Here is a 57,135-nt window from a genome sequence, read left to right on the forward strand (position 1 = left end):
CGCGGGCCGGACCCCGGGCCGGGATACCCGTGCACGTCGCTGCGGTGCGCCCGGGAGCGGCAGGCGCCCGCGGCAGCGGTCCGGCCCGGCTCTCTTCCTCGGCCTTCCTCGGCACCGGTGGCGGGCTCGCGGATCCCGGGTGTCCGTGCTTGGCGCCGGCGCACCGCCGAGGTCGCCCCCGGCCGGCGGACCGTGTTCGGCGGCCGTCGCCGGGAGGCCGGTGTCCGCCCGTCTTCCGACGTACCTACCGGTCCGAACCGGGGTTGCCCGGCGCCGCTCTGGTGGGATGAGGTAGAACGGCGACATGACCGAAACGACCGACACCACGCCCGGGTGGTTCTCCGCCGAGGAGCTGGACGCGGTGCGCGGCCGGCTGCCGATCCTCTACGTCAACGCCGTCCCGGTGCGCATCGACGACTCCGGAACGGTGACGAGCGTGGGGCTGCTGCTGCGGGTCGCGCCCGACGGGAGCATCAGCCGTGCGCTGGTGTCCGGGCGGGTGCTCTACCACGAGCGGATCCGCGACGCGCTGCTCCGGCACCTGGAGAAGGACCTCGGGCCGGTGGCGCTGCCGCGGGTGCCGATCTCGCCGCAGCCGTTCACCGTCGCCGAGTACTTCCCGACCCCGGGGGTCACCCCGCACCACGACCCGCGGCAGCACGCCGTGTCGCTGGCCTACGTGGTCCCGGTGGCCGGCGACTGCCGGCCGCGCCAGGACGCGCTCGACCTCGTGTGGTTCACGCCGGAGGAGGCGGCCACCCCGGAGGTGCGCCAGGAGATGTCCGGAGGCCAGGACGTGCTGCTGCTCCAGGCCCTGGCCTACGCCGGCCGGCTCGTCTGAGCCCGGCCGTGCCGCGCCCGCGAGGGGAGCGGCCGCGGCCCGGGCGGGATGGGACCCGGGCGGGATGGGGCGGCCTGGTGGCGGCCGGGCCCGCGCCGCCTCACATCCTGGTCAGCGGGCCGAACGGGGTGGCACCGGCCGCCTCGACGGCGTCGCGGGCGCGGATGAGCGCGTCGGTGACCGCGTCCTGCACCTCGGGCGAGTAGCGGGCGCTCGGGATGGAGCAGCTCACCGCGTCGATGGCCGGCCGGTCGTAGCGGACGGCGACCCCGACGCAGCGCAGGCCCACGACGTTCTCGCCGTCGTCGGTGGCGTATCCGCGTGCCCGGATCTCGGCGAGTTCGGCGAACAGCGCGCCGCGGTCGGTGACCGTGCTGTCGGTCAGGGCGGGCAGCGGGGCGGGGAGCAGGGCGTCGACCTCGGCGTCGGTCCGCTCGGCGAGCAGCGCCTTGCCGAGGCTGGTGCTGTGCGCCGGCAGGCGCCGGCCGACCCGGCTGAAGGGCCGCAGGTAGTGGCGCGACTCGCGGGTGGCCAGGTACACGACGTCCGCGCCGTCGAGCCGGGCGAAGTGCAGTGTCTCGCCGAGCTTCTCGGCGAGCGCGTCGAGGTGGGGGAGTACCAGGGCCAGGCGCGGGTCGGCGTCGATGTAGCCGGTGCCGGCGAGCAGCGCGCGGATGCCGATGGCGTACAGGGACCCGGTCGTGTCGGTGCGCACCCAGCCGCGGCCGACCAGCGTCTGCAGCAGCGCGTACAGGCTGCTGCGCGGCACGTCCATGCGCTCGGCGAGCTGGCGGAGGGTGGCCGGGCCGTCGAAGGAGCCGAGCGTCTCCAGCAGCTCGACGGTGCGCGCCGCGGACTTGACCTCCCGAACACCGCCCGTCTCGCGCGTGTCGGCCATGCGGCTCCTCCTCTCGATCGGTGGACTCCCCGGGCCGGTTCCCGCTCCCGGCGGGCCGCCGGTCGTCCAGACGCTTGGATGGTATCCACATCGCGGACATGCCCGCGCGCCGTCGGCGGGCGGCCGTTCCGCGGAACGCGCTCGCATATCGGACAAAGTGAATCTACGTCATAAAGACCGACATCGTCCGCGTTCCTCTCGTTCCGACCGCACAGGCCCGCCCCCGGGGCAGCGAACCCGGCCGAACCGGCGATCCCGCGTGCGCCGGCGGACCCCCGCGGTCGGGAAGGGGGCGGCCGGGCGCGGCTACCCCGCCAGCGGCCGGACGCCTCCCGGCGGAACCACGGGCAGGCCGCTCGGGGCCCCCTGCTCGATGAGGCGCAGCAGGGCGCCGGTGTCCATGTGCTCGGCGACCAGGTCGCCCAGCGCGTCCAGGCGGGCGGTCCGCTCGGCGGCGAAGTCGGTGCCGGGGGCCGGGGTGAAGGCGCGCCCGGCGCGGGCGGCGACGTCGGAGAGGAAGGCGCGGCGGAACGCGTCGTTCTCCAGGGCGCCGTGCCATGTGGTGCCCCACACCGCCCCCACCCGGCGGCCGTCCAGGAACGGTTCGCCCTCGGAGGGGTCGTCGACCGTGGTGACCCCGTGGTGGATCTCGTAGCCCGCCACCGGCCGCCCGTAGGCGGTACCGCTCGGCCGGCCCAGGGTCTTCTCGCGCGCGAACGCCACGCGGGTGGGCAGCAGCCCCAGACCGGGCACCCGGCCCGCGCCGGACTCCACGTCGTCGTGGATCTCGCGGGCCAGCATCTGGTACCCGCCGCAGACGCCCAGCACCGGCCGGCCGGCGGCGGCGCGCCGGACAACGGCGTCGGCGAGGCCGCGCTCCCGCAGCCAGGCGAGGTCGTCGACCGTGGCGCGGCTGCCGGGCAGGATCACCAGGTCGGCGTCGTCGACCTCGTGCGGGCGCGTCACGAAGCGCACGTCCACCCCCGGCTCCACGCCCAGCGCGTCGATGTCGGTGAAGTTGCTGATGCGCGGCAGCCGGACGACGGCGACGCGCAGGCTCTGCGCGCCGAGCGGCGGCCGCGCCGGGCCGCGGTCGGCCGCCAGGCCGAGGGAGTCCTCGACGTCGATCCAGAGGCCGTCCAGCCAGGGCAGCACCCCGTGCACGGGACGTCCGGTGAGGTCGCGGATCATGTCCAGCCCGGGAGCCAGCAGCTCCGGGGCGCCGCGGAACTTGTTGATGACGAAACCGGCGACGAGCGCCTGGTCGGCGGGCTCCATGAGCGCGAGGGTGCCGTGCAGCGCGGCGAACACGCCGCCGCGGTCGATGTCCCCGACGAGCAGGACCGGCAGGCCGGCGGCCCGGGCCAGGCCCATGTTGGCGATGTCGCCGGCGCGCAGGTTGATCTCGGCGGGGCTCCCGGCCCCCTCGCAGACCACCACGTCGTAGTCGTCGCGCAGCTCGGCGAGGCTGTCCAGGGCGACCCGGCGCAGCCTGTCCCGGTAGGCGCGGTACCCGACCGCGTCGGCCTCGCCGACGGCGCGGCCGCGCACCACGACCTGGCTGCGGCGGTCACTGCCCGGTTTGAGGAGAACCGGGTTCATGGCGGCGCGCGGCTCGATGCCGCATGCGGCCGCCTGCATGGCCTGCGCCCGGCCGATCTCGGCGCCGTCCGGGGTGACCACGGAGTTCAGGGACATGTTCTGCGCCTTGAACGGCGCCACCTTGATGCCCTGGCGGGCCAGCCACCGGCAGATGCCGGCCGTGACGACGCTCTTGCCCGCGTCGGAGGTGGTGCCGGCGACCAGCAGCGCGTGGCCGGTCGTCCGTTCATCGCCGCCGCCGTCCCGGCCGCGGACTGCGCGCATCGTCCGAGCTCCCTCTCCTGCTCTGCCGTCCGCCTGGGCGGCGGGCCGCGCCGCCTCCGGTCCCCGCGCGGAGCGGGTCAACGATAGCGGGCACGTCGTCAGCCGCGCGGGGCGGCCCGCGGCCGGGGGCAGCCCCGGGCGGGACGCGGGGCCGGCTCGTCCCCGGCTCCCGGGCGCGCCAGCCGCAGGGTCAGCCCCGAGCGGGACGCGGGGCGGGCCGGCTGGCGAGTGCCCAGCTCCCGGCCGCCGCGAGCAGCGCCGCCGCCGCGTGCACGGCCCGGGAGAGCCGCACGGCCCGCCGGATGTCGCCCGCGCCGGGCCCCCGGCCCTCCCCGAGCTCCGGGCGGTGCTCGACGCGCATCCCGTAGACGTTGGTGCCGCCGAGCCGCACGTCGAGGGCGCCGGCGAAGGCGGCCTCGGCCTGCCCGGCGTTGGGGCTCGGATGGCGGTGGCCGTCCCGGCGGGCGGTCCGCCACGCGCGCAGCGGGCTGCCGCCGACGACCGGGGCGGCCGCGGCGGTGAGCACGGCGGTCAGCCGCGCGGGCGCCCAGTTCACGACGTCGTCGAGCCGGGCGGCGGCCCAGCCGAACCGCTCGTGGCGCGGCGAGCGGTGGCCGACCATGGCGTCGAGGGTGTTGGCGGCGCGGTAGCCGAGCAGCCCCGGCAGCCCGAGCAGCGCCCCCCAGACCAGCGGGGCGACGACGGCGTCGGAGGTGTTCTCGGCGACGGACTCGACGGTCGCGCGGGCGATGCCCTTCTCGTCGAGCGCCGCCGGGTCGCGCCCGCACAGGTGCGGCAGCCGGCGCCGCGCGGCGGCGAGGTCCCCGGCCTCCAGCGCGTCGGCGACCAGGCCCGCCTCGCGGCCGAGCATCGCGCCGCCGACCACGGTCCAGGTCGCCGCGCCGGTGAGCAGCGCCCGCCGCCAGGGGCCCGCGCGGTGCTGCAGGGCGGCCCCGGCGAGCACCACCGGCGCGGCGGCGCACAGGACGTATGCCGCCCCCCGGGCGCGGGAGGCGGCGTGCATCCGCCGCTCCAGGGCACCCGCGGCCCGTCCGAACAGCGCGACCGGGTGGCCGCGTTCGGGGTCGGGGAACACGTGGTCGAGGGCCGCTCCGGCGAGCAGCCCGAGGGCGGCCGGCCAGGCGGGGGCGGGGCGGGTCCGTGTCACGGCCCCACCGTAGTGCCGCGGGTCATCGGACCCGCGCCGACGTCCCAATTCTGGGCAATACGGTGCATGCCTCGTTGACCGCGTCTCCCGCACCGCCCTATACCGGTGATCCACCCGGCGGCCGGTTCGACCGCGGGTGGGGGATGAGGGGGTGTCCGATGCTGTTCGCCGCGATCCTCCTGGCCATTGGACAGTGGTGGACCTGGTAGCCGCCGCGGGCCGTGCGCCGGACGGCGGCGGCCACGTCGGGCCCGCCGGCCCGGGGGTGCCCGGGTGTCCGGTCCCGGCCACCGGGCCGCGGGCCCCGCACTCGCCTTCCGGCCGCCGCGCCGGCGGCGGACCGCCACCGCGGGAGCCGATCCCCGGGGGCGCCGGAAACCGCGGTGCGCGGCGACGGCGGCGGAGCCGCCGCACGCACCGGCAGGCGGCCCGTCCCGGAGCCGGCGGCGTTCGTGTTTCGCGTGATACTGCGCGAACATGGTGTTCGTGTCGCGACAGCCCGCACCGGTTTCGGACGATCTGCCGCGCGCCGGCACCCGGTGAACACTCCAAGGTCCCCGCGTCGCCCGAGAGCGGACATCGGTCCTTCCGCAGGTCAGGCAGTCCCACGGATCCTGTACTGACACACCGATGTGCAAACCCGGTAAAATCGTCCCGGACTGGTAAAGTGCCTGGTCAGTAACGACCAAGCCAGGCGCCCGTAGCTCAGTGGATAGAGCACCGGACTTCTAATCCGACGGTCGCAGGTTCGAATCCTGCCGGGCGCGCCCTTCCTCGCCACGCGAAACGCCCTCCGACCTGGAGATTCAGGCCGGAGGGCGTTCGACGTCATCGGTGGTTGGCGATGGCGACCCGGGGCTGTCAGGGGCGCACCGCGGCCAATCCACGGCCACGTTCAGCCGGTCTGATCTGGAGCCGGTTCCTCCTCGATCCGCGGTGGGGGGACAGAGCCGCCGGTGCCGGGCCGGGCGGCCTCGGCGCGGCGCCGCGGCAACGCGGCCAGTAGGCGGTTTCGGGCGGATCACGGAAATGCGGTGCGCGTGGTCCCATCGGTCGGCTACGTCACCGGGCCCGGCATCGTGGCCGCCTTCGCTGGTCCGCTCGGTGTCAGTGATGGAGGGCCGATCCGCCCAGCGTCAGCGGCCGCTGGCAGCATCAACCGCTATGAGCATCACCCGTACTACCCCGCCGCGGCCGCTCGACGTGACCGCGCTCTTCCCTCAACTGGCCCCGCTGGCCCGCACGGCGACCCGGCTGCACCCTCGCCCTGGGGATCCGTCGGCACGTGACAGCTCGGTCGGCGGTCCGCTGTTGTGGCCGGCTGGAGAGCCGTGGCCGCACTGCGAAGGACCGCACGAGCTCGACGGGGTGAACCCGGCCCGGTCGCCGGCGGGCGTGAGACGGGAACGCCGGATCCATGCCGCCGCGCAGGGCCGGGATCTGACCTCGCGGGAACGGGAGACCCTCGCCCGCATCCGCTCCCCGAGGACCTATCCGAGACCAGGGCCGAGCCGCCGACCGTATGACGGTTCGATGGCGATGTTGCCGCTGGCGCAGCTGTACGCGCGTGACGTGCCCGATCTGCGCCCGCCCACCGGGGCAGATCTGCTGCAGGTGCTGTGGTGCCCCTTCGACCACCCTCCGATGAGCTTCATGCCCAGGACCGTGGTGTTCTGGCGGTCCGAGGCCGCGGTCACCGACATCCTCACCACACCCCCGGAACCGCCCGTGGTGCAGTTCGACGGCTACCTGCCCGAGCCGTGCCTGCTCGCTCCGGAGCAGATCACCGAGTACCCCAACCCCTTGGAGCTGAGCAAGGACGTGCGGGCCCAGCTCGGGGACTGGAGCATGTGGCAGGCGGCCGGCGGCGCGGTGGACAGCCGGTACGCGTCGTACCCGGAGGAGTTCTACTCGGCCGATCTGTCCGTCGCGCCCGGCTGGAAGGTCGGCGGCTGGGCCCCCTGGGGGTACACCGATCCCAGGCCCCAGTCCTGCCCCGCCTGCGATAGCGCGATGGTCCCGCTGCTGACCATCCCCACCTTCGAATGGGACGACAGCACGCGCAGCTGGATCCCGGACGACCGCGGAGATCGCGAACACACCAGTCCATCCTCCGTCCGCACTCGCCCGGAGGGCCAGGCCGTGATCGACTTCTTTCGCGCCCAAGGCATCGAGGCCCACGACCGTGGTCGCGTCCCCCGCGATGCCCGCGTCGCGCCGCTCGGCACCGACACTGTCCCAAGGCAACCGACCGCCGTCCAGATCGCCAGCGGCCAACGGCAGCAGCTCTACATCTGCCCGACGTCTCCGGAGCATCCCCACACCGAGCTGATGCAGTAGCCGCACCGACGACGACCGGTCGCCTCGTCGTCTCCCCATCCGGGAAGCATCGGCCGGAGGCGGGAGACCCGCTGGGCCGCAACACGCGGTCATCTGGCGGACCAGGTGAAGAGGCCCGCCACGTGCGGTCCGGCGAGGTGGACGGCTGCTGCCTCCTCGTCGAGGACCATGTGCTGCCCGCCCGGCCGGCGCGTTCACGCGATGGCCGGGCGGGTGCGGGCCCGGAGCGGGTTGTCAGGTGCCGAGGCGCGCTCCGACCTGGTTGGCGAAGGCGTAGCCGTTGGTGGCGTCCCAGTTGATCGACCACGTCATGGCGCCGCCGATGGGGCCGTAGGGCTGCGCGGGGGTGAAGGACCCGCAGTTGGTGCCCCGTTCGAGGCAGTCGAGGGCGCGGACCACGTTGGCCGGTGCCTGGTAGCCGCCGCCCGCCGCCGACGGGGTCGCGGGCAGGCCCAGGCCGACCTGGTCGGGACGCAGCCCCAGCTCCAGCTGGATGCATGCCTGGGCGGTGAGGAAGTCGACCGTGCCCTGGCTGTAGACCTGCCCGTCGCAGCCCAGCATCGTGCCGGAGTTGTAGTACTGCATATTGACGATGGTGAGGATGTCGGAGATCGCCCGCGCCAGCTGGTGGTAGGCGAAGGACGGCGCCTGGAAGTCGATGGTCTGCGGCGCCATCGTGATCAAGAGGTCCGGGCCGGCCTGCGCGGACAGCGCGCGCAGCGCCTCCTCCATGTACTGGGCGTTGATGCCGTGTTCGAGGTCGATGTCGACGCCGTCGAAGCCGTACTCGTTCATCAGGTCATAGGTGGTGCGCGCGAAGTTCGCGGCCTGCGTGGAGTTGGTGACGTCCACGTGGCCGCGCTCGCCGCCCACCGAGATGACGACCTTGCGCCCCTGGGCCTGGACCGCGGCGATGTCGTCCTTGAACTGCTGCTCGGTGTAGCCGTTGAGCTCGCCGCTGGCCAGGTTGAAGGTGATGCCGCCGGGGGTGCCGGCGAGGTTGTCGGCGAAGGCGACCGCGATCAGGTTGTAGGCGTCGGGGACGGCGCTGATCGGCAGCGTCGTGGATCCGTTGTTGAAGTTGTGCCAGTAGCCGGTGAGCCACGGGCCCCCGGCGGCGGTGGCCGCCGGGGCGTCGGTCTCGGCACCGGAGTCGGCCGAGGCGGGCAGCGCCGCCGACGTCAGCCCAACCGCCATCATCAGGATGGCGGCGAGGGTGAGCGGGTGTCTGCGTCGTGCGTGAGCCTGCACAGGGTGCTCCTTCGATCCGTTCTTCCGTGGGGGGACGGTATGGGCCCCCGGCCGCGCGCTGCCGGGGTGCCCGTTGGGCCGGATCCGGTCGGGCTCGAATTGCTAAGAACCTAAGAGAACCCGATTGCGGCGTCAACAGCGTCGACAGGGCGCACGTATTCACGGCCGTCCGCCGCCGGGATCGGAAATCTGATGAATGTCCACCTCAGCCATACGGTCGCGGTCAACCGAGGGCCGCTCCCGAAATCGGTGCGAATTCGAACCCGTCGAAGGCCGCGCCCCGCGGTGTCCGTGCCGCGGGGATCCGCGGCCACGGCAGCCGGTGCGGCCCTCCGCCGCTGCCCGGCCCCGGACACCGCTGCGGCCGCCGCCTGCCAGGTCACCGGCGTCGGAGGGGGTCGCACGACGGGGGATCGCGGCCGGAAGATGTGACGGTGCCCCGTCAGGATGGCGCTGGAGATTGCTTATTCGTCACGTCGACGGCGGGCGGTTCTTTCCAATCCTCCATACATGGGCGCGTGGTGCGGTGAAATGAAGCGGTCCACGCGATTTTATGGCTTTGGTGCGTCGGTCCGCACGCAGCACGCGAACAATCGGGGCGTCTTCGCGGAAACACCGGCTGGTCACCAGAAATGCGAAATTCCACGGACTCTCGGTGATTCGGGCTCCGGTCGAATCCGTCGGACCGCACGTCCGGGGATCCCGGGGTCCACCCCGCCGGGCGCGCCATCCCCGCCGGGGGCTCGGGCGCGGATGTGAGTGGTGGCGGCCAGGACGCCGGGGCCCCGCCTCCTCTTCAGGCCCCGTCGCGGCCGCTGCCAGGCACTGCCGCTCGCCGTCGCCGCCCCGGGCCCGGCCCGCCCGGCGCGCGGGCGCATGTTCCCTGCGTGCGGACTGGGACACCGCGGCCCGTCTCACAGAGGGGTCCGGTGCGGCGCGAGCCGCGCCTCACCCCGGCCGCGCGATCCATGAGAAGACGCCCAGCGCGGTTCCCACCAGGAAGAACACCGACCCGGTGGTCAGCAGGAGCACGGCGCCCGCGGTCGTCGCCCTGGCCTCGACGATCTCCGCCCGCCGCGGGTCTTCGGGGTCGTAGGCCACCGTCACCCGGCGCCCCTCGCGGAGCAGCCCGAAGTTGGTCGAGACCCGCTGCCGGGTCCGCACGTGCCGGCCCTCGCGGGTGACGAACTCGAACACCATCGCGCTCGTGCCGTTCCCGCCCCCGGACCGGCCGGTGACGGTGCCCGGCACGCGGATCCCGTGCCGGCGCAGCCATGCGATGGTGCGCAGTTCGCGGCCGCCGACACAGACGAGGGCGCCGCCGATCAGCACGAACACGGTGATCAGGGTGAAGGGCGGGCTCGCCGAGGCGGTCAGGACGCTACCGATGTGCAAGGGATCCCCCGTCCGAGGTGTCGGTTCCGGCGCGGAATCCCCATCGTCACCGGGAACTCCGCCCGCGGCCATAGCCGGGCGCGCCAGAAGCCCGGCACCGCGTGCCGAGCCCGAGGCAGACCCGAGGCAGGCCCTGTCCGGCGCGCCGGATGCTCGGGGGCCGGTGCTGGTGCCGGTGCCGGTGCCGGTGCCGATGCGGGAGCGGACGCGGGTGCCGGCCGGCGTTCGGGAGCGCCGCGCACCTCGCGAGGGCTCGGAGCGCCCCTCGCGGCGGCAGGGGAGCCCTCCTCGCCGGGGGCGCGCGGTCCGCCGCTCCGCCCGCCCGGCTCCGCCCTTCGGGCTCCGTGGCGCACGTCCCCCGGAAACCTCTCGCGGCACACTGGCCCCTAAAGCTCCATTCATGCCGTTCTGTCCTTGAAATTCGCCATTCTTGACAATGCGGGCGCGTGGCAGAATATTTTGCCCCGAGTACTCGTTAATCACATGCTCTGAGCTGGGAAAAGTAACAATTTCGGGGTCTGTGGATCTTATAGGCAAGGGCCGCTGCGGCGGTCCGAGCGGAGCCCGTCCGACCCGTGGCGGATCTCCGCGATCAGTGCCCTCCGGCAAACGCCAAGCGCAAGGAAGTGTGTGTTGGACGAAGATCTGTTCGTCGCGTGCCCTCCCACGGAGGACAGCGAGATCGACGACGAGATGGTGGAGCAGGTCAGCTGGGAGTACCTGGCGGAGAAGGAGCTGCCCAACATCGCCGTCTACCTCCTGAAGATCGGGGCCACCCCCGAGGAGGCACGCGACTGCGCCCGCATCGCCCTGCACCAGAGCTGGGAGAAGCGCGACACGATCGACAACATGCGGGCCTACCTTCGCGTGACCGCGAAGAACATCTACCTCCGCTCGGTGCCGAAGCAGGTGCCGCTGGAGGAATGCGACGACCCGCCCGCTCCGGAGCACCTGTCGCCCGCGGCCCGGGTGGAGGCCCGGGACGAGGTGGCCCGTGTCATGGCCGCGATCCGCGAGCTTCCGCTCAGCCAGGCGGAGGCCGTGGCGCTCACCCTCGACGGCTTCACCACCAGCGAGATCGTCGCGATCACCGGCAGCACCCCGGCGGCCGTACGGACGGCCCTGCACCGCGGGCGGGCGGCCCTGAAGAAGCGCCTGGCGCCACAACCCGAAAAGGACGACGCGTGACCGACGAGGAACTCGACCGACTGCTCACCCGTACCGACCGCGCGCTGCTGCACGCCTGGCACGCCGAGTTCGCCCGCATGCCCCGCCCCGCTCCGCCCGGCGCCGGCCCGGCCGAACCGGTCCTGCCCGCCGAGACCGTGGAGATCGACCTGGTGGCCACCGGCCAGTTCCACTCCTACCTGGTCAGCCTGCTCGCCATCACCGACCTGCTGGTGGAGGTCACCGCCCACTTAGGGCGCGAGGGCCGCATGGTCACCTCCCAGGTGCGCGGGCACCTCGACCGGCTCCGGGCCGGCCTGGACACCCGGACGCTGCGCCGCGACGACGCGCTGGACCTCATCGCCGACATCCGCAGCGCCGAGCGGCGCCTGCGGGCGATGATGCTCTGGGAGTTCGCCCCCTCGACCTGCCGGTGCACCTACACCGCCCTGGACAACCTGAGCGACGCCATCGCGAACCTGCGCCGGCAGGTGCACGCGCTCTTCGGCGACAGCGACACCCGCGACCTCGCCCAACGCTGAACGTCCCGGAAGGAAGAGACCGGTGCCTGCCCGCCGCAGCTCCACCTCCACCTCCACCTCCGCGTCCTCGCCCCGCTGCGCCGAGGGGTGCCGCTCCCTGGAGCGCGCCCTCGGCCGGCGGGCCGGCGCCGACGACCACGCCTTCACGTGCGCCGCCTGCGGCCACCTGGTGTGCGCGATGTGCGGTACCACCCCCGTGGAGTGGGCCGGCTACATCTGCCGCGGCTGCGTGGCGCCCGCGCCGGCCCGGCACCTGACCGCGGGCCAGCTCCGCGCCGCCCTCGCAGGCGTCGCCGACGACACCGTCCTCACCCCCGCCACCCTCGCCCAGGCGCTGCGACAGCTCGGCATCACCGCGACCACCGAACCGGCGGGCGCCACCCGGCTCGACCAGGTCGTCGCGGCCGTCTGGCCGTGACGCCGCCCGGAAGGGCGGCGGCCGCGCGGCAGCGGCCGGGGCCGGCCATCGCCCGGCGAGCCCGGACCGCGGCGGGGAGGCGTCCGCACGCCGCTGACGCGCCGCCCGTGACGTCGGTCCCGGTCCCCGGCCCGGGCCTGCCTGGGGCGCGAGGCTCCCGGGCGGCCGGAGCGGAAGGCCCGGACCGCCGTCCGGGCTTCCTGGCGGCCGGCCGGGGCAGCATGCTGGGTTTTTGGGGATATCGCCCCTTCTTGTGGTAGAGATCCCCACGAGCATGAAGAGGCTGACGGCCACCCGGGTGCGCCCAGTGGCACTCCGCGACGGCCGCGATGGCCGCCCGCACCCTGCCGACGGGCGGCGGGCCCGTGAGCGCACCGCCCGGTGCCGCCTCGGGCGCCGCGCCGCCCGCGTTCGAACCCGGGCCGCCGTCCCCGTCCCCCCAGGAGGTCCCCATGCCCGTCTACGTCTGCTCCCTGGCCGGCGCCATCGCCCAGGCCGTCCCGCCCGGCGGCGGCTACCACCTGCTCCGCTTCCCCTTCGACTCCTCCGGCGAGGCCTACGACGTCCACCGGATGCACGACCCCGTCCAGCCCGACGGGCATGTGGTCGAGGACTGGCGGACCGATCCCCGCAGCGGTCTGATCTGGCCGCGCGTGAACGGGTGGGGCCAGCTGCACGCCAACATCCACTGGCGGGCCGGTGACTACGGTGAGCTGCGCGACCGGTTCTGCCGTGACCCCCTCGACCTGTCCACCGGCGTCGACTCCACCGGCACCGACCACCGCCCGCCCTCGCCCGGGATGCAGTGCTTCACCAAGAGCCACGGCATCTTCGTCCGGCCCGGTACGCCGCTCGGCCTCATGGTGGGCCATACCGCCACGGCCGCGGCGACGGTGGAGTACGCGCAGTTCAAGCTGGTGATCCACGCCGACGTCGCCGCGGCGGCCACCTGACGAGGGCTCCCCGGCCGCGGCGCTGGTCAGCCGACCGCCCGGCGCACGTGCCCGGCGATCAGGTCGTACATGCGCTCCGTCACCTCGCGGGTGCCGTGCATGATGTTGTACCCGTGGTCGACTCCGGCGACGTCGTGGTGCGCCACCAGCGCGCCGGCGGCCGCCAGGGACGCCGCGTAGGAGGCGCCCTCGTCGCGGAGCACGTCGAACTCGCAGGTGACGACGAGGGCGGGTGCGATGCCGGCGATGCCCTCGGCGTTGGTCCCCCAGGCCGGCGAGACCAGGCGGTCGCGCCGGGCGGCGGGGTCGGGCGCGTACGCGGCGTCGAAGATGTCGGTCATCCAGGGCCGGACCACCGGCCGGTCCGTCCGGCCGCGCTTGGCGCGGCCGGGGGTGACCAGGTCCAGCGGGGCGTAGTGCAGCATCTGCAGCGCGATGGCCGGCCCGCCGTTCTCCAGGGCGAGGCGCGCGGCCCCGGCGGCGAGCCCGCCGCCCGCGCTCTGGCCGCCCACGCACAGCCGGCGTCCGTCCCAGTCGCGCTCCGGCCGCGCGGCCCACGCCACGACGTCGGACACCTGCTCGACGGCGACCGGGAAGCGGTGCCGCGGCGCGACGGAGTAGTCCACGCTGACCACGGCGACGCCGGCCCGCGCCGCCAGGAAGCGGCACCACGGGTCGTCCTGCTCGGGATGGGCGATGACGTATCCGCCGCCGTGGATGTTGACGTACACCGCCGGCCTGCCGGAGCCGGACGCCGCCGGGAGGTACACGGTGCACGCGACGTCCCCGTGGCGGGTCGGCACCCGGACCGCGGCCGTTCGGCCGGGGATCTCGGCGAAGCGGAGTTCCGGCTTCAGGCGGGGGACCATGACGGGCTTGAGGACCCACGCCGCTGCGGTGGCGACGGCCGGGACGGACAGGAGGGACATCGGGGCTCCGTACTCTGCGGTGGACCCGGCGGGGCGGCGGCCGGGCCGCGCACGCTGGGAGGTCGGGACGGTGGGGCGGCCACGGGGGAGGACGGCCGGAGCTGGTGCGGCCGCGCGTGCGCCCCCGCGTCCGGGCCCGGGGTGGCACGGGGACACGCCTTCCCCCGGGGGCCCCGGAAGGCGGGCGGCGCGCTACCGGTTCCCGCGGGACACCGGCCACGGGTCCGCGGCGGCCCGGTACGGTCCTTCGGTGTACTCCGCCAGCCGCCGGACGCGGGATCGCTCCAGGTCGCGGACCTCGCCCGCGAGGCCGCCGCGCCGGGCGTGGCGGCGGGACGCGCGGGCGGCGGCCGTCAGCTGCTCGTGGGTGAGTCCGTCGCAGCTCTCGCGGACCCGCCGGCGGAGGTCGGCGAAGGTCCGGTGGTGCTCGGCGGCGCGGTGGAGTTCGGCGGCGAGGTGGGCCACGTAGGCGGGGTCGCTCAGGGCGTCGGCCAGACTGTGCAGCACGGCAGGGGAGTAGCGCTCGGTGAGCGGGGCGATGTGCCAGTGGGTGACCATGGTGCCTCCTGCGGGGGCGTTTCCACGACCGTATCGCCTGGTAGTGACATTCTTCGGCGGACGCGCGCCCGCGCCGCCGCCGGCACCGGACCGGGGACGGCCGGTCGGGTGCCCGGCCGGTCACAGCGGGGCCAGCGCCGCGGCGAGCGTCCAGGTATCCCTCCCAGCTGCGGGAGGCGCTGTCGGCGATCGCGGGATCGGCGCGGACGTGGGTGCGGACCAGGACGCGGCCGCCGTCGCCGGCGGGGCGCAGTTCGATGCGGACGTGGTCGTCGAACTCGCGGTCCCCGCCCTCGGGATCGTGCTCGTCGAAGGCGAACAGCCGGGGCGGCTCGACGTCGGTGATCACGGCGGTCACGCGGTTCCCCGCACCGTCGTCGAGCACCACCCGGCCGCCCGGGCGCGGCTGCGGTTCGGTGACCGCGAAGGGGTACCAGCGTCCGAGGTGCCCGGGGTCGGTGACCGCCCGCCAGACCCGGTCCGGGCTGTGCGGGAGATGCCGTTCGAAGCGGAGGGCCGGGTGGCCGTCGAGGGTGTGGAGGGTGGTCACGGGGCGGGCTCCTCGGTGTGCGGTCCGGTGGGGGTGCTGGCGGAGCCGCCGGAGCCGCCGGAGTCGCGGGGCAGGCTGGCCAGGTGCCGTTCGAGGGCGTCCAGCCGCCCGTTCCACAGCTCCCGGTACGGGGCGAGCCAGGCGTCGAGGTCGGCCAGCGGTTCCACGCGCAGCCGGTAGCGCCGGTGCCGGGCGTCGGAGCGGACCGCCACCAGCCCCGCCTCGCGCAGGACCCGCAGGTGCTTGGAGACCCGCGGCTGGCTGACGGCCCGCTCCTCGACGAGTTCGCCGACGTTGCGCGGCCGGACGCGCAGCAGGTCGAGGATGCGCAGCCGGGTCGGGTCGCTCGGGGCCTGGAAGGGCAGGGGAGTGGGCGCGGGCACGGGCCGAATATGGCCCCGTGGGCATATACGCGCAAGGGCATATATGGGCGGCGGCCGGCCCCGGTGTCCCGCCGCCGGACCGGTGTGCGGCACTCCGGTGCTCGCGCGAGCGCTGGGCGGGGGTGGGCCGAACAACCTGGGGGCAGCCCTGGATTTCCTGACTACTCTGCGCTTACAGTTGGACGCAGTCAGCGGTCGAAGGATCGTGGGGCCGCGGTCCGGCAGTGCGCCGGGGCGCGGGAGCGCCAGCGTCGACAGCCCACCAGGTGAGTGCACCGCCGTTCTCGTCCCAGCCGTCCGGCTGCGGGCGTCCTCGCCCGATCCCGCGATCCGCACAGGAGGCTCCCGGTGAGCACCACCGCCCTGACCGAAGTCCCGTCCTCCGCCCCGGCCGCCGACGGCCGGCGGCACGACGTCGTCCTCTCGCTCGACCCGCTGACCCACGCCGAACTCCGGCGCGCCGCCGGCGGCCAGAGCGTGCAGTGCTATCTGCGCGTCCTGGCCGGGCGGCACGCCCGGTGGCTGGAGACCCGCGAATGGCTGCTCCAGTTGGAAGCGGCCTACGGCAAGATGCCGCCCGAGGCGCTCGAGGCGCTGCACCGGCGGATGCTCGGCCTGCCGCGAGCCGTGCCCGAGGGCGCCCGGTCGCTGACCATCACGCTGGACGCGGAGGAGGCCGCCGCCCTCGCCGAGCGGGCGGGGGAGCAGCCGCTGGCGCCCTACGCCCGCGACGTCCTGATCGACCACCTCACCGGCGGCACCGGACCGGGCGCGGCCGAGGCGGCCGGGCCGGAGTAGCCGCGCGCCGCGTGCCGGAGGCGGCCGCGGGACCGCGTTCCCCTCCGCGGTCCCGCGACAGCCCCGGCGCGCCCGGTCAGCGGCCGGCCAGCAGCGAGTCGCCCTCTTCGACGAAGCCCTCCTGGACCATCCAATCGCGTGCCACGAACACCGGGTCCTGTCCCTCCTCGTCCACCCGGGCGTTCAGCCGCATGATGGTCTCGTTGTCCAGGCGCTCGGCGATCGGCGCGAAGATCTCGGTGAGCTGGGGGTAGCGCTCCGCGAACTCCTGCCGGACGTTGACCGCCGGGTTGTAGATCGGGAACGCCTGGCGGTCGTCCTCCAGCATGGTGAGGCCGAGCGCGCCGATCCGGCCGTCGGTGGAGTACGCCGATCCGAGCGTGCAGGAGCCCCGGTCCACGGCCGCGTACACCACCCCGGACGTCATGACGTCGCCGCGGGAGGGGAACTCCTCCTCGGACAGGTTGTAGTCGTCGCGCAGCGAGGCCAGCCCGTCGTCCCGGTTGAAGAACTCGGTGTCCATGCACAGCGACCGCTCGGAGTGCGGGATGTTCTCGATGTCGGAGATGCCGTGCACGTCGTAGCGCTCGGCTGTCTCGGGCGTCACCACGATCGCGTAGGTGTTGTCCAGCGGCGCCGGCGGGTTCAGCCACACCATGCCGTTGCGCTCCAGGTCGAGGTCCCGGATCCGCTCGTACTGGTCTCGGGGCTCCTTGAGCACCTCGTCCTGCCCCTCGTAGACGAGCCACGCGGTCCCGGTGTACTCCCACATGAGGTCGCTCTCCCCGGCCAGCATGGCCCGTCGGGCGTTGTCGCTGCCCTGGATGTTGGTACGGTCCACCACCTCGAAGCCGGCGGCGTCGAGCGCCAGCACCGCGATCTTGCCGAGGATCAGCTGCTCGGTGAGCTCCTTGGAGGCCACCCGGATCTGCTCGCCCTCCAGCTCCGGGTAGTACCGGATCGAGCCGGGCTCCACGTCGGGGATGTACTGCGAGGCGGCCCGCAGGCCGCAGCCGCCGGCCAGGACCGCCAGTCCCAGGGCCGCGGCGAGCATCCGTGCGCGGCGCGCGTGTGCACCCATCACAGTCCCTTCGGCCGCAGCGCGGCGGTCACGACTCCGGCGATCCAGTCCACGAGCAGGGCGAGCAGCGCGATGAGCACCGAGCCCACCACGAGCGTGGCGACCCGGCTCGTGTTGACGCCGGACACCACGAGCTCGCCCAGTCCGCCGCCGTTGATGAAGGCCGCCAGGCCGGCCACGCCCACGTTGTGCACCACGGTGGTGCGGACGCCGGCGAGGATCACCGGCACCGCGAGGGGGAGTTCCACCCGCACCAGCACTCGCCACGCCGACATCCCGATCCCGCGGGCCGCCTCGACGAGGGCCGGATCCACCTCGCGAAGGCCGACCATCGTGTTGCGCAGCGCGGGCAGCATGCCGTAGAGCACCAGGGCCACGACGGCCGGCCAGAAGCCGATGCCGACCGCGATCGCCAGCAGCACGATCACCCCCACTGGCGGGGCGGACTGGCCGATGTTGGCGACCGCGAGCACCGCCGGCGTCGACCACCGCATCCACCGCCGGCTCACCAGCACGCCCAGCGGGACGGCGATGGCCAGTACCAGGAGGGTCGACACCGCGGTCAGCCCGACATGCTCCCACGTCTTGGCCGCGATGTGCGGCAGGTTGAGGGACCGCGCCTCCGTGGAGTCGAGGTCGGCCGCCTGGGTGTAGGCCACCGTGGCCACGGCGGCGAGCAGGACGCCGGCGGGGGTGAGCAGCGTCCGCCAGCCGGCCCCGAGCGGCGCCGCGGCCGGTCCGCCGCCGGTGCGCGCGGCCGGGGTGCCGACCGCGCTCATCGGGCGTCCGCCTCGTCCGCGGCGCCGGCCTCGGCCGCGCCGGCCAGCGCCGCCGTGTCCGGCACGCCGCCGGATGCCGCGGGGACCGCCGTGCCGGCTCCATCGGCCCGCACGTGCCGCGCCGGCTGCCGCCGCTGCCTGACCTCCTGGATCGCCTGGCGGACGGTCGCGAGCGTCACGGCGCCCACGTAGCGGCCGTGCCGTCCGACCACCGGGACCACCTCCCGGTCGGCGTTGAGCAGCGCCTCGACCGCTTCCTGCAGCGTGGAGCCGCCGGAGATGACGGTGTCGATCCGGCTGCCTGCCGCCGACGGGAGCACGCCGACCGGCCCGGAGCCGCCCGCCAGGTCCTCGCGGCCCACCCACCGCAGCGGGCGCTCCTCCTCGTCCAGCACGACCGCCCAGTCGCGTGCGGCCTCGTGCAGTCGTCGCCGCAGGTCGGCCACGTCGTCGCCGGGGCGGGCGCGCACCGCGTCGTCCAGGGCGACGTCGCGGACCCGGGTGAGCTTGAGCAGCTTCATGGAGGACCCGCCGCCGACGAACTGCTCGACGCTGGGGTCGGCCGGCTCGGCGAGGATCTCCTCGGGCGTCCCGAACTGCACGATCCGCGATCCGGCGCCGAGGATGGCGATGCGGTCGCCGAGCCGCAGCGCCTCGTCGACGTCGTGCGTGACGAACACGATCGTCTTGGACAGCTCGCCCTGCAGCCGCAGCAGTTCCTCCTGCAGGTTCTCGCGGGTGATCGGGTCGAGCGCGCCGAACGGCTCGTCCATGAGCAGCACCGGCGGGTCCGCGGCGAGCGCCCGAGCGACGCCGACCCGCTGCTGCTGCCCGCCGGAGAGCCGGCGCGGGTACCGGTCGCGGTACTCGGCGGGGTCGAGCCCGACCAGCTCCAGCAGCTCGTCGACCCGCCGGGCGATGCGCCGCCGGTCCCAGCCGAGCATCAGCGGCACCTGCGCGATGTTGCCCGCCACCGTCATGTGGGGGAACAGCCCGGCCTGCTGGATGACGTAGCCGATGTGCCGGCGCAGCTGGTCCGGCTGCTGCGCCCGGGCGTCGAGCCCGCCGATGAGGATGCGGCCGGAGGTGGGCTCGATCAGCCGGTTGATCATGCGCATCGTCGTGGTCTTGCCGCAGCCGGACGGCCCGAGCAGCACGACGATCTCCCCGGCCGGAACGGTCATCGTCAGGTCGTCGACGACGGGGTCGGCGGAGCCGAACCGCTTGGACACCCCGATCAGCTCGATCGGGACGCCGGCCGTTCCGCCGTCCTCCGCGGCGAGCGCGGCCAGGGTCTGCGGGTGGGCGGTGGTGGTCTCAGGCATGGCTCCGGATCCCCCGTGAGGTCGTCAGCTTGCCGATCAGGACGAAGAGGGCGTCGAACAGCAGGGCCATGAGCACGATGCCCAGCGTCCCCACGAGCGTGGCGTTGAGCGCGTTCGCGGCGCCGATGCGGGCGAGCCCCGAGAAGATCTGGTCCCCGAGCCCCGGCCCGGAGACGAACGCGGCGATGGCCCCGATGCCCATGGCCAGCTGGGCGGCCACCCGCAGGCCGGTCAGGATGACCGGCCAGGCGAGCGGCAGCTGGACGCGCAGCAGCACGCGCGAGCGGCTCATGCCGATGCCGCGCGCGGCCTCCACGAGCGCGGGGTCCACGCCGTTCAGGCCGACGATGGTGTTGCGCAGGACGGGGAGCAGCGCGTAGAGGACGATCGCCGTGACGCTCGGCGCCACGCCCAGTCCGAGGGGGGCGATGAGCAGGCCGAGCATGGCGAGGGAGGGGATGGTGAACAGCACGCTGGTCGCGCCGGTGGCCAGCGCCGTCGCCCGCTCGTCGCGGTGCACGAGGATGCCCAGCCCGACGCCGACGGCGGCGGCGACCAGGAGGCACTGGGCCACCATGCTCGCGTGCTGGACGGCCTGGAAGGCCAGCATGTCGAAGCGGCTGGCGATGTACTCCGGGAGCGTCACGGCGTGGCCGCCTCCCGGGTCCGTCCGGTGTTCGGAGCAGCGGTTTCGGTCATGCGCCGCTTCCTTACCGGTGCGCGGGCACGTACTCGCATCCGGAGAGAAGGTGACGTTTTTGTTACCGAACGCGGTGTGCTGTCCGATTCGCGGTGTTATGTGGGACCTGGCGGCCCCGACGGCCCCGGGGGCGTGGCAGCCGGCGGGTCCAGCGGAGCGCGCGCGGCGGCGTGCCGAGCGGAAGGTCGGGGTGGCGGACTCTCGCGGAGGGGGGCGGCGCCGTGGCCGCTCCGCGGAGTCCCGTCACCCGCGCCGGACGGAGCGCGCAGGGCCGTCCGGGGGCGCCGTCAGGCCGCGCACCGCCGGGCGGTGCCGGCCGCCGGGCTCACGCGCCGGCGGCCAGCGACCGCACGTAGTTGAAGTTCTGGTGCACCTGGTTGACCTGCACCTGGCTGTGCACCGGGATCTGCGTGGTGTGGTACTGCTGCCCGTTGCGCACCGCGACCTGCACGGTGCCGGAGACGCGGGTCTCCTTGACCAGTAGGAAGAACAGGCTGAACACGCAGATGAACAGGAAGCCGAGCAGGGCGAGGATCAGCGCCCAGGTCGGCATCTTCTGCTCGGTCTGGACGAGGTTGTTGATCGTCCAGACGCTGCCGCGCAGCGGGAACGCGCCGCCCGGCGTGATGACCTGGCTCTGGGTCACCGTGATGTCGCCGATGGTGGTCAGCGTGGGCTCGCCGCCGGGGGGCGTGGTCTGGTAGTCGGGAGGCGCCTGCCAGCCTCCGGTCTGCGGCGTCTGGTTGTAGGGCACCATCGCACCGGAGGGGTAGCCCCCCGAGGGGAGGCCCGGGTTGGCGGGCCCGCCTCCGGTCTGGTGGTGGGGTTCGCCCTGTCCCATGGGCGGCTCAGGGTAGTGGGTCATAGTCAGGAATTCTCGCACCTGAATCGGACCGCCGAGTCGCTTCCCGGTAACAGAATCCCGTCATCCCCGCCATGGCGGGACGGCGCTGTGCCCCGCCCTGCCCCCGCTCAGCCGGCCCGGCGCTCCCGGAGCCGGGCCGCCGCCGCACGGGCCGTGGCCGGATCCGCGGCGCGCAGCAGCACGTCGCCCCTCCACTCGTCGACCCGCCGCAGGTCGTCCTCGGCCGGGCCGTGCCCGGACGGTTCCTGGGTGCCGATCCGCGGCCCCGGGCCCGCCTCCGCGGTCGCCGTCCCGGCCAGGTCCGCGGCCGACAGGTAGCCGCCGGCCTCGGCGAGCCGCCCGCACACGGTCCGGCGGGGCCGCTCTGCCAGGATGGGACCCGGCGACCGGAGGAACACGGTGCGAATCCGTGGCTGTCCCGCAACTGTCAGGGGGGAGCCCGCCTCGAACGAGGCCACTGCCGCGCGAGCGGCGGGAAGGCCGGGGCGGGCGGCGAATCCCGAGCCAGGAGACTTCGCGCCGCCGCGCACGTGTTCCGTTCCGGGGCGAGGACCCCGACAGGAAGTAAGGACCAGGCATGGCCACGATCCTGCTGCTGTCCACCGCCGACACCGAGCTGCTCGCCGCGCGCGCCGCCGGCGCCGGCTACCGCACCGCCAACCCCGCGCGCACCGACCCGGCCGACCTGCCCGGCCTGCTGGACGGCGCGGACGTCGCCGTCGTCCGGCTCCTCGGCGGACGCGAGGCATGGCCGCGCGGCCTCGACGCGCTGCGCGCCAGCGGTGTCCCGCTCGTCGCCCTCGGCGGTGAGGCCGCCCCCGACGCCGAACTCCTCGCCCTGTCCACGGTGCCCTCCGGAGTCGCCACCGAGGCGCACGGATACCTGCGCGAGGGCGGAGTCGGCAACCTGCGGGAACTCGCCCGCTTCCTCTCCGACACCGTGCTGCTGACCGGGGAGGGCTTCGAGCCGCCCCGGCCGATGCCCGAGTACGGGACCCGCGGCACGCCTGCCGCGCACCCCGGCCGGCCCACCGTCGCCGTCGTCTTCTACCGCGCCCACGAGCTCTCCGGGAACACCGCGTTCGTCGACACGCTGTGCGCGGCGATCGAGGCGGCCGGCGGCGCCCCGCTGCCGGTCTTCACGGGGTCGCTGCGCGGCGTGTCGCGGGACACCCATTCCGGCCTGTTCGAGCTGCTCGACCGGGCCGACGCGGTCATCACCACCGTGCTCGCGGCCGGCGGGGCCGTGGCCGCCGACGCCAGCGGCGGCGGCGACGAGGACGCCTGGGACGCCGGCGCGCTCGCCGCACTGGACGTGCCGGTCCTGCAGGGGCTCGTGCTGACCTCCAGCCGCGCCGCCTGGGCGGCCTCCGACGCCGCGCTCACCCCCATGGACGCCGGCATGCAGGTCGCGATCCCCGAGTTCGACGGCCGGATCGTCACGGTCCCGTTCTCCTTCAAGGAGCTGGACCCCGCCACCGGCGTGCCCGTGTACGCCGCCGATCCCGAACGCTGCGCCCGCCTCGCGGGCATCGCCGTGCGCCACGCCCGGCTGCGCGCGATCCCGCCGGCCGGGCGGCGGCTCGCCGTGGTGCTCTCCTCCTACCCCACCAAGCACTCCCGGGTCGGCAACGCCGTCGGCCTGGACACCCCCGCCTCGGCCGTGCGGCTGTTCCGCCGGCTCGCCGAGCATGGCTACGACCTGGGCCCCGACGACCGGCTCTGGCGCCCGCCCGCGCCGGAGGAGGGCCGGCGCGCCGACGACGGCGACCCGCTCATCCACGCCCTGATCGCCGCCGGCGGCCACGACGTCGAGTGGCTCACGGCGGAGCAGCTCGCCCAGGCGCCGGCCCGGGTCCCCCTCGACGACTACCAGCGGTGGTTCGACGCGCTGCCCGCGCCCCTGCGCGACGGCATCCGCGAGCACTGGGGGGAGCCGCCGGGCGAGCTGTACACCGACGACTCCGCCGGCCGCCCGGAGATCGTGCTGGCCTGCCTGCGCTTCGGCAACGTCGTCCTGATGATCCAGCCGCCGCGGGGCTTCGGCGAGAACCCGATCGCCATCTACCACGACCCCGACCTGCCGCCCTCCCACCACTACCTGGCCGCCTACCGGTGGCTGGAGACGGCACGGGAGGCGGGCGGGTTCGGCGCGGACGCCGTGGTCCACCTGGGCAAGCACGGCACTCTGGAGTGGCTGCCGGGCAAGGGGCTGGGGCTGGCCGCGGAGGACGCGCCGGACGCCGTCCTGGGCGACCTTCCGCTGGTCTACCCCTTCATCGTCAACGACCCGGGTGAGGGGACGCAGGCCAAGCGCCGCGGCCACGCGACCGTCGTGGACCACCTCGTGCCGCCCATGGCGCGCGCCGACACCTATGGCGACATCGCCCGTCTGGAGCAGCTGCTCGACGAGTACGCGCTGGTCAGCGACCTGGACCCCGACAAGGCGCCCGCGCTGCGCGCCCAGATCTGGACGCTGGTCAAGGCCGCGGAGCTCCACCACGACCTGCACACCGCCGAGATGCCGGGGGAGGAGGAGTTCGACGACTTCGTCCTGCACGTCGACGGCTACCTGTGCGAGATCAAGGACGTCCAGATCCGGGACGGCCTGCACGTCCTCGGTGCCGCCCCCGAGGGCGAGGCGCGGACCAACCTCGTGCTCGCGGTGCTGCGCGCCGCGCAGGTGTGGGCCAACCAGGCGGGCGCGCTGCCCGGGCTGCGGGCCGCGATCGCCGCGTGCTTCGGGCTGGACGAGAAGGCGCTGCTGGCCGAGCCCGGCGCCCCCGTCGACGTGCCCGCCGCCCTCACCGAACTGGTCGACGGACCGAGCCGCAGCGGCTCCGACGCGATCGACCTCCTCGACGCGCTCGCCCGCCGGGCCGTGGAGCGGATGGACGCCCTGGGCTGGGTCGCCGACAAGGCCGGCACCGTGCTGGCGGAGGTGATCGGCCGGCCGGCGCCGGACGCCGAGCGGGTGCTCGCGTTCGCCGCCGAGGAGGTGGTGCCGCGGCTCGCGGCGACCAGCGGCGAGATCGACGCCGTGCTGCACGCGCTCGACGGCGGCCACGTGCCGGCCGGGCCGTCCGGATCGCCCACCCGCGGCCTGGTCAACGTGCTGCCGACCGGCCGCAACTTCTACTCGGTGGACCCCAAGGCGGTGCCGTCCCGCAACGCGTGGGAGGTGGGCCAGGCCCTCGCCGACTCCCTCGTGCGGCGCCACCTCGACGACACCGGGAAGTACCCGCGATCGGTCGGCCTCACCGTGTGGGGCACCGCCGCCATGCGCACCCAGGGCGACGACGTCGCCGAGGTGCTGGCCCTCCTCGGGGTCCGGCCGACCTGGGACGACGCGTCGCGCCGGGTCACCGGGTTCGAGATCGTCCCGCCGGCCGAACTCGGCCGCCCGCGCATCGACGTCACTGTGCGGATCTCCGGGTTCTTCCGCGACGCCTTCCCGCACGTCATCAAGCTGCTCGACGACGCGGTCGCGGCGGTCGCCGAGCTGGACGAGCCGCCGGAGGCCAACTACCCCCGCGCCCACGCGCTGGCCGACCACGCCGGCCACGGCGACTGGCGGCGGGCGACCACCCGGATCTTCGGCTCCAAGCCGGGCGCCTACGGGGCCGGCCTGCTGCCGCTCATCGACGCCCGCAACTGGCGGGACGACGCCGACCTCGCCGAGGTCTACGCGGTGTGGGGCGGCTACGCCTACGGCCGCGGCCTGGACGGCCGGGAGGCGCGCGCCGACATGGAGGCCTCGTTCCGCCGCATCGCGGTGGCGGCCAAGAACCAGGACACCCGCGAGCACGACATCGTCGACTCCGACGACTACTTCCAGTACCACGGCGGCATGGTGGCGATGGTGCGCCGCCTCACGGGCGCCAACCCGGCCGCCTACGTGGGCGACTCCGCGCTCCCGGACCAGGTGCGCACCCGGACGCTCGCCGAGGAGACCCGGCGCGTCTTCCGCGCCCGCGTCGTCAACCCGCGCTGGATCGCCGCCATGCGCCGCCACGGCTACAAGGGCGCCTTCGAGCTGGCCGCCACGGTCGACTACCTGTTCGGCTACGACGCCACCGCCGGCGTGGTGGACGACTGGATGTACGCCAGACTCGCGGAGAGCTACGTCTTCGACCCCGAGAACCGGGAGTTCCTCGAACGCTCCAACCCGTGGGCGCTGCGCGGCATCACCGAGCGCCTGCTGGAGGCCGCCGACCGAGAGCTGTGGCAGCAACCGGATCCCGCCACCCTCGACCGGCTCCGCGAGACCTACCTCCGGCTGGAGGGCGACCTGGAGGACGGGGACTGAGGCCGAACGGGGCAGCGGCCCCGGGCGTGTCCCGAGTTGCGGAGTCGCTCCGCACGCCGGAAAGCCCGGGGCCGTGACGGCTCCGGGCGCAGGGAAACGGGGGCCGGCTGGTCCAGCGACGCGCCGGTGTACTCGCGCACCAGCGCGACCAAGACGAGGAAGTCGGGGACGTAGCCGACCTGCTGCGAGGTCGTGAACAGCTTCCCGGTCCGCTTGATGTCGAGGTAGCCGTCCTCGATCGTGACCCCGGAGATCTCGCCCCACGGGATTTCGGTGCGGTCGATGGCCAACGCGTGGGGTGTCGCGGTCACCGGCCCGAACCCGACCGGCCGGCCGGCGGAGAGTTCCGCGAGGGCGCGGGGCAGATGGGCGCGCGTCACGCCCTCCTCCAGCATCGGCCCCCACTCGCGACACCGCCCGAACGCGCCGAACGCGTCTCCCCGCCCGGGGTGCGCCGAGCCGTGGGCGGCCGCCGCCGTTCGTCCGGCTTCCGGACGGCCGCCAGGGGGTACCGCTACCCCGGCGGCCCCTGGCCGCAACCGGCCAACGCGGCCGCGGCCGGACCTCCGGAGCGGGCGGCGTACCCGCACTCCGCTGTTACCAGCGGTAATACCGCACGCCTGCCGGCGGCTGGCCGCCCGGTGCTGCTGACCGATAAATATGAATGTCTTTCGGAAAACTGCTCTCGCTGCGTAACCTACCCGCACCCCCGCGTGAACGAGGTGTGTGGACATGGTGCGACGCCCCCGATGGCACGCGGCCGCCGCCGCGGGAACGGCGGTCATCTGCCTGGCGACCGGTGCGGCCACGGCCGCCCCGGCCGCGGCCGAGCCCGCCGGCCGGCTCGACGCGGCCCGGCTCATGGCCGCCGTCGAGGACTACTGCGGCGACGGCTGCCACGACATCCTCGCGCCCGGTCAGAACGGCAACGCCACCCTGGTCGAGATCCTCGGCCACCAGCTGTTCGGCACCCGGCCGCAGTTCTCCGACACCCAGCTGGCGGCCTACGACGGCCTGCTGCACGGCTACGACGACCTCACCGGCACCGCGATCGACGACTACTTCCTGGACGCCTCGTTCGGCGTCCCCGCCGACGAGATCGGCTCCCAGGTCCAGCCGCGCTTCGACGTCACGATCGTCCGCGACCGCCGGCACGGCATCCCGCACGTCTACGGGACCACCCGCGCCGGAACCATGTACGGCGCCGGCTATGCCGCCGCCCAGGACCGGCTGTTCCTCATGGACCTGCTCCGCAACCTCGGCCGGGGGCAGCTCACCGCGTTCGCCGGCGGTGCCGAGAGCAACCAGGCGCTGGAACAGAGCCTGTGGCGCGGCGCCCCCTACACCGAGGCCGACAAGCAGGCCCAGATCGACCGCGTCGCGGCGAGCGGCGAGCGCGGCGCCCAGGCCCTCGCCGACGTCGAGAGCTACGTGGAGGGCATCAACGCCTACATCGACCGCGCCGAGCAGCGCCGCGACTACCCCGGCGAGTATGTGCTCACCGGCCACAAGGACGCCATCACCCAGGCCGGCGAGATCGAGCACTTCGGCGCCACCGACGTCGTCGGAATCGCGGCGATGGTCGGGCTGCTGTTCGGCGGCGGGGGCGGCGACGAGGTGCGGTCCGCGCTCGTGCGGGCCGGATTCTGGGACCGCTACGGCCCCGAGGACGGCGAGCGGATCTGGCGCACCTGGCGCATGGAGAACGACCCGGAGGCCGTGGTGACCGCCGAGGGGGAGTTCCCCTACACCCAGACCCCCGACCAGCCCGTGGGCGAGGCCGTCCCCGACCCCGGCTCCGTGGTGCCCTACGACATCGTCCGCGACCGGAGCGGCGCCGCCGCCACCGGTGCCGCCGCCCCGGCGCGCGCCGGCGGCACCGAGGACAGCGGTAGCGGAGCCGGTTCCGCCGCCGACCTGCCCGAGGCCGACCAGGACCGGCTCGCCGAACTCGCCGAGGAGGGCGACCTGTCCGCGGCCGAGGGCGTGTTCAACGACGGGCTGCTCCCCGGCGACCTGCTCGACGGGCCGCCGAGCATGTCCAACGCCCTCGTCGTCTCCGGCGAGCACACCGAGAGCGGCCACCCCGTCTCCGTCGCCGGTCCGCAGACCGGCTACTACCTGCCGCAGCTGCTGCTCGTCCAGGAGCTCCAGGGCCCCGGCATCAGCGCGCGCGGGGCCTCCTTCCCCGGCGTCAGCTTCTACGTGCAGATCGGCCGCGGCGCCGACTACTCCTGGAGCCCCACGTCCGCCGGCCAGGACATCACCGACACCTTCGCGGTGGAACTGTGCGAACCCGGCGGAGGCACGCCCACCGTGGAGTCGCGGCACTACCGGGACGGCGCCGACTGCGTCGCCCTGGAGGAGCTCAGCGTGTACAACGAGTGGTCGCCGACCGTCGCCGACCAGACCCCCGCCGGCTCCTACACCCTCACGGCGCTGCGGTCCAGGTTCGGCCTCGTCGACAGCTTCGGCACCGTCGACGGCGTCCCGGTCGCCTTCGCCACCCGCCGCTCCACCTACCTGCGCGAGGTCGACTCCATCATCGGCTTCCAGAAGTTCAACGACCCCGGCGCCGTCCGCTCGGCGGCCGACTTCCAGAACGCCGCCATGGACATCGGCTACGCGTTCAACTGGCACTACGCCGACGACGAGCAGATCGCCTACGTCAACTCCGGCGCCAACCCGGTGCGCACCCCGGGCACCAACCCCAACCTGCCGATCAGCGCCGACTCCGCCGCCGGCTGGGCCGGCTGGGACCCCGAGACCAACGGCGCCGACTACACCCCGCTCGCCGAGCACCCCAACTCCCGCGACGCCGACTACTACGTCAACTGGAACAACAAGCCCGCCGCCGGATACACCTCCGGATACGCCACCGGGTCGGTGCACCGCGGCGACCTGCTGGACGAGCGGCTCCGGGAGCTCGTGGCCGCCGACGCGCCGGTCACCCCGGCGGCCCTCGTCGCCGCCATGCAGGAGGCCGCCACCGTCGACCTGCGCGGCGACCAGGTGCTGCCCGAGCTGCTCCGGGTGCTGGACAGCGCCCCCGTCGACGACCCCGCCCTCGCCGCGGCCGTCGAGGACCTGCGCGCCTGGCAGCAGGCCGGCGCGACCCGCCGCGAGACCGCGCCCGGCAGCGGGGAGTACGCGCACGCCGATGCCATCCGGACCATGGACGCCTGGTGGCCGCTGCTCGTGCGGGCGCAGTTCGAGCCGGGGCTCGGCACGGAGCTGTACGAGGCGGTGTCCGGCGTCGCGCAGGTCGACGAGTCGCCCTCCGGCCAGATCGGCGGCGGCGAGCCCGGCAGCGTGAACCAGGGCCAGGCCCACAAGGGGTCGAGCTTCCAGTACGGCTGGTGGTCCTATGTCGACAAGGACCTGCGCACCGTCCTCGGTGACGAGGTCGCCGGCCCGCTCGGCACCGCCTACTGCGGAGGCGGCGAGCTCGACGCCTGCCGGGCGGTGCTGCTGGACGCGCTCGCCGAGGCCGCGGCCGCACCGGCGACCGAGGTCTACCCGGGCGACGCGGAGTGCGCCGCCGGCGACCAGGTGTGCGCCGACTCGGTGGTGCACGCCCCGCTGGGCGGCGTTACGGTCGACCGCATCCCCTGGCAGAACCGGCCCACCTACCAGGCGGTCCACGAGTTCTACGGCGGACGGGGGTAACCCGGGGGGAGCGCGCGCCGGGGCGAGGGCCGGGCAGGGCGGCTCCCGGTACCGCTCCGCCCAATCCACCGGGGATCCGAGCCCGCGATCGCGTGCCGTTCGTCACATCGGTGGGTAGTTTAAGGAGTACCCGCCACAGGACGGGAGGGCGGTCGACATGCCGGTGTGGATTCTGTGGATGATCGCGGCGGTCGTGCTGGGGGTCGCGGAGATCTTCACGCTGACTCTGTCGCTCGGACTGCTGGCCGTCGCGGCCATGGCCGCCGGCGTCGCCGGCGCGCTGGGCGGCAACCTCGTGCTGCAGGCGCTCGCCTTCGTCCTCACCTCCGCCACGGGGCTGCTGGTGGTACGGCCCGTCGCGCGCCGCCACCTCCGCCAGCCGCCCCCGTTACGCTCCGGAACCGCCGCTCTCGTCGGCCGGTCCGCGGTGGTCATCGAGGAGATCGCCGGAGAGCGCGGCCGCATCCGGCTGTCCGGAGAGGAGTGGACCGCGCGGTCCTTCGACGAGAACCAGGTGATCCCGGCCGGAGCCCGCGTCGACGTGCTGGAGATCCAGGGAGCGACGGCGGTGGTCTACCCGCACGAGTCGCTGCCGTGACCGTGCGCCGGCCGGCGACCTCCACTCATGACAAGGCAGGCAAGAGATGCTCGGTTTCGAAGTCGTGTTCTTCGTCCTCGCGATCATCGTGATCGTGGCGGTCATGTCCATGGTGCGGATCGTGCCGCAGGCCCGCGCCTACAACATCGAGCGGTTCGGCCGGTACATGCGCACCCTGCAGCCGGGCCTGAACTTCATCATCCCGGGTGTGGACCGGGTCAACACCAAGTTCGACCTGCGGGAGCAGGTGTTCTCCTCGCGGCCCCAGCCGGTGATCACCGAGGACAACCTCGTGGTGAACATCGACACCGTCCTCTACTACCAGATCACCGACCCGCGGGCCGCCGCCTACGAGGTCGCGAACTACCTGCAGGCCATCGACCAGCTCACGGTCACCACCCTGCGCAACGTCATCGGCGGCATGGACCTGGAGCGCACCCTGACCTCGCGTGAGGAGATCAACTCGCGGCTGCGCGGCGTCCTCGACGAGGCCACCGGCAAGTGGGGGATCCGGGTGAACCGGGTCGAGATCAAGGCCATCGACCCACCGCCCACCATCAAGGAGGCGATGGAGAAGCAGATGCGGGCCGAGCGCGACAAGCGGGCGGCGATCCTGCACGCCGAGGGCGCGCGGCAGTCCAAGATCCTCACCGCCGAGGGCGCCCGCCAGCAGGCGATCCTGGAGGCCCAGGGCCAGCAGCAGGCCGCCATCCTGCGGGCGGACGGCGAGGCCAAGGCCATCGAGCGCGTCTTCCAGGCCGTGCACCGCAACAACGCCGACGCCAAACTGCTCGCCTACAAGTACCTGGAGACGCTGCCGTCGCTGGCCAACGGTGAGGGCAACACGTTCTGGGTGATCCCCGGCGAGCTGACGCAGGCCCTGCAGAACGTGAGCCAGGCGTTCGCCGGCAGAGCCGACGGCACCGCGGCCGCCGCCGGCGAGCAGGAGGCCGGGGAGGAACGGGAGGAGTCCCGGCAGCTCACCTCGGGCGATCCGCTGCTCAACCAGGAGGCCGTGCGCGCGGCCGACGAGGCGGCCGAACGCGCCGCGGAGGCCGTGGCCAGCGCCAAGGCCGAGGCCGAGGCGGCGGCCGGGCCGACCGGACTGCCCAACCAGCGTCCGCAGAGCTGACGCCGGCGCCGGAGCGGGGCGGTACCCGCCGCCCCGCTCCGGCGCGCTCCCGACCCGGACCGGCGGGCCGGGTCAGACCAGCAGCAACTTGCCCGTGGTCCGCCGGCCCGCCAGGTCCTCGTGGGCGCGGGCGGCGTCGGCGAGGTCGTAGCGGCCGCCGATCCGCACGTCGAGACCGCCGCTCGCCACCAGGCCGAGCACGTCGGAGGCCCGGTCCAGCAGCTCGGCCCGGTCGGCCAGGTAGTGCGTCAGCATCGGCCGGGTCAGGTAGACCGAGCCGGCGGCGTTGAGCCGCTGCGGGTCCACCGGCGCGACCGCGCCGCTGGACTGGCCGAACAGCGCCAGCACCCCGCGCGGGCGCAGCGAGGCCAGGCTCGCGTCGAACGTGTCGGCGCCCACGCCGTCGTACACCGCGGCGACGCCGACCCCGTCTGTCAGCGACCGTACCGCCTCGGCGACGTCGGTCTCGGTGTAGCGGATGACCTCGTCGGCCCCGGCCGCGCGCGCCAGCCGCTCCTTCTCCGGTGTCGACACCGTGCCGATGACCCGGCCGCCGCGCAGCTTCGCCAGCTGGGTGATCAGCAGCCCCGTACCCCCGGCCGCCGCGTGCACGAGCACCGTGTCGCTCGGCGAAACCGGGGCGGTCGAGTGGGTGAGGTAGTGGGCCGTCAGCCCCTGCAGCAGCACCGCCGCGGCCTGCTCGCCGGTGACCCCGTCGGGGACCGGCACGGCGCGCTCGGCCGGAACGACCGCCCGGTCGGCGTAGCCACCCGGCACCATCACCCAGCCGACCCGCTGGCCGACCCGCAGGTCCTCGACACCGTCGCCCACGGCGCTGATCCGCCCGGCCGCCTCGACGCCGGGGGTGAACGGGGTCGGCACGGAGTAGGCGCCGCCGCGCTGGTAGATGTCGATGAAGTTGACCCCGCGCGCCTCGATGTCGACCAGGACCTCGCCCGGGCCGGGCCGCGGGTCGGCTACCTCCGCCAGCTCCATGACCTCCGGTCCACCCTGCTTCTCGATCACGATCGCGCGCATGGTCGTTCTCCATTCGTCGGCGCGGGCCCTCGGCCCGCGGGGATCAGCTGGCGGACGGGTCGGGCTCGTCCTCGCCCAGCCGGTGGAGGGCGAAGTTGTCGAAGAACACGCAGGCATCCGCTCCGCCTCCGCCGCCGCGCTGCACGGTGATGCCGACCTGCCGGCCGTTCTCCGGGTCGTCCGGCAGCGGTTCGTTGTCGACGGCCTCCAGCACGTGCCGGCCGTTGACCCACAGGTTGATGGTCATGGTCGCGGCCTCGCCGTCCAGCTCGCAGGACATCGCGAGGTTGTTGACCGCGCCCTCGTCGGTGTCGAAGCCGCGGACGCTGTCGGTGGCGGCCAGCTGGTTCCCCCCGTTGTCACCCGCGTCGCGCCGGACCTGCGCGCCGGTGCCGTCGAAGCGCACCAGCGCCTCGTAGCGGGATCCCGGACCGTCCTCCGAGCTGAGGTGGAAGCAGCGCAGGCCGAGCAGGCTGTAGTCGGGACCGTCCTGCGTGACGGCGTCCACGCTGACCAGGACCCGGTCGGGCCTCGGCTCGGTGACCGGAGCGTACTCGCCGCGGCTCTGCTGCTCGGCCGACACGCGCAGCGCGAACTGCTCCTCGTAGTAGCCGCCGTCGGAGGACTCGTCATCGGGGTTGAACACCGTGTTGGAGTACCAGCCAGTGTCCGTGCGGAGGAAGTCGTCGGTGTAGACGGAGGAGCCCTCCGGGACACCGGGGCCGCCCAGCAGCCGCACCCCTCCGATGACGGCCGCGCCCACGACGATGACCGCGAGCGCGCTCGCGCCCACGACCCGGGCGCCGCCGGGCACCGCCGCGCCACCTGGGGGAGGCACGGGGGAACCGCCCCCGGGTGCGCCGCCCACCGGGGGCTGCGGGCCGGAGGTGGGCTGGTGGCCGAGGGAGTGCTGTGGGCCGGAGGTGGGCTGGTGGGCGCCGCCGAATCCGGGCTGCGGACCGGAGGTGGGCTGGGGGTGCTGCGGCGGCGCGGAGCCGGTCCGGTCGGCCGGTCCGTCCGGCATCGCCCGGGTGTCCACCTCGGAGAGGTCCGCGGTGGGCGTACCGGAGTCGCCCGGTCCCGCGGCGGCTCCGGCCGCCCCCGCGAGCCCGGCGGCCGCGAGGTCGGCCGGGCGGGCGGTCGACGGCGGGGTCCAGGAGCGGACCACCGTCTGGTCGACCACGGACTCGGCCGGATCCTCCTGGCCGAACAGCCGGTTGAGGAGCTGCTGCGCGGTGGGTCGGCGGGCGGGGTCCTTCTCCAGCGCCGGGAGTACGAGGTCGCGCATCTCGGGGTCGAGGCCGCCGAGGTCGGGCTCGCCGGAGGAGATGCGGTGCAGGACCGCGGGAACGGTCGGCGCGTCGAACGGCGCCTTGCCGGTGCCCGCGTAGGCGACCAGGCAGCCCCAGGAGAAGATGTCGGAGGCCGGGGTGACGTCCTGGCCGAGGACCAGTTCGGGGGCCAGGTAGGCGGGGGTGCCCATGAGCTGGCTGGACCGGGTGACCGCGCTGTCGTCGTCCATGGCGCGGGCGATGCCGAAGTCGATCACCTTGGGACCGACGGAGGAGAGCAGGACGTTCGCGGGCTTCAGGTCCCGGTGCACGATCCCGGTGCCGTGGATGGCGGCCAGCGCCGCGGCGACCCCCATGGCCAGGCTCTCCAGGGTGCCGCCGCGCATGGGGCCGTCGGCGGCGACGGCCTGGGCCAGGTTGGGGCCGGGCACGTACTCGGAGACGATGAACAGCGGGTCGCCGTCCAGCCGGGCGTCGAGGACGGCGGCGGTGGAGAACCGCGCCACCCGGCGGGCGGAGCGCACCTCGCGCGCGAAGCGCCGGCGGAAGTCCTCGTCGTCGCTGAGGTCGGGATGGATGAGCTTCACCGCGACGAGACGCCCCGAGGTGTCCTCGGCCAGGTAGACGGTGCCCATGCCGCCCCGTCCCAGCCGACCCAGGAGACGGTAGCCGCCGAGCTCGTGCGGGTCGCCGGTGCGGAGGGGCTTGATGCGCTCGTGCCCGTTGGACGTCACAGTGCTGGGTTCCTTCGTGGATCGCGTGATTCGCGCCTCATAGCGTACCGAGGTCCACCGACCGGCCCACAGGTCGCGGGCGTGGCGGGGCGGAGGGCGGCAGCGGCGGCGGGCCGCCGCGTGGCCCGCCGCGGCGGCCGGGGCGGGTGGATTCCGGCCGGGCCGAACCGCCCGGGAACGCCCGCCCGCCGACGTCGACGGCTATAATGGGTACACATGTTCGAATCGAGTTTCGCCTGCTCTTCCCCGCGGGCGCTGTCCGCGCGTGCGCGGCCGGAGGCGGCCGCGCGAGAGGTCACTGCTACGAGGTCACCGATCGAGGGGAGTCACGGTGGGGCGGGTCTACGGCGTGCCCATCACGGTCTGGGAGAACGAGGGGCGCCCGGTGCGCTTCCGGTGGGACGGCAGGCTCTACACCGTCCACCGCATCCTCGACCACTGGATCACGCTGCGCTCCGACTGGACGCCGGCTGCCGAGGGCGGCCTGCCGGAGCGGCGGCACTGGCGGGTGCAGGCCGGCTCGGACCGGGCGTTCGGGGTCTACGAGATCCGCCATGAGACCGCGGGCGACACCTGGCTGCTCGCCCGGGTGTGGGACTGAGCGGGGGAACGACCCGGCGCCGCGGCTCCGGCGGGCGGACCCCGCCGGAGCCGTCCGGCCCCCGTCCACGGCGTCCAGCGTCCCGCGGACGGGGCTGGGGGAAGCGTGTTGCTTGCTGCGTGCCACGGAGGCGTGCTGTCCGTTCCGCGCCACGGAGCCCCGCTGTCCGTTGCTCGCCACGGAGGCGTGCTATCCGTTCCTCGCCACGGAGGCGGTCAGCCGAACCTCGGCGTCCGGCCCCGGTGCCACGCGCGGCAGCCGCCACATCAGCAGGGCTCCCGCCAACCACCAGGCGCCCACGATGCTCCACTCATACGGCCAGGACAGCGCGGCCGGCATCCCCGGCAGGTACAGTGCGGCCAGTGCGAGGCTCAGCACCAGTGCGAGCACGCCCACGGCGTTCCCGGCCGGCACCCGGAACGGCCGCGCCATCTCCGGCTCCCGGCGGCGCAGCGCCAGGAACGAGAGCGCCACCACCACGTAGGAGACGACGATGTTGATCCCGCCGGCGTTCACCAGCCAGGTCAGCATCCGGTCGCCGAACAGCGGGGCCAGGACCGACAGCCCGCCGATGAACAGCAGCGCGTTGGACGGCGTCCGGAACCGGGGGTGCAGCCGGGCGAACCAGGCGGGCAGCATGCCGGAGACCGCCATGGCGTAGAGCAGCCGGCTCGCACCGATCAGGAAGGCGTTCCAGCTCGTGACGATGCCGGCGATCCCCCCGATCACCAGCACGGTGCCCATCGCGGAGCTGTTCCAGAGCGCTGCCATGCCGTCCGCGGAGGCCAGTTGCGACGCGGCCAGCTCCCCGGCCGGCAGCGACGAGGCCACGGTCAGCATGACGAGCACGTACCACGCGATCGCGCACCCCACCGACACCACCAGCACCGCGCCCACCTGGCGCTGCGGCAGCCGGATCTCCTCGGCCGACTGAGGGATGACGTCGAAGCCGACGAACAGGAACGGGGTGGCGACCAGCACCGCGATCAGGCCGGGCGCCCCGCCCTCGAACAGCGGGCGCAGGTTGCCGGCCGAGCCGCCGACGGCCGACCCGAGCAGCAGCGCGGCGCCCACGGCGACCAGGAACAGCACGGCGACGGTCTGGAACACGCTGGCCGGCCGGATGCCGACGTAGTTGACCGCCGTGATCGCCACCGCCGCGCCCACCCCGATCGCCACCCACGAGGCGTGCACGTCGTCGCCGGCGACCGTCCACAGGTGGCCGGCCCGCAGCTCCGGCAGCAGGTAGCTCACCGTCTCGGGCAGCGCCACCGCCTCGAACGCCACCACGGTGAGATAGCCCAGCACGATGCCCCACGAGGCGATGAAGGCCCCGTGGGAGCCCAGCCCCCGCAGGGCGTAGTGGTGCTCGCCGCCCGCCCGCGGCATGGCGGCGACGAGTTCGGCGTAGGTGAGCCCGACCAGGGTGACGATGGTGCCGCCGATCACGAACGCCAGCGCCGCCCCGAGACTGCCGGCGCCGCTGATGAAGTCTCCGGTCAGCACCACCCAGCCGAAGCCGATCATCGCGCCGAACGCGAGTGCGAGTACGTCGGCGCGCCCGAGGACACGCACGAAGCCGTCGTTGCCATCACTTTCCGTCTTCAAGGGGGCCTCCCGGAAGTGGGTGCGGGTTGGGACAGGGTCCCCGACACGGGAGCGAAAGGGAAGGGGGCAGCCGGAAGCGGAGCGGACGCGCCCGGTCAGGGCGCGCGGCCGGGTCCGCGGGCCCCCGCCCGGGCGTGCCGGGCGTGATCTCGCGGTGCCCGGTCACGCGCGGCGGCTCGGAGCCGGGAGCGCGACGCCCCTGCGGGACGTCGGCCGGCCCGGCTCTCCGTCGCCCGGGTCGGCACCGGGTGCGGTGGTCCGGTCAGGAGCAGGGGGCCAGCGGGCTGGTGGGCGGGCGTCACGGCAGCCGGGCCAGCACGCGGGTGCCGCCCGGTGGCGGAAACGGCCATCGTCCGGGTGCTGGTGCTGGTGCTGGTGCTGGTCGTGCCGGCGCGTTGCGCGGCAGGGGCAGGCGCAGCCGAGCACGGCCAGGGCGGCCGGCGTGCCCCCGTCTCGGCGCGGTGTCACGCGACCGGCGGCCGCCGCTGCCCGAACCCGGTGGTCCGCTCGAAGGCGTGGCCGACCTCCAGCACCAGCCGGTCGGCGTGGTGCGGACCCACGATCTGCAGACCCACCGGGAGGCCGCCGGGTGTGAACCCGGCCGGCACCGAAAGCGCGGGGCTGCCGGTGACCGAGATGTAGTAGGCGGAGCGCATCCAGTCCAGGTAGGTGGCCTGGGGGACGCCGTCGATGTCGGTCGGGAACTCCAGACGGGCGTCGAACGGCGGGACCTGGCTCACGGGCAGCAGCAGCACGTCGTGGTCCTGGAAGAACTCCCGCATCCGGTGGTAGATCTCGGTGCGCAGCCGCTCCGCGCGCGCGACGTCGGAGCCGGCGAGCTTGCGGCCCTCCTCGATGTTCCACGCGAGGCTCGGCTTGAGGAGGTCCCGGTCGGCGTCGAGGAGCGGCCCGTAGGCGGACTCGAACGTCCAGGCCCGCAGGGTGCGGAAGACCTCCTCGGCGCCGGCGAGGTCCGGAGCGGCCTCCGTGACGCGGCACCCCAGCTCCTCGAACACCCGCACGGCCGGCGTGAGCACGTCCAGCACCTCCTGGGCGCAGTGGAACGCGCCGTCCAGGTCGGGGGTCCAGGCGACCCGCAGGCCGGCGAGGTCGCGGTCCAGCGGCGGGGCGAACTCCGATCCGGGCTCGGCCAGCGCCACGGGGCTGCGCGGGTCGGGGCCCGCCATGACCGAGAGGAGCAGGGCGGCGTCGGCGGCGTCGCGGGCGAGCGGGCCCTGGACCGAGAGTGTCGACCAGCCGAGCGAGGCCGGATATACCGGCACCCGGCCGGGAGAGGGCCGCAGCCCCACCACGTTGTTGAATGAGGCGGGGTTGCGCAGCGAACCGCCCATGTCCGAGCCGTCGGCGAGGGCGTGCATCCCCGTGGCGAGCGCCGCCGCGGCGCCGCCGCTGCTGCCGCCCGCCGACCGGGTGACGTCATAGGGGTTCAGAGTGGTCCCGAAGACCGGGTTGAAGGTATGCGACCCCGCGGCGAACTCCGGGACGTTGGTCTTGCCGATGGTGATGGCCCCGGCGGCGCGCAGCCGCTCGATGAGGAGCTCGTCGCGCTCGGGAATGTTGCCGGTGAAGAACGGTGAGCCGTACGTCGTGCGGATTCCGGCGGTGTCGTGGGTGTCCTTGTGAGCCATGGGCAGACCGTGCAGCGGCCCCACCGGGGCGCCGGACGCGAGCCGCTCGTCGGCGGCGTGCGCCTCACGCAGGGCCCGTTCCGCGCTGAGCGTCACCACCGCGTTGACGGTCGGGTTGATCGTGGCGATTCTCGCGAGATGGGCCTCCACGAGCTCGCGCGCGGAGATCTCGCGGCGGCGCAGCATGGCGGCCATCTCGCGGGCCGGCCGGAAGGCGATGTCCTCGTACATGGGCGGCGCTTCTCCTTCTTCTTCTCGCAGCGGCGTGCGACGGACCGGAGCGCCCGGGTCGGCCGCGAGCCGCCGCTCGCGCCATTCCAGCGCCGTACGGAACGTCGGGCTACGGTATGGCCTGCCCACTTTCTTCGCTTTCTTCGGTACTTCGTGGGAAGTCGCGCCGCGCCGTGCGCTGGAGTGACGCGTTCCTGGGAAAACACTGCGGGCCGCCGGCCGGCTTGGCTACGGTGTCGGGCGTGACGGAGCACGTGGCCCGGGCGACGGAGGACATCATTGCGGAGTTCTGGGCGCTCGGCGGTGAGACCCGGGTGATCAACGGGGCACGGCTGATCCGCAACCGCGAGGTGCCGCTGGTCGGCCGCTGGAACGTGATCACCGGGCTGGTGGGCGACGACTCCGACCAGTTCCGGCGGATGCTGGCCGAAGCGCTGGACTGGATCGGCGCCCCGGCGGCGCGGGTCTACGCCGGCCCGGCGATGTCGCGCGTGACCGAGGCGGCGCTGCTGTTCGCGGGGTGGCGGCCGCGTACGACCATGGTGGAGATGGTCGTCGCCGGCCCGCTGGCTCCGCCGCGGCGCACCCCCGATCCGGTCGCCGTCCGCCCGGTGGAGGACGACGCCGACTGGGACATGCTGCATGCGCTGCTGCGGCTCGGCCACGAGGAGGAGGACCGAGCGGAGGGGCACCCGCCCCGGCCCGAGGAGTACACGCGGCAGAGCCTGCGTGCCCACCGGATGCGCTCCGCCTACGTCAATTACTGGCTCGCGCGGGTGGCGGGCGAGGACTGCGGGTTCTTCTCGTCCTGGCCGCGTCCGGAGGGAATGGCGGTGGTGGAGGACCTGTACGTCCGAGCCGACCGGCGCGGCCGCGGTGTGGGGTCCCAGCTGCTCCGGCACGCGGTCGCCGACGCGCGCTCCGCCGGAGCCGACCCGGTGCTCGTGCGCGCCGACGCCGCCGACTGGCCCAAGGACTTCTACCACCGCCGCGGCTTCCGGCCGGCGGCGGTGGCGCGCTACTACGAACTCGCCGCCGAGCGCGGGTGAGGGGAACAGCCTGCGTGGCGTGAACGTAGAGGGGGTCTGCGTGGCGTGAACGTAGAGGGCGTCTGCGTGGCGTGAACGGAGGGCGGGTGTCGGCGGGGGACAAGGACAGGGCTGCCCCGGGGTGCGGATCCGCGGATCGCATCGCGGCGGGCCCGGCCGCCGTGCCCTCCCGGTGCGGTCCCGGGCGCCGGGTTCCGGAAACGGCCGACCGGGAATCGGAAACAGGGAAACCGATGGGGCGGCCACCGCGTCCTTTCTCCTGAAGGCGGAGTGGCGCCGCGCGACGCGGCGGGCCGGGGGCCGCCCCTGGGGAGACGGCCTCCGCGGCGTGGGCGGGGCACGAATCTCCGCGGCGCGGACGACAGGCCAGCTCCGCGCGCCGACGGAGGGCGGTTCACGGCGGCGTGAGCGGAGCACGAGGTAGCGGGAGGGTCATGAAGACCGCGTCGATCCGGAGACCGCGTCCCCCGCGCGCTCCAGTCCCCTCGGACGGGCGGAGCCGCGCGCCCGCCGACGTGTCCACGGCGTCGTCCGGGCGGTCCGACCGGAACGGGCCGGCCCGTTCCGCCGCAGGTCGGGGCCGGGAGCCTGCCGGCCGGCGACGGAGGGGAGATCGGCCGGATGTGGCCATTGTCAAAGGTTGTCGCGTTGTCGGCCCCAGCACTCGGCGGCCGCAGCGGGGGCGGGCTCGCCCGGTGGTGGGATCGCGGTCGAGTGTCGCCGCAGCTCAGTGCGGGCATCGCGCCGAGCGGTCTGGCGAGCGCGGACCGCTCCGCCGGCGCCGTGCGGCCGAACGGCCGTTGTGCCGGGTGGATCGGCGGAACGGCGGGGGCAGCCGTTCGTTGCGCGAGTCAGTATCATCTCGGTCATCCACAATTGTTCTTTGTCGCTCCGCCGCAATTCCGGCCCTGAGACCGAACGGGATCAGCACACTCCGAATCCGGGGCCGACAACGAGCGACCGCCGGTGAGGGTCACGTAGCGCACACGGACGGGTTCACGACAGTGATGATCGCAATGGCTCTGCCACCGGGGCGGCAGTGTGCGCTTCGCGCGAATGGGCGGGCCGGACGTGTCTGGTCGGAGGCCCGATGAGCTACGGGGTCCAGCTGACACCGCATCAGCACCGCATCAGCATCGTCATCGCCCCCGACGAGCGCAGTGCGCAGGTCGTCGTGGAGGGGAACCAGTTCCACGTCGCGGGTGACTCCCCGAAGGAGACCCGGCGTGCGGCGCTCGATGTCGCGGCCGACTACGCCGCGCGTACCGGCCGCCCGGTGGTCGTGGATGCCCGGGACGCCCACAGCGTGTGGGAGCTCATCGCCAACCCCAGCGGCGTGGTCCGCGCCGCCCCGGCCGGGGGCGGACGCGCGGCGCCGCCCCGGCCGCCCAGGGCCCCGCGCCGGCGCGGACCGGGTACCGGGACCGGGCGCAGGGTCGCCCTCGCGGTGGCGGGCGGCGCCGTGGCCGTCGCCGTCCTCGCGGGGGGCGGCTACGCGGTGGTCCGATTCCTGCCGGACACGCTGGAGACCGTGCAGGGCGAGCAGACATCCGCCCCCGAGCCGGCGACCCTGGACAGCCGTCCGGTGCCGCCCGGGTTCACCGAGCAGGCCGCGTGGCGGCTCGACATGGCTCCCGGAACCCGGCCGGCCGTCGCCCCGGACGGCAGCGCGGTCGCGTTCGTCGATCCTGACGAGCGGCTGGTCGTCGCCGGGCCGGACGGTGTCGAGCGGTGGGCGGCGGACCTGCCGGTGCCACTCGGCGACATCGATCAGCAGCTGCGGATCGTGGCCGCCGGCGAGTCGCTGCGGGTCGCCCTCGTCGGCGACGGCACGCTGTGGACGTGGCCGCTGGAGGGCGGCGACCCCGAGGCGGTCGAACTGCCGGCCGGCGCCCAGGTGAGCTACGCGGGCCGTGCGCCGCTGGTCCTCGCGGGCGGCGGAGCGTTCGTCCCCTCCGGGGGAGAGCTCGCGCCGGTCCCGCTCTCCGACGGCCAGGGCGCACTGGCCGCCGACGGCGACGCCGTGCTGGTCGCCTCCGCCCGCGGACCGTGGGCGTGGGCGGCCGAGGACGGGGAGCCGGCGGAGGTGGAGCCCGCGGAGCCCGACGGCGCGCGGCGCCTGGACCGGGTGCTGACCGCCTCGGCCGAACACGTCCTCATCCGCTGGACCTCGGCGGACGAGGACCGCGTCGTGCTCGCGGTGCACGACGCCCAAGATGGCTCGGTCGCGGCCTCGGTCGCGATCGCCCCGGGAGAGTTGGAGGACGCCCGTTGGGTGGCCGGCGAGGCCGTCGCGGCCTATGGACCGGTGGTCGTTGACCTGACCGCCGGCGAGGCCCGCGCGCTGTCCGGCTTCACGCCCGTGACCGCGGCCGGAGACACGCTCTTCGGCGAGCTGGACGGCGCTGAGGTGGCCGTCGCGCGCGACGGCGACCCGGTGGAGCTGGAACCGGACACGGCGCAACCGTGGGGCCTGCTCGACGGCCGCGCGGTCGTGGTCGCCGGCGACGGGCTCTACGCCCTCTCTCCCGAATGACCCCCGCACCCCCTCAACTGGAAGGAGAAGGATGTCCCGTTCAGCACGCGCGGTCGGCATAGCCGCCGCGGGTCTGCTGGCCTTCGGGTTCTCCACGGCTCCGGCGTTCGCCGACACCGCCGAGGAGATCACGCCCGAGGCCGCCCCGGCCGTGGCGCCGGCGGACACCACCAGCGCGGACCGGCAGCCCGGTCTGGATCTGGGCCTCAACCTGGGCGTGGAGCTGCCGGACCTGATTCCGGACGACCCCACGCCTCCGGACAACCCGGACCCGACGCCTCCGGACCCGGGCCCGACGCCTCCGGACCCCGACCCGACTCCGCCCGACCCGGACCCCACACCTCCGGGCCCGGAGCCGACCCCGCCGGGCCCCGGCGACCCGGAGCCGACGCCTCCGGGCCAGGACCCGGATGACGGACAGGGCCCGGGCAACCAGGCTCCGTCCCAGACCGGTTCGCAGCCCGCCGCCGACAGCTCGACTCAGGCCGATGACGAGCCCGAGGAGCTGCCGGTGACCGGATCGGACCTGTCCGCCCTCATGTACGGCGGCCTGCTGGCCGCCGGCCTCGGCGCGGTGACCGTGTACGCGGCCCGCCGTCGCCCGGCCCAGGAGAGCTGACCCACGAGGTGACCGGCCCGGGCCACCGCCATCCGGCGGTGGCCCGGGTCTTTTCCTGCCGGGAGGGCCGGTGGCCGGCGTCGGGAGCAGGAGCGGCGCGGACCGCCACGGAGGGCGGGCCGTCCCGTGCCGGAGCCGGGCGGACTCGCCCGCCGACCTTGCGGTCCCCGGGTCAGGCCGCGGGATCGCGGCGCGTGAGCGCGCTGGGGTACCCCGCACCTCCCGCCCGCCACGTCGAGGCCCCAGGCCGCGGAAGCGGCATCGCCCCCAGTCCGGGCTGGCCAGTCCGGCGCGGCCGCGTCACCGCGCGGCAGCTGCGGGACCTGGGCGGAGGGCGGTGCCGTGCGCGGTACCCGTGGCGTCCTGCTCCCCGGCCCGCGGGCGCGGCGCGCGGCCGGTCCCGGGCGTGGAGTGAGGCCCGCCCCCGGCACGCGCGCGTGGATCCGGAACAGGCGGGACACGGACGGGAGCCCGCTGCCGCCGGCGGCCGAACGGATGCCGGAGAGCGGTCACCAGACTCCGGTCGGCGCGCCGCCGTACTTCCAGCCGTCGGCGGCCAGTTCGGCGACGGCGGGGTGCTCACGCGCATGGCGCTCCGGCCGCGGGGCCAGCCGCCGCCAGCCGAACCAGTGTTGGCGTACCCCCGCCCACAGCACCAGCCAGACCAGCGTCCAGGCCCAGGGAATGGCGATCTGCCACTGGTCGGCCCAGGGAGAGCCGCCCAGGTTGGATCCCACCATCAGCACGGTGGGCAGCCCGGTGACCAGCGCGGAGGCGACGAATATCCACCGTGACACCCGTTCGACGCCGTGTCCGAAACGGCACCGTCCGCAGCGGGGGACGTTCACCCGCGTCACCGCCCATCGGGTGTGGAGTGCGACGACCAGGGGCGTGAATCGAACGTCCCGGTGCATACCGAAATGCAGGTATTCGCCATCGCGAGTGGGCGCGGCGCAGAACCAGCACTCGTTCGCCGTCATGACGTGAGAATAGCGACCGGACCCGCCGAGCGGATGAAGCGCTCCATTTTTCGTGAATTCCGCCAAAGAACCATTTCTCATCATTCGGTAGTGCGCGAAGAGCCGTGGAACCGTTTTCCCGCCCTGATGCGGGAAGCACTCAGGCGCGCGGCCCGATGGGCCGGACGGTGACGGAAGCCGGCCCCCGTGCCCCCGGGGCCGGCCCGGCCCGGCATGACCGACGCCATGAAGGTCGCAGCGGCCCAGTTCCTGTCTTCCGGCTGGTGCCGTCGCCAACGCCCGGCAGATGGCCCTCCTCGCCGGTGACGCCCGTGCACAGGGGGCGGAGCTGGTGGTGTTCCCGGAGCTGGCCGTGACGGGGTACGAGCTCGAAGCCGTACTCGCCGACCCCCGCCTCGGGATCGAGGCGGACGACCCGCGTCCGGACCCCGTCTGGGCGAGCGGCATCGCCACCGTCGTCAACCGCGTGGCCGCCACCGAGGGACCACGACCCGCGATCGAGACGCTGATCTTCGGTGCCGACGGCGGGCTGCTCACCACCTACCGCAAGCACCACCTGCTCGAAGACGAGCGGGGCGCCTGCACGGCGGGGCGGCGCGACGGCCGCTTCGAGCTCGCGGGAGTCCGGTTCGCGCCCGCCACGTGCGACGACGACCATTTCTGCGACCTGACCGCCCGCGGTGCCGCGGACGGCTGCCAGGTGCACCTGGCGAGCTCGCTGGACGGCACGGGCGGTGGAGCGGCGGAGCTGGCGACGGGGTATCCGGGCATCGCCGAGAGGTCGAACCTCTACGTCGTCCTGGCCAACCACGTCGGACCGGCAGGCGCGTGGACGGCCGCGGCCGCTCCGTGGTCTGGTCCCCCGGCGGCGCCCTCCAGGCGCAGGCCGACGCCCGGACAGCCATGGTGGTCACGGCCGAGGTCGGTTAGCGCCCCATCCGGGCGGCGCCCCTCGTACCGCCGCGCCGCGGACCGGTGTGCGATGCTGAGTCCGGTGCCGACGCAGGAACCCGGTGCGAATCCGGGGCGGTCCCGCCACTGTCACCAGGGAGCGAACCCGCACGGACGCCACTGCCGGCACTGGCCGGTGGGAAGGCGCGGGGGAGCGGCGATCTGGGAGCCAGGACACTGCGCGGCAGCACGGCCAACCCCCGTGGGCGTGGACTCCCGAGGAAGGACGGACCCGCGTGAGCGCTTCCGCTCGCTATCCCTTCAGCGCGGTCGTCGGCATGGACGACCTCAAACTTGCCCTCCTGGTCAACGCGGTGTCGCCGTCCGTCGGCGGCGTGCTGGTACGCGGTGAGAAGGGCACCGCGAAATCCACGATCGTACGGGCCCTGGCGGCACTGCTGCCCGACATCGACGTCGTCACCGGCTGCCGCTTCGCCTGCGACACCGCCGAGCCCGACCCGGAGTGCCCCGACGGCCCGCACCCCGCCGATGCGCTCGCGCGGGTGCGCCCGGCCCGGCTGGTCGAGCTCCCGGTGGGGGCGAGCGAGGACCGGCTGCTCGGCTCGCTGGACATCGAACGCGCCCTCACCGAGGGCGTGAAGGCGTTCGAACCCGGTCTGCTGGCCGCCGCGCACCGCGGCGTGCTCTACGTGGACGAGGTCAACCTGCTGCACGACCACCTCGTGGACCTGCTGCTCGATGCCGCGGCCATGGGGACCTCGCACGTCGAGCGGGAGGGAGTGTCCGTCCGGCACGCCGCGCGGTTCCTGCTGGTGGGCACGATGAACCCCGAGGAGGGCGAGCTGCGGCCGCAGCTGCTCGACCGCTTCGGGCTGACGGTGGAGGTCGCCGCCACCCGCGACCCGGCCGAACGCGCCGAGGTCGTGCGCCGGCGCCTGGCCTACGAGGACGCGCCCGAGCGGTTCGCCGCGCAGCACGCCGCCGCCGAGGCCGACCTCGCCGCCCGCATCCGGGCCGCCCGCGACCGGCTGCCGGGGGTCGTGCTGACCGACGCCGCGCTGCGCCAGGTCACCGCGGTCTGCGCCGCCTTCGAGGTGGACGGGCTGCGCGCCGACCTCGTCACTGCCCGCACCGCCATGGCGCTCGCGGCCTGGCGGGACCGAAGCGAGGTGACGGCCGAGGACGTGCGCGACGCCGCCCGGCTCGCCCTGCCGCACCGGCGGCGGCGCGACCCGTTCGACGCCCCCGACCTGGACGAGGACCGCCTCGCGGAGGCCCTGGAGCAGGCGGGTGAGTCCGACCCAAAAGGCCCTGACGGCGGTCCGGACGCCCCGGAGGACGGGGACGGTCCGGACCGCCGGGAACCCGGGGACGACGCCCCGGGGCAGGGGTGCGCCCCGCCCGACACGGCGGCCGGGAGCGGACCCGACGCCGGGCCGCCGCCCGGAACGGAGCGCGGCGAGGCGGGCACCGACGACGGACCGCGTCGCGGCGAGGGTCCGGCGCCGGAGGGGGGCCGCGCCGACCCGGACGAGCCCTACCGGCCGCGGCTGCTCCGCGTCCCGGGCCTGGGCGCCGGCACCCCCGGCCGGCGGTCCCGCGCCGCGACGCCGTTCGGACGCACGTCCGGCGCGCGCCCGCCCCGGGACCGGATCGGGCCGCTGCACCTGGCGGCCACGTTGCGCGCCGCCGCCCCGCACCAGCGCGCCCGGGGGCGGACCGGCCGCGGCCTGGTGCTCGCCCCCGGCGACCTTCGCGAGTCGGTACGGGAGGGCCGCGAGGGCAACCTCGTGCTGTTCTGCGTCGACGCCAGCGGTTCCATGGCGGCCCGCCAGCGCATGCGCGCCGTCAAGGGGGCCGTCCTCAGCCTGCTCCTGGACGCCTACCAGCGGCGGGACAAGGTCGGCCTGGTCACCTTCCGGGGCCGGGACGCCGAACTGGCGCTGCCCCCGACCTCCTCGGTCGAGGCGGGCGCGCGCCGGCTGCGCGAACTGCGCACCGGCGGCCGGACCCCGCTGGCGGCCGGCCTGCTGCGCTGCGCCGACGTGCTGCGCGTGGAGCGCACCCGGGACCCGCGGCGGCGCCCGCTGCTCGTCGTGGTGACCGACGGAAGGGCGACGCACGGCGGCCTGGACACCGCACTGCGCGCCGGCGCGTGGATCGGTGACCAGGGGGTCGAGAGCGTGGTCGTGGACTGCGAGTCCAGCCCGGTCCGGCTCGGCCTCGCCACCCGGCTCGCCGCGGCGCTGCGCGGCGAGGCCGTCCGCCTAGCCGACCTCCGCGCCGAGGCGCTGACCGGACTGGTGCGCCACACCCGCCGCGCCGCCTGAGCCCGCCCACTGTCCGGCCCGACCACGGCGCGCGGTCGGCGCGCCCGCAACCGACGAGGAGAACGACGCACATGCCGCAGGGCAGACCCGCCTACGTGCCCGACGACGGGCTCACCACCCGCCAGCGCCGCAACCGGCCGCTGCTCATCGTGCACACGGGGGAGGGGAAGGGAAAGTCCACCGCCGCGTTCGGCCTGGCCACCCGGGGGTGGGCGCAGGGCTGGGACATCGGTGTCTTCCAGTTCGTCAAGTCGGCGAAGTGGCGTATCGGGGAGGAGAAGGCGCTGCGCGTCCTCGGCGAGTCCGGGGAGGGCGGCCGGGTGGCCTGGCACAAGATGGGCGAGGGCTGGTCCTGGATCCAGCGGCCGGGCACCGAGGCCGACCACGCGGCCGACGCCGCCGAGGGCTGGGCGCAGATCCGCCGCGACCTCGCGGCCGAGACCTACCGGCTGTACGTGCTGGACGAGTTCACCTACCCCATGAAGTGGGGCTGGGTCGACGTGGCGGAGGTCGTCGACACCCTGCGCGCCCGCCCGGGCGCCCAGCACGTCGTCATCACCGGCCGCGACGCCGACCCGCGGCTGCTGGAGGCGGCCGATCTGGTGACGGAGATGGGCAAGGTGAAGCACCCCATGGACGCGGGGCAGAAGGGCCAGCGCGGCATCGAGTGGTGAACCCGCCCGGTCCTAGGGGAGCGCCTGTTACCCAGTCCGAATCGAGCACCATGTCCCGCCAGCGCCGAGGTCAGCTGATGGGGTGTTGGTGTTTGAACGTGTAGCGGTCGGCGGCGACGAGCTGGCGGGTGACCTGTACAGGTCGGTTGTCGGAGTTGTAGGAAATGCGCCAGCGGCCGAGGAGCGGCGTGCCTTCGGCGATATACATCTGCTGGCGCTCGTCTGGGGTGGGCATGGTCGCGAAGACGGTCTCGTCGTAGCTGGCCAGGTCGAGTAGCGGGCGAATGGTGCCCGAGTCGTAGTGGCGGGCCTCGGCGAGAGGAGTGCCGCGCGCGATGTCGGCAGGATAGTAGGACTCGATCAGCCCGGCGGGGACGTCGTCGAGTCTGATGAGCCGGCGCCGAACAACGACAGACCCGCCGGCCTCGCTGCCCAGTCGGTCGGCGACCTCGGCGGGAGCAGGGATCTCGGTGACCTCCAGCAGATCATGACTCTCGGTGCCGGTGACATCTTCGATGAGGTCACCGAGGTCGCGCTGACCGCGTTTCTGGTTGCCGCAGAGCAGGGGGACGCGGGCTGTGCGCAGGTCTGGTCGTCTTGGCTGGAGCGGGAAGGTCGCGAGACCTATGCCTACCTGACCATTGACGAGCTGCTCACCGCATTCGCCGTCAACTCCGTCGAAGCAGACACCCCGCACGCATCCGTCCTGCTGCCCGCCCAGAAGAGCGACATCCTTCGCAAAGAACGAAACTACTACAACAGATTCCTTGCGAAGAGGCTTGCCAACCCCTTGGTCGACGCCAAGCAGCTCGTCCTGTTCCAGAACATCGCCCTTGCTGACACCGAGAAACTTGACCAGTCACTGGAGGCGATTCAGAGATTCTGCAGTAAACCTAACCTCGCCCGAATCTACACGGCAGTCAACTCTCGGAGGTAACCGCACCATGCACGCCATTGAAGTCGAACGGAAACGCCGACTCCCAGGCACTGAAACGGGTGCTGTGGCGGCTCGGCTCGCCGCGCTGGGCTTCCACCGGAAGGGGGCTTTCGTTGAGGTCGACACCTACTACAGCAGGCCCGACGCCGACTACCTGGAAACCGTGGAATGTCTGCGGGTACGCCAGCGCGACGGCTTCGCCGAGATCACCTACAAGCCCGCCTCGACCAGCGCCACTCATCGCCGGGACGGCATCATCGCCAAACCCGAGACCAACGTGATCCTCGCCGACGCGCACCAAGCCGAGGCCGCCAACCAGCTGCTGGCCGTCGTCGGCATGACGCCGCTGGCACGGGTGGAGAAGTCACGAACGCTGTACCGCCATCCCGACCGCGATGACGTCACCATCAGCCTCGACGCCATCACCGACGTGGGAGTGTTCGTCGAGACCGAGGTCATCGCGACCGATACCATCGAGGCCGCGACGTGCCTCGAAGACCTTGAACGACAGTTGGGTTTCACGATCCTGCCGGTCGTCAGCTCGCCCTACCGCGACCTCGTCCTCCAACACGCGTCGCACGTGCCGTCATCCACCGTTCCCGGAGTCCTGCCGTCCGCGTGATATCCCATGCATCGTTCGACCTGGCCCCCGGAATAGGGTGAGGTTGGGACAGGGCGACAAGAGGAGAGATGGCGTGTCCAGCGTGCCCCGGATCGTCGTCGCCGCTCCGGCTTCGGGGAGCGGGAAGACGACCGTCGCCACCGGCCTCATGGCCGCCCTGGCCGCCCGGGGGGCGCGGGTATCCGGACACAAGATCGGCCCCGACTACATCGACCCCGGCTACCACGCCCTCGCCACCGGCCGGCCGCCGCGCAACCTCGACCCCGTCCTGTGCGGTGCGGGCCGCGTGGTCCCGCTGTTCCGGTACGGCTCCGCCGGCGCCGACATCGCGGTGATCGAGGGGGTGATGGGCCTCTTCGACGGCGCCGCCGAGCCCGAGCACTTCCACGGTCCCGGCGACTTCGGTTCCACGGCGCACGTCGCGCACCTGCTGGACGCACCCGTCGTCCTCGTGGTGGACGCCGCCCGCACCAGCCGGTCCGCGGCGGCGCTGGTGCACGGCTTCCGCAGCTACGATCCGCGCGTCCGCGTCGTCGGGGTGATCCTCAACCAGGTGGCCTCCGACCGCCACGAGCAGCTACTGCGGTCCGCCCTGGAGGACGTGGGGACGCCCGTCCTCGGCGCCCTCCGGCGCACCGACGCCGTCGCCGCCCCCTCGCGCCACCTCGGCCTGGTCCCGGCGGCCGAGCGCTCGGAGCGGGCGCGCGCGGCCGTCGCCCGGCTGGGCGAGCTGGTCGCGCGGTCCTGCGACCTGGACGCGATCACCGCCGCGGCGCGCACCGCGCCGCCGCTGGCCGGCGCCGTGTGGGATCCGGCGGCGGAGCTGGCGGCACAGCCGGGGACCGCGCCGGCAGCGGGGGCCGCACCACGGGTGGCCGTCGCCGGCGGACCGGCGTTCACCTTCGGCTACACCGAGAACTCCGAACTGCTGCGCGCGGGGGGCGCGGAGGTGGTCGCGGTCGACCCGATGTCCGACGAGAAGCTGCCCGACGGCACCTCGGCGCTGGTGGTCGGCGGCGGCTTCCCCGAGGTGCACGCCGCCGAGCTCTCCGCGAACGAACCGCTCCGGCACGCCGTGGCCGGCTTCGCCGCCGGCGGCGGCCCGGTGGTCGGCGAGTGCGCCGGGCTGCTGTACCTGTGCCGCACCCTGGACGGGGCGCCCATGTGCGGGGTGCTGCCCGCCGACGCGCGGATGACCGACCGGCTCACGCTCGGCTACCGCGCCGCGGTCGCCGTCCGCGACTCCGTGCTGGCCCCGGCCGGGACCCGGGTGGCGGGCCACGAGTTTCACCGGACGACCGTCGCCCCGGCCCACGGCGCGGTCCCGGCGTGGCAGTGGCGCGGCGGGTCGCCGTCCGGGTTCGCCGGTCCCGCACTGAACGCCTCCTACCTGCACCTGCACTGGGCGGGCGCGCCGCACCTGGCGGCCCGGCTCCTCTCCGCCGCGCGTTGGCACGCGGGAAGGGACACCGCATGACCGAACCGCCGTCCGTGTTCCCGATGGTGGTCCTGGAGACCGAGCGCCTCATCATGCGGGCGTTCACCGATGCCGACATCGAGGACGTCTACCTCGCCGTCTCCCACCCGAGCACCCAGGTGTGGCTGCCGCTTCCGGCCCCCGGGCAGCCCTACACGCTCGCCGACGCCGCGGAGTGGTGCCGGGTTCGGGCCCCCGAGGCGCGGGCGAGCGGCGACGGCCAGCAGTGGGCGGTGCTGGAACGCGGGACGGGAGGCTTCGTGGGGGCCTGCGGGCTGCTGCGGACGCTGTGGCGGGCCCAGGTGACCGAGGTGGGCTACTGGCTGGCCCCGTGGCAGCGGGGCAAGGGGTACGCCACGGAGGCGGTGGCCGCGGTCGCGCGGTGGGCGCTCCGCGATCTCGGCTTCGAGCGGCTGGAGCTCAAGGCGGCCGTGGGCAACACCGCGTCCCGGCGCGTCGCGGAGAAGGCCGGCTTCGTGTACGAGGGGGTGGAGCGCAACGCGATGCCGCTGCACGAGGGCCGCACCGACCTCGCGGTGTACAGCCTGATCCCCGGGGATGTGCGGTGGTGACGCCGGGGCCCGTGCCAGAGGTTCCCGAAGACGCTGGTGAACGTAGGGGCGGCGCGCCGTGCGGCCAGGTCCTCGCGCTGGAGACCCCCGTGGACGGTGGCGCCCTCCCTGCCGTCGATGTGCGGGAGCCAGTCAGTGAGCAGCATCCAGTCCTCGACCGGCAGCTGAGACCACACTGCCCCCGCCCCGGACGCCCGCTTCGGCAGCCCGCGCCGCGCGCCGCACGAGACGGTCGAGCGTATTGAGGTGGCCGGGCAGCGGCGCGCTGTGGGGCGCCGCGGGGAGCTCGACCGCGCGGTGGCGGGGGCAGGGAGACACCGGATACCGTCCGCAGCCGCCCTGCGGACCCGCCTCGACGATCGGCCGGTAGCCCTCCGTCTCGAACCAGGCCCAGGAGTCCTTGTCGCGCTCTTCGACGGCCCTAACGGCGGGCATGTACCCCACCTCGCCCATGTCGGCGCGATCGCCGTCGTCCTCGGAGAAGGCGACGAGCAGCAGGTGGCCGTCGGGCGGCAGGGGGAGGCCGGCCGCGGCGCCGGGCAGCGCCGCGAGGTCGATGGAGGCGACGAAGGGGGGAAGGGCTCCGGGATTCCGGGGGAAGCGGCAGCGGACCGCCGAACCCGCCCACGACAGGCCCGTCGCCCTCCGGCGCCAGTGTCGCGCGGGGCGGGCGTGTCCATCCACCGCTCGACGTCGTCGGCGGGGACACCCGTGCGAGCGCCGTGCCGCGGAAGGGGGCCGGCCTGGCGCGCGTCTCGGGACTCATGGCGTCCCCATAGAGCCGGGGTCGGTCTTCTCCGGCCCGCGAGGCCGCCGCAGGCCGCGGCGCCGCGGCGGTCGGCCGCGACGCGCGAGCCGGGTACCGGCTCCGCCCCGCCGCACGCGAAGCCGGGCACCCTTCCGGCCGGGCCGGCGTCCACCGCCGATAGCCTGGCCGGCGGACGCGGCGGACAGCATCAGGAAGCGCGGTGGGCATGGGAACAGGCCCGGGAGCGGGGAAGCGGCTGGTCGGGGTCGGTGTCGGCCCGGGGGATCCCGAGCTGGTCACGGTCCGGGCCGTTCGGCGGCTGCGGGAGGCCGACGTCGTCCTGGTGCCGGTCATGGCGCCGGACGAACCCGGGCGGGCCGAGGCCACCGTGCGCTGCTATGTGCCTGACGGCCGGATCGAACGCGTGGTGTTCGCCCTCAACGACCGGGGCGGCGGCCGCAGCGCGCGCCGGGTCCGGGCGTGGGAGGAGGCGGCGCGCACCGTCCTCCGGCACTTCGGCGCTGGCGCGGCGAGCGTCGCCTTCGCCACCATCGGCGACCCCAACATCTACTCCACCTTCGGCTACCTCGCCCAGACGGTGCGGGAGACTGCCCCGGGCGCCGAGATCGAGACGGTCGCCGGCATCACCGCCATGCAGGACCTGGCCACGCGCTCCGGCACCGTGCTGGTGGAGGGGAGCGAGCCGCTCACCCTCCTCCCGGTCACCGCCGGGGTGCGGCGGCTGCGGGAGGCGCTGGACGGCGACGCCACGGTGGTCGCCTACAAGTTCGGCCGTCACGCCCCGGACGTGCGGGAGGCGCTGCGCGAGTCGGGCCGGCTCGCCGGCGCCGTCCACGGCTCGCGGCTCGGGCTGCCGGACGAGCGGATCGCGCCGGCCGCCGAACTCGGCCGCGCGCCGCTGCCGTACCTGTCGACATTGATCGTGCCCGCCCGGCGCACGGAGCGGGGAGGGAAGCTGTGACCGGGAAGGTGACCTTCGTCGGGGCGGGACCGGGGGCGGCCGACCTGCTCACCGTCCGGGCGGTCCGCGCGATCGAGGCGGCTGACGTGGTGGTCTGGGCGGCCAGCCTGGTCCACCCCGACGTGCTGGAGCACGCCCGCCCCGACGCCGAGATCGTCGACTCCGCGAAGCTTGCGATGGAGGGCGTGCTGCCCTACTACCGCCGGGCGGCCGACGAGGGGATCCGCGTCGCGCGGCTGCACTCCGGGGACCCGGCCCTGTGGGGCGCCATGCAGGAGCAGCTGGAGCGCTGCCGCGAGCTGGGCGTGCCGACCGAGGTCATCCCGGGCGTGTCGAGCTTCAGCGCCGTGGCGGCGCTGGTCCAGCGCGAACTGACCGTCCCGGAGGTGGCCCAGTCGGTGGTCCTCACGCGGCTCGGCGGCGGCAAGACGCCGATGCCGCCCGGTGAGGAGGTGCGCGAGTTCGCGCGGCACGGCACCACGATGGCGCTGTTCCTCTCGGCCGCCCGCTCCGGGCAGCTCCAGCAGGAGCTGCTGGCCGGCGGGTACCCGCCCGAGACGCCGTGCGTGGTCGCCTACCAGGCCACCTGGCCGGACGAGCTGGTGCTGCGCTGCACGCTCGGCGAACTGGAGGCCGCCATCAAGCGGCACCGGCTGTGGAAGCACACCCTGGTGCTCGTCGGCCCCGCCCTGGAGGCGGGCGGCACTCGGTCGCACCTGTACCACCCCGGCCACTTCCACGAGCACCGGCGCGCCGATCCCGAGGCGCGCCGAGCCCTGCGGGACCGGCGGGCATGACGGATCCGGCCGGGCGGGACCGGGCGGGCGAGGCGGCGCCGGACCTGCGTGAGCCGGACCTGCCCCGAACCATGAAGGTGCGGCAGAAGGCGCTGCGGACCGGCTGGACCACCGGCACGTGCGCCTCGGCAGCGGCGAAGGCCGCCGCGCAGGCCCTGGCCACCGGTGGGCCGGTCGAGGTCGTGGAGGTCGCCCTGCCGTCCGGGCGCCGGGTCACCTTCGCCACCGAACGCTGCGAGCGCCTGTCCGCCGACCGGGCCGAGGCGGTGGTCGTCAAGGACGCCGGCGACGACCCCGACGTGACGCACGGCGCGCACGTCACCGCCACGGTCACCCGCCGCCGCGAGCCCGGCCTGGAGCTCGACGGCGGCGTCGGGGTCGGAGTGGTGACCAGGCCGGGCCTGGGGCTGGAACTCGGCGGGCCCGCCATCAATCCGGTGCCGCGCGAGATGATCGCCCGTGCGGTCGGCGAGGCCGTCGACACCGGGGTGGAGGGCCTGCGCGTCGTCATCAGCGTCCCCGACGGGGAGCGCATGGCGCGCAAGACGACGAACGCGCGCCTCGGCATCATCGGCGGGATCTCCATCCTCGGCACGACCGGGATCGTGCGGCCGTTCTCCACGGCGTCGTGGCGGGCGAGCGTGGAACAGGCCGTCTCCGTGCTCGCCGCGCAGGGCGAATCCACCCTCGTCCTGTGCACCGGAGGGCGCACGGAGAAGGGGGCGATGCTGCGGCACCCCGAGCTGCCACCGGTGTGCTTCGTGGAGGTCGGCGACTTCACCGGCGCCGCGCTGCGCCGCGCGGTCGAGCGCGGGGTGCGGCGTGTGGTGTTCGTCGGCATGGCCGGCAAGCTCACCAAGCTCGCCGCCGGGATCCTGATGACGCACTACACCAGGTCGAAGGTCTCCACCGGACTGCTCGCGGAGATCACCCGCGCGGTCGGCGGTCCCGCCGCGCTCGCCGAGGAGGTCGCTGCCGCGAACACCGGACGGCACGCCTACGAGCTGTGGGAGGCCGCCGGGCTGCTGCCGGCGGCGGGGAGCGAGCTGTGCCGCCGGGTCGGCGACGTACTGACCCGCTTCGCGGAGGGGGCGGTGGACGTGGAGGTCGCGATGGTGGACTTCACCGGACGCCGCGTCGTGGCGGAGTGGCCGGGGCTGGGAGGCTCGGGGGCGACCTCACCGGCACCGAGGCGGCGGTGACCGCGTCGAAGCGAGCCGGAGAAGGCGGGGCGCCGCAGCCTCCGCCCCGGAGGGGCCCGAGCACGTCGTCACGCTAGCGAGCACCGAGCGCGGGATGTACGCCGTGTGGCTGTCCCTGGGCTTCGGCCTGCTCGTCGCCGGGGCGCCGATCACGGCAGGCGGCGTCGTATATGCGCGGCGACGTCGCGGCAACTCGAACGTCGGGCGGAACCTGTCCGCGCTGCCACCGGAGTAGGCCGGACGGGATGGCGCCCCGGCTTGGGGTGGCTGGAACGGAATGGCCTTGGATACGGCCAACCTGGTGCCAGCACCATCACTGGGACTGCTTCCGGTGTCGTTCACGCGGCGCGGCAGTCGGAAAGTCGTCCTTTCCGACTCGTGATGGCCTGCTGGTCGTGGGAGCGATGGGATCCACAGCTCCGCAGCTGGGAGAGGGAAACCGGAGCGGCTCAGCTCTGGAAGGAAACGCTGAGTGTCTCCTCGTCGGGAACCGGCGGCTTGCTCAGTTGGGGGTCGTGGATAGGTCGGAAATGAGAACCAGGCGGCGGCGTGCGGTGCTGCGTCGAAAGAACCAAGTCACCCTTCCCCACGAGCTCGCGGAAGGCTGCACATCCGCGAAGGCGACGAAATCGAGTTCACCATCAGCGACGGCGGCGACGTCATGCTTCGTGGTCTGACCAGGGTGCCTGCTGATCAGGCGGGCAGCACGGGGACGAGCGGCTTCCCGGCAGGCCGCACGTGAGATTCTGGCGCAGGGTGGGCACGCACGCCATTTTCAGGCCGGGGCCGAGTTGGCCGTCTGACCTGGGGCGTTACCAAGCTCCACCAAGGTTTTCCATCACTTTCCGGTCCCTCTCCAAATCCGTGGTCCGGCACACGGAGACCGGATACGCCCGCCTCTCCATTCCCATGCCATAGTGGCCGATGTGATCGGACGCCTGTTCTCCCTCGTCATCGACTGCCCCGACCCCTCCGGACTCGCGGCCTTCTATGAGAGCCTCCTGTCGCTCACCCGAGCCGAGGAGAGCCCCGAGTACGTCGTGCTCAAGAGCACGACCGGTTCCGAGATCGTGATGTTCCAGCGGGTCGCCGACTTCCGGCCGCCCCGGTGGCCCGACCCCGCTCGGCCGCAGCATATGCACGTCGACGTCCTGGTCGATGACCTGGATGTGGCCGAGGCCCGGGTGCTCGCGCTGGGCGCGACGCTGCTCGATGGCTCGGACAAGCCGATCGGCTACCGGGTGTACGCCGATCCGGTCGGCCACCCGTTCTGCCTCGTCACCCCCGAAGCCGTGGCATCCGGCGGCTGACGCGCGCCGCCGGACCGGCGGTCAGCGTGCGGGATGCCCACCAAACGGGGCGGCAGGGGCGCAATCCGGTGATCTCCGGATTCTGCGATCCTGTGGTGCCATGAGCGACCTCCAGATCCGCCGCGCCGTCGCCGCCGACATTCCCGGCATCGTCGCCCTGCTGGCCGACGACGAACTCGGCGCCACCCGCGAGAGTCCGCACGACCTCGCTCCCTACCGGGAGGCCTTCGCCGAGATCGACGCAGATCCGCGGCAGTTCCTGGCGGTCGCCGAGCGTGGCGGACGCACCGTCGGCACCCTCCAGCTGACCTTCCTGCCGGGACTGTCGCACCGCGGTGGGACCCGGGCGCAGATCGAGGCGGTCCGCATCGCCGGGGACGCGCGCGGGCGCGGGCTGGGGACGGTGCTCATCTCGTGGGCGGTGGAGGAGGCGCGCCGGCGCGGGTGCCGGATGGTGCAGCTCACCTCCGACGCCGGGCGCGTGGACGCGCGCCGCTTCTACGAGCGGCTGGGATTCACCGCCTCCCACGTCGGCTTCAAGCTGGCCCTCCCGGACTCCGCCGGATGATCACCGTCGTCGGACTGGACGGCGGCCCGCTCGGTCCCCGCGCCGCCGCAGCGCTGGCGCAGGCGACCTGCGTCGCGGGGGCGCTGCGCCACCTGGCGGCGGTGCCGGTGCCGGCCGGGGCGACCCGGGTCGTGATGGGAGACCTGGCCGCCGCGCTGCGCGAGGTGACCGGGCACAGCGGCCCGGCGGTCGTACTCGCCTCCGGGGACCCCGGGTTCTTCGGCGTCGTGCGCGCCCTGCGGGAGCGGGGCGTGCACCCGGACGTGCTGCCGGCCGTCTCCTCGGTCGCGCTGGCGTTCGCCCGGATCGGGGTGCCGTGGGACGACGCCGTCGTGGCGTCCGCGCACGGCCGGTCCGGGCGGGGACGCTCCGTCCGCCGGGCCCTCGCCGCGGCGCTCGCACATCCCAAGGCGGCGATCCTCACCGCGCCGGTGAGCGCGGAGCCGCGCGCGTTCCTGCCCGCGCTGCTGCGCGCCGGCCGGGACGTCTACGTGGCCGAGCGCCTCGGCGCCCCGGACGAGGCGGTCGTGCGGGTCACCGACGCCGCCGACGCCGAGCGCGACCGCGCGCACCCCAACGTGGTGATCGCCGTCGACCCGGAGCGCGCCGTCGCGCCGGCCGCGGCCTGGCTGCCCGGGCACCAGGGCGCCCCGGACGGCTGGGCCCTCCCGGAGGCGGACTTCGCGCACCGCGACTCCATGGTCACCAAGGCCGAGGTCCGCGCGGTGGCACTCGCGCACCTGGCGCCGCGGCCCGGCACCGTGGTGTGGGACGTCGGGGCGGGCAGCGGCTCGGTGGCCGTGGAGTGCGCCCGGTTCGGCGCGCACGCGGTCGCCTTCGAACGCGCGGCGGCCGACTGCCGGCGCATCCGCGGCAACGCGGCGGCGCACGGGGTCGCCGTGCGGGTGTGCGAGGGGGAGGCCCCGGGGGTGTTCGAGCGCGTTGCGGGGCTCCTCGCCCCGGACGCCGTCTTCGTGGGCGGAGGCGGGCCGGGGGTGGTCGCCGCCGTCGCCGAGCGCTTCCGCCCCGACCGCGTCGTCGTCGCCCTCGCGGCGCTCGACCGGGTCCGCACCGTGTACGACCTGCTGGAGGCGGCCGGATACGAGGTGGCGGGCACCCAGCTCCAGCCGTCCCGCCTGGCCGCCCTCCCGG

General features: G+C 74.3%; 48 protein-coding genes, 1 tRNA gene, 2 pseudogenes and 2 riboswitches (1 of these 53 only partly in view). Of the genes and pseudogenes, 28 read left to right on the forward strand and 23 right to left on the reverse strand.

Features of this window, described 5'->3' with window-relative positions; all coding sequences use genetic code 11:
- Positions 1–304 precede the first annotated feature (304 nt).
- Positions 305–841, forward strand: coding sequence for an NUDIX hydrolase family protein (locus DEF28_RS03540; protein ID WP_114398866.1), 537 nt, complete (start codon positions 305–307; stop codon positions 839–841).
- Positions 842–941: 100 nt separating this feature from the next.
- Here the strand turns inward: DEF28_RS03540 and DEF28_RS03545 are convergent, their stop codons facing one another.
- The 3 genes from DEF28_RS03545 to DEF28_RS03555 all read right to left on the reverse strand — a co-directional run bounded on the left by DEF28_RS03545 (position 942) and on the right by DEF28_RS03555 (position 4,773).
- A complete protein-coding gene (locus tag DEF28_RS03545; RefSeq protein ID WP_114398867.1) occupies positions 942–1,739 on the reverse strand; it encodes an IclR family transcriptional regulator in 798 nt (265 codons plus the stop codon).
- A 306-nt stretch (positions 1,740–2,045) separates the two neighbouring features.
- Positions 2,046–3,605, reverse strand: a complete 1,560-nt coding sequence (locus DEF28_RS03550) for a cobyric acid synthase (RefSeq protein WP_114398868.1) — start codon at positions 3,603–3,605, stop codon at positions 2,046–2,048.
- Positions 3,606–3,795: 190 nt separating this feature from the next.
- Complete coding sequence (locus DEF28_RS03555; protein ID WP_114398869.1) at positions 3,796–4,773, reverse strand: cobalamin biosynthesis protein; 978 nt, start codon at positions 4,771–4,773, stop codon at positions 3,796–3,798.
- Between the two features lie 694 nt (positions 4,774–5,467).
- On the opposite strand from DEF28_RS03555, the gene DEF28_RS03560 reads away from it, so the two are divergent.
- A tRNA-Arg gene (locus tag DEF28_RS03560) sits at positions 5,468–5,540 on the forward strand.
- 766 nt (positions 5,541–6,306) lie between these two features.
- Positions 6,307–7,113 carry a hypothetical protein gene (locus DEF28_RS03565; RefSeq protein WP_114398870.1) on the forward strand — a complete coding sequence of 269 codons (807 nt, stop codon included), beginning with the start codon at positions 6,307–6,309 and terminating at the stop codon, positions 7,111–7,113.
- Positions 7,114–7,347: 234 nt separating this feature from the next.
- Here DEF28_RS03565 and DEF28_RS03570 read toward each other — a convergent pair whose 3' ends face one another.
- Entirely contained in the window at positions 7,348–8,313 is a 966-nt protein-coding gene (locus DEF28_RS03570; RefSeq protein WP_114398891.1) for a chitinase, read from the reverse strand.
- A gap of 999 nt (positions 8,314–9,312) precedes the next feature.
- On the reverse strand, positions 9,313–9,759 hold the full coding sequence (locus DEF28_RS03575) for a DUF3592 domain-containing protein (protein ID WP_158562755.1): 447 nt from the start codon (positions 9,757–9,759) through the stop codon (positions 9,313–9,315).
- Between the two features lie 630 nt (positions 9,760–10,389).
- On the opposite strand from DEF28_RS03575, the gene DEF28_RS03585 reads away from it, so the two are divergent.
- The 4 genes from DEF28_RS03585 (at position 10,390) to DEF28_RS03600 (ending at position 12,839) form a co-directional block, all read left to right on the forward strand.
- Positions 10,390–10,947: an RNA polymerase sigma factor gene (locus DEF28_RS03585; protein ID WP_147280164.1), complete on the forward strand. Its 558-nt coding sequence runs from the start codon at positions 10,390–10,392 to the stop codon at positions 10,945–10,947.
- Positions 10,944–11,468 (forward strand): hypothetical protein, encoded by a 525-nt coding sequence (locus tag DEF28_RS03590; RefSeq protein ID WP_114398874.1) that lies wholly within the window; start codon positions 10,944–10,946, stop codon positions 11,466–11,468. Before DEF28_RS03585 ends, DEF28_RS03590 begins: the two co-directional genes overlap by 4 nt.
- A gap of 22 nt (positions 11,469–11,490) precedes the next feature.
- Positions 11,491–11,886, forward strand: coding sequence for a hypothetical protein (locus DEF28_RS03595; protein WP_114398875.1), 396 nt, complete (start codon positions 11,491–11,493; stop codon positions 11,884–11,886).
- Between the two features lie 452 nt (positions 11,887–12,338).
- Entirely contained in the window at positions 12,339–12,839 is a 501-nt protein-coding gene (locus DEF28_RS03600; RefSeq protein ID WP_114398892.1) for a hypothetical protein, read from the forward strand.
- A 26-nt stretch (positions 12,840–12,865) separates the two neighbouring features.
- Here the strand turns inward: DEF28_RS03600 and DEF28_RS03605 are convergent, their stop codons facing one another.
- The 4 genes and pseudogenes from DEF28_RS03605 to DEF28_RS03620 form a co-directional block, all read right to left on the reverse strand.
- Complete coding sequence (locus tag DEF28_RS03605) at positions 12,866–13,768, reverse strand: alpha/beta hydrolase fold domain-containing protein (protein WP_114398876.1); 903 nt, start codon at positions 13,766–13,768, stop codon at positions 12,866–12,868.
- Positions 13,769–13,960: 192 nt separating this feature from the next.
- Positions 13,961–14,326 carry a hypothetical protein gene (locus DEF28_RS03610; RefSeq protein ID WP_114398877.1) on the reverse strand — a complete coding sequence of 122 codons (366 nt, stop codon included), beginning with the start codon at positions 14,324–14,326 and terminating at the stop codon, positions 13,961–13,963.
- A gap of 160 nt (positions 14,327–14,486) precedes the next feature.
- Positions 14,487–14,876 (reverse strand): annotated as a pseudogene (locus tag DEF28_RS29040) (SRPBCC domain-containing protein); the annotation flags it as partial.
- Complete coding sequence (locus DEF28_RS03620; RefSeq protein ID WP_309485827.1) at positions 14,873–15,259, reverse strand: ArsR/SmtB family transcription factor; 387 nt, start codon at positions 15,257–15,259, stop codon at positions 14,873–14,875. The pseudogene DEF28_RS29040 and the gene DEF28_RS03620, both read right to left, overlap by 4 nt.
- A 348-nt stretch (positions 15,260–15,607) precedes the next feature.
- Here DEF28_RS03620 and DEF28_RS03625 point away from each other — a divergent pair, with 348 nt between their 5' ends.
- Positions 15,608–16,057 (forward strand): hypothetical protein, encoded by a 450-nt coding sequence (locus tag DEF28_RS03625; protein WP_114398878.1) that lies wholly within the window; start codon positions 15,608–15,610, stop codon positions 16,055–16,057.
- Positions 16,058–16,133: 76 nt separating this feature from the next.
- Here the strand turns inward: DEF28_RS03625 and DEF28_RS03630 are convergent, their stop codons facing one another.
- The 6 genes from DEF28_RS03630 to DEF28_RS03655 form a co-directional block, all read right to left on the reverse strand.
- Positions 16,134–17,138 (reverse strand): glycine betaine ABC transporter substrate-binding protein, encoded by a 1,005-nt coding sequence (locus DEF28_RS03630; protein WP_233515073.1) that lies wholly within the window; start codon positions 17,136–17,138, stop codon positions 16,134–16,136.
- Positions 17,138–17,917 (reverse strand): ABC transporter permease, encoded by a 780-nt coding sequence (locus DEF28_RS03635; protein ID WP_114398880.1) that lies wholly within the window; start codon positions 17,915–17,917, stop codon positions 17,138–17,140. Before DEF28_RS03635 ends, DEF28_RS03630 begins: the two co-directional genes overlap by 1 nt.
- Positions 17,914–19,242: a betaine/proline/choline family ABC transporter ATP-binding protein gene (locus DEF28_RS03640; RefSeq protein WP_147280165.1), complete on the reverse strand. Its 1,329-nt coding sequence runs from the start codon at positions 19,240–19,242 to the stop codon at positions 17,914–17,916. Before DEF28_RS03640 ends, DEF28_RS03635 begins: the two co-directional genes overlap by 4 nt.
- Positions 19,235–19,888, reverse strand: coding sequence for an ABC transporter permease (locus DEF28_RS03645; RefSeq protein ID WP_199493120.1), 654 nt, complete (start codon positions 19,886–19,888; stop codon positions 19,235–19,237). The genes DEF28_RS03640 and DEF28_RS03645 overlap by 8 nt, the downstream gene beginning before the upstream one ends.
- A 379-nt stretch (positions 19,889–20,267) precedes the next feature.
- Entirely contained in the window at positions 20,268–20,807 is a 540-nt protein-coding gene (locus DEF28_RS03650) for a hypothetical protein (protein ID WP_181874357.1), read from the reverse strand.
- A gap of 107 nt (positions 20,808–20,914) precedes the next feature.
- A complete protein-coding gene (locus DEF28_RS03655) occupies positions 20,915–21,205 on the reverse strand; it encodes a hypothetical protein (RefSeq protein ID WP_114398882.1) in 291 nt (96 codons plus the stop codon).
- Positions 21,198–21,321: riboswitch (cobalamin riboswitch) on the forward strand. (Overlaps the previous gene by 8 nt.)
- Before the next feature lie 63 nt (positions 21,322–21,384).
- Here DEF28_RS03655 and cobN point away from each other — a divergent pair.
- The gene (cobN, locus tag DEF28_RS03660; RefSeq protein ID WP_114433227.1) at positions 21,385–25,116 is read left to right on the forward strand and encodes a cobaltochelatase subunit CobN; all 3,732 of its coding nucleotides are present in this window, start codon (positions 21,385–21,387) and stop codon (positions 25,114–25,116) included.
- Here the strand turns inward: cobN and DEF28_RS28940 are convergent.
- Positions 25,077–25,901, reverse strand: coding sequence for a DUF6585 family protein (locus tag DEF28_RS28940; protein WP_309485828.1), 825 nt, complete (start codon positions 25,899–25,901; stop codon positions 25,077–25,079). The genes cobN and DEF28_RS28940 overlap by 40 nt on opposite strands.
- On the opposite strand from DEF28_RS28940, the gene DEF28_RS03670 reads away from it, so the two are divergent.
- The 3 genes from DEF28_RS03670 to DEF28_RS03680 all read left to right on the forward strand — a co-directional run bounded on the left by DEF28_RS03670 (position 25,849) and on the right by DEF28_RS03680 (position 30,515).
- Entirely contained in the window at positions 25,849–28,785 is a 2,937-nt protein-coding gene (locus DEF28_RS03670) for a penicillin acylase family protein (protein WP_114398884.1), read from the forward strand. The genes DEF28_RS28940 and DEF28_RS03670 overlap by 53 nt on opposite strands.
- Positions 28,786–28,942: 157 nt before the next feature.
- Positions 28,943–29,383: an NfeD family protein gene (locus tag DEF28_RS03675; protein ID WP_114398885.1), complete on the forward strand. Its 441-nt coding sequence runs from the start codon at positions 28,943–28,945 to the stop codon at positions 29,381–29,383.
- A gap of 46 nt (positions 29,384–29,429) precedes the next feature.
- A complete protein-coding gene (locus DEF28_RS03680; protein WP_114398886.1) occupies positions 29,430–30,515 on the forward strand; it encodes an SPFH domain-containing protein in 1,086 nt (361 codons plus the stop codon).
- Positions 30,516–30,587: 72 nt separating this feature from the next.
- On the opposite strand, the gene DEF28_RS03685 is transcribed toward DEF28_RS03680, so the two are convergent.
- Positions 30,588–31,553, reverse strand: coding sequence for a quinone oxidoreductase family protein (locus DEF28_RS03685; protein ID WP_114398887.1), 966 nt, complete (start codon positions 31,551–31,553; stop codon positions 30,588–30,590).
- Positions 31,554–31,596: 43 nt separating this feature from the next.
- Positions 31,597–33,579 carry a serine/threonine-protein kinase gene (locus DEF28_RS03690; protein WP_114433593.1) on the reverse strand — a complete coding sequence of 661 codons (1,983 nt, stop codon included), beginning with the start codon at positions 33,577–33,579 and terminating at the stop codon, positions 31,597–31,599.
- A gap of 331 nt (positions 33,580–33,910) precedes the next feature.
- Here DEF28_RS03690 and DEF28_RS03695 point away from each other — a divergent pair, with 331 nt between their 5' ends.
- Positions 33,911–34,180, forward strand: a complete 270-nt coding sequence (locus DEF28_RS03695; protein ID WP_181874358.1) for a DUF6504 family protein — start codon at positions 33,911–33,913, stop codon at positions 34,178–34,180.
- Positions 34,181–34,369: 189 nt separating this feature from the next.
- On the opposite strand, the gene DEF28_RS03700 is transcribed toward DEF28_RS03695, so the two are convergent.
- Together DEF28_RS03700 and DEF28_RS03705 are read right to left on the reverse strand one after the other, a co-directional pair.
- Complete coding sequence (locus DEF28_RS03700; RefSeq protein ID WP_233515074.1) at positions 34,370–35,788, reverse strand: APC family permease; 1,419 nt, start codon at positions 35,786–35,788, stop codon at positions 34,370–34,372.
- Positions 35,789–36,252: 464 nt separating this feature from the next.
- Positions 36,253–37,668 carry an amidase gene (locus DEF28_RS03705; protein ID WP_114398889.1) on the reverse strand — a complete coding sequence of 472 codons (1,416 nt, stop codon included), beginning with the start codon at positions 37,666–37,668 and terminating at the stop codon, positions 36,253–36,255.
- Positions 37,669–37,910: 242 nt separating this feature from the next.
- On the opposite strand from DEF28_RS03705, the gene DEF28_RS27945 reads away from it, so the two are divergent.
- From DEF28_RS27945 to DEF28_RS27420, 3 genes are all read left to right on the forward strand, one after another.
- Positions 37,911–38,717, forward strand: a complete 807-nt coding sequence (locus DEF28_RS27945) for a GNAT family N-acetyltransferase (protein WP_199493122.1) — start codon at positions 37,911–37,913, stop codon at positions 38,715–38,717.
- 1,090 nt (positions 38,718–39,807) lie between these two features.
- Positions 39,808–41,253: a hypothetical protein gene (locus DEF28_RS03715; protein ID WP_114398890.1), complete on the forward strand. Its 1,446-nt coding sequence runs from the start codon at positions 39,808–39,810 to the stop codon at positions 41,251–41,253.
- Between the two features lie 31 nt (positions 41,254–41,284).
- Complete coding sequence (locus DEF28_RS27420) at positions 41,285–41,872, forward strand: hypothetical protein (RefSeq protein WP_158562756.1); 588 nt, start codon at positions 41,285–41,287, stop codon at positions 41,870–41,872.
- A 509-nt stretch (positions 41,873–42,381) separates the two neighbouring features.
- On the opposite strand, the gene DEF28_RS27220 is transcribed toward DEF28_RS27420, so the two are convergent.
- Positions 42,382–42,852 (reverse strand): hypothetical protein, encoded by a 471-nt coding sequence (locus DEF28_RS27220; RefSeq protein WP_147280169.1) that lies wholly within the window; start codon positions 42,850–42,852, stop codon positions 42,382–42,384.
- 286 nt (positions 42,853–43,138) lie between these two features.
- Between DEF28_RS27220 and DEF28_RS29045 the strand changes: the two are divergent.
- The 3 genes and pseudogenes from DEF28_RS29045 to cobO form a co-directional block, all read left to right on the forward strand.
- A pseudogene (locus tag DEF28_RS29045) lies at positions 43,139–43,660 on the forward strand (nitrilase-related carbon-nitrogen hydrolase); the annotation flags it as partial.
- 195 nt (positions 43,661–43,855) lie between these two features.
- Positions 43,856–43,983: riboswitch (cobalamin riboswitch) on the forward strand.
- Positions 43,984–44,039: 56 nt separating this feature from the next.
- Entirely contained in the window at positions 44,040–46,094 is a 2,055-nt protein-coding gene (locus DEF28_RS03735) for a putative cobaltochelatase (RefSeq protein WP_114398994.1), read from the forward strand.
- A 71-nt stretch (positions 46,095–46,165) separates the two neighbouring features.
- A complete protein-coding gene (gene cobO / locus DEF28_RS03740) occupies positions 46,166–46,768 on the forward strand; it encodes a cob(I)yrinic acid a,c-diamide adenosyltransferase (RefSeq protein WP_114398993.1) in 603 nt (200 codons plus the stop codon).
- Between the two features lie 70 nt (positions 46,769–46,838).
- Here the strand turns inward: cobO and DEF28_RS03745 are convergent, their stop codons facing one another.
- Complete coding sequence (locus DEF28_RS03745) at positions 46,839–47,465, reverse strand: GntR family transcriptional regulator (RefSeq protein WP_114398992.1); 627 nt, start codon at positions 47,463–47,465, stop codon at positions 46,839–46,841.
- A 247-nt stretch (positions 47,466–47,712) separates the two neighbouring features.
- On the opposite strand from DEF28_RS03745, the gene cyaB reads away from it, so the two are divergent.
- The 3 genes from cyaB (at position 47,713) to DEF28_RS03760 (ending at position 50,376) form a co-directional block, all read left to right on the forward strand.
- On the forward strand, positions 47,713–48,327 hold the full coding sequence (cyaB, locus tag DEF28_RS03750; RefSeq protein ID WP_114398991.1) for a class IV adenylate cyclase: 615 nt from the start codon (positions 47,713–47,715) through the stop codon (positions 48,325–48,327).
- A 91-nt stretch (positions 48,328–48,418) separates the two neighbouring features.
- Entirely contained in the window at positions 48,419–49,804 is a 1,386-nt protein-coding gene (locus tag DEF28_RS03755; RefSeq protein ID WP_114398999.1) for a cobyrinate a,c-diamide synthase, read from the forward strand.
- The gene (locus DEF28_RS03760; protein WP_114398990.1) at positions 49,801–50,376 is read left to right on the forward strand and encodes a GNAT family N-acetyltransferase; all 576 of its coding nucleotides are present in this window, start codon (positions 49,801–49,803) and stop codon (positions 50,374–50,376) included. The genes DEF28_RS03755 and DEF28_RS03760 overlap by 4 nt, the downstream gene beginning before the upstream one ends.
- A 132-nt stretch (positions 50,377–50,508) precedes the next feature.
- On the opposite strand, the gene DEF28_RS27950 is transcribed toward DEF28_RS03760, so the two are convergent.
- The gene (locus tag DEF28_RS27950) at positions 50,509–51,060 is read right to left on the reverse strand and encodes a hypothetical protein (RefSeq protein WP_181874365.1); all 552 of its coding nucleotides are present in this window, start codon (positions 51,058–51,060) and stop codon (positions 50,509–50,511) included.
- A gap of 290 nt (positions 51,061–51,350) precedes the next feature.
- Between DEF28_RS27950 and cobI the strand changes: the two genes are divergently transcribed.
- From cobI to cbiE, 6 genes are all read left to right on the forward strand, one after another.
- The gene (cobI, locus tag DEF28_RS03770; RefSeq protein ID WP_114398989.1) at positions 51,351–52,106 is read left to right on the forward strand and encodes a precorrin-2 C(20)-methyltransferase; all 756 of its coding nucleotides are present in this window, start codon (positions 51,351–51,353) and stop codon (positions 52,104–52,106) included.
- Positions 52,103–52,903, forward strand: a complete 801-nt coding sequence (cobM, locus tag DEF28_RS03775) for a precorrin-4 C(11)-methyltransferase (RefSeq protein WP_233515075.1) — start codon at positions 52,103–52,105, stop codon at positions 52,901–52,903. The genes cobI and cobM overlap by 4 nt, the downstream gene beginning before the upstream one ends.
- Positions 52,900–54,105 carry a cobalt-precorrin-5B (C(1))-methyltransferase gene (locus DEF28_RS03780; RefSeq protein WP_114398988.1) on the forward strand — a complete coding sequence of 402 codons (1,206 nt, stop codon included), beginning with the start codon at positions 52,900–52,902 and terminating at the stop codon, positions 54,103–54,105. The genes cobM and DEF28_RS03780 overlap by 4 nt, the downstream gene beginning before the upstream one ends.
- 926 nt (positions 54,106–55,031) lie before the next feature.
- Positions 55,032–55,415 (forward strand): VOC family protein, encoded by a 384-nt coding sequence (locus tag DEF28_RS03795; RefSeq protein WP_181874363.1) that lies wholly within the window; start codon positions 55,032–55,034, stop codon positions 55,413–55,415.
- Positions 55,416–55,515: 100 nt separating this feature from the next.
- Positions 55,516–55,983 carry a GNAT family N-acetyltransferase gene (locus tag DEF28_RS03800; RefSeq protein ID WP_114398985.1) on the forward strand — a complete coding sequence of 156 codons (468 nt, stop codon included), beginning with the start codon at positions 55,516–55,518 and terminating at the stop codon, positions 55,981–55,983.
- Positions 55,980–57,135 carry the 5' portion of a precorrin-6y C5,15-methyltransferase (decarboxylating) subunit CbiE gene (cbiE, locus tag DEF28_RS03805; RefSeq protein ID WP_114398984.1) on the forward strand. 74 nt of this gene lie beyond the right edge of the window, so 1,156 of the gene's 1,230 nt are visible here — the first part of the coding sequence; the start codon lies at positions 55,980–55,982; its stop codon lies beyond the right edge, outside the window. Before DEF28_RS03800 ends, cbiE begins: the two co-directional genes overlap by 4 nt.

It is taken from the genome of Marinitenerispora sediminis (assembly GCF_003336425.1).
In the GTDB taxonomy this organism is placed as follows: domain Bacteria; phylum Actinomycetota; class Actinomycetes; order Streptosporangiales; family Streptosporangiaceae; genus Marinitenerispora; species Marinitenerispora sediminis.

Excerpts from the sequence above, each read along its gene's own strand:
- DEF28_RS03540 (WP_114398866.1), top strand. The coding sequence starts at position 305 with ATGACCGAAACGACCGACACCACGCCCGGGTGGTTCTCCGCCGAGGAG.
- DEF28_RS03545 (WP_114398867.1), bottom strand. The coding sequence starts at position 1,739 with ATGGCCGACACGCGCGAGACGGGCGGTGTTCGGGAGGTCAAGTCCGCG.
- DEF28_RS03550 (WP_114398868.1), bottom strand. The coding sequence starts at position 3,605 with ATGCGCGCAGTCCGCGGCCGGGACGGCGGCGGCGATGAACGGACGACC.
- DEF28_RS03565 (WP_114398870.1), top strand. The coding sequence starts at position 6,307 with ATGGCGATGTTGCCGCTGGCGCAGCTGTACGCGCGTGACGTGCCCGAT.
- DEF28_RS03570 (WP_114398891.1), bottom strand. The coding sequence starts at position 8,313 with ATGATGGCGGTTGGGCTGACGTCGGCGGCGCTGCCCGCCTCGGCCGAC.
- DEF28_RS03600 (WP_114398892.1), top strand. The coding sequence starts at position 12,339 with ATGCCCGTCTACGTCTGCTCCCTGGCCGGCGCCATCGCCCAGGCCGTC.
- DEF28_RS03605 (WP_114398876.1), bottom strand. The coding sequence starts at position 13,768 with ATGTCCCTCCTGTCCGTCCCGGCCGTCGCCACCGCAGCGGCGTGGGTC.
- DEF28_RS03610 (WP_114398877.1), bottom strand. The coding sequence starts at position 14,326 with ATGGTCACCCACTGGCACATCGCCCCGCTCACCGAGCGCTACTCCCCT.
- DEF28_RS03630 (WP_233515073.1), bottom strand. The coding sequence starts at position 17,138 with ATGGGTGCACACGCGCGCCGCGCACGGATGCTCGCCGCGGCCCTGGGA.
- DEF28_RS03635 (WP_114398880.1), bottom strand. The coding sequence starts at position 17,917 with ATGAGCGCGGTCGGCACCCCGGCCGCGCGCACCGGCGGCGGACCGGCC.
- DEF28_RS03640 (WP_147280165.1), bottom strand. The coding sequence starts at position 19,242 with ATGCCTGAGACCACCACCGCCCACCCGCAGACCCTGGCCGCGCTCGCC.
- DEF28_RS03650 (WP_181874357.1), bottom strand. The coding sequence starts at position 20,807 with ATGACCCACTACCCTGAGCCGCCCATGGGACAGGGCGAACCCCACCAC.
- cobN (WP_114433227.1), top strand. The coding sequence starts at position 21,385 with ATGGCCACGATCCTGCTGCTGTCCACCGCCGACACCGAGCTGCTCGCC.
- DEF28_RS03670 (WP_114398884.1), top strand. The coding sequence starts at position 25,849 with ATGGTGCGACGCCCCCGATGGCACGCGGCCGCCGCCGCGGGAACGGCG.
- DEF28_RS28940 (WP_309485828.1), bottom strand. The coding sequence starts at position 25,901 with ATGACCGCCGTTCCCGCGGCGGCGGCCGCGTGCCATCGGGGGCGTCGC.
- DEF28_RS03675 (WP_114398885.1), top strand. The coding sequence starts at position 28,943 with ATGCCGGTGTGGATTCTGTGGATGATCGCGGCGGTCGTGCTGGGGGTC.
- DEF28_RS03680 (WP_114398886.1), top strand. The coding sequence starts at position 29,430 with ATGCTCGGTTTCGAAGTCGTGTTCTTCGTCCTCGCGATCATCGTGATC.
- DEF28_RS03685 (WP_114398887.1), bottom strand. The coding sequence starts at position 31,553 with ATGCGCGCGATCGTGATCGAGAAGCAGGGTGGACCGGAGGTCATGGAG.
- DEF28_RS03705 (WP_114398889.1), bottom strand. The coding sequence starts at position 37,668 with ATGTACGAGGACATCGCCTTCCGGCCGGCCCGCGAGATGGCCGCCATG.
- DEF28_RS03715 (WP_114398890.1), top strand. The coding sequence starts at position 39,808 with ATGAGCTACGGGGTCCAGCTGACACCGCATCAGCACCGCATCAGCATC.
- DEF28_RS27420 (WP_158562756.1), top strand. The coding sequence starts at position 41,285 with ATGTCCCGTTCAGCACGCGCGGTCGGCATAGCCGCCGCGGGTCTGCTG.
- DEF28_RS27220 (WP_147280169.1), bottom strand. The coding sequence starts at position 42,852 with ATGACGGCGAACGAGTGCTGGTTCTGCGCCGCGCCCACTCGCGATGGC.
- cobO (WP_114398993.1), top strand. The coding sequence starts at position 46,166 with ATGCCGCAGGGCAGACCCGCCTACGTGCCCGACGACGGGCTCACCACC.
- cyaB (WP_114398991.1), top strand. The coding sequence starts at position 47,713 with ATGCACGCCATTGAAGTCGAACGGAAACGCCGACTCCCAGGCACTGAA.
- DEF28_RS03760 (WP_114398990.1), top strand. The coding sequence starts at position 49,801 with ATGACCGAACCGCCGTCCGTGTTCCCGATGGTGGTCCTGGAGACCGAG.
- cobI (WP_114398989.1), top strand. The coding sequence starts at position 51,351 with ATGGGAACAGGCCCGGGAGCGGGGAAGCGGCTGGTCGGGGTCGGTGTC.
- DEF28_RS03780 (WP_114398988.1), top strand. The coding sequence starts at position 52,900 with ATGACGGATCCGGCCGGGCGGGACCGGGCGGGCGAGGCGGCGCCGGAC.
- DEF28_RS03800 (WP_114398985.1), top strand. The coding sequence starts at position 55,516 with ATGAGCGACCTCCAGATCCGCCGCGCCGTCGCCGCCGACATTCCCGGC.